We start from the raw sequence: 57,671 nt of genomic DNA on the forward strand, positions 1-57,671 counted from the left end.
TACGACGGTCTGCGCGTCGTGCGCTACGCCGAGGCGAAGGACGGCACGAGCGGCACGGCCCTCGACTTCGCGCGGGTCGACGGGGCGAAGGGGGCGGAGGCGAGCGCGGTGCTGCTGGGGCGGGCCGACGGCAACGTCCGCTATCTGACGGCCCCCTGGGTGACCAGGGCCGCCGAGCGTGACCTGCTGAAGCCCTCCGCCGGGGCGATGGACCTCACGCTGTCCGCGGACGGTTCCACCTCCCCGCTGGCCGGACCGCCGGCGAGCGGCGCGTGCACGTCGTGGAACGTGCTCCAGGTCGAGGACTCCTCGGGCAGCCGGCTGCTGACCGACCTCGGCGAGCTGATCCCGGCCCACCTCACCGCGGGCCGTCCGGCCGCGCCCCGGGAGGCGGCGGGAGCGGAGAACCTGCGGGAGTGGGCGCCCATCGCGTGCTCGCTGGCCTCGGCGCGCTCGCAGGGCGTGCGGACCGTGAACGCCTGGGGGTACGCGCGCCAGCCGCTGCCCGACGGGAGCGGATCGGCCGCCTGGGTGTGTACGCGCGCCGACACCTGGCGGGGCGTCGGCACCCGGGTGATGGCCCAGTTCCGTACCCCGGGCGGAACGTACGGGGCGGTCGTCGCGCAGGCCGAGAACTCCCCCGCCTGCGGCTCCCGCGATCCGCAGGTGCTCGCCGGTGTGCTGTGGAAGTCGGGCGCGGGAGCGTGGTATCTCCTCGCGGCCGGCGGCAAGGGCACGGCCTCGGTCGAGGCGACGGGCGGGGTGCGCGGCTCCGCGGCGGGGCCCCTGCTCACCGTACGGACGACGCAGGGATCGCGGGCCGAGCTGAAGGGAACCCTGACGGACGGCCGGCACATCACCGGGCTGCACTGAACGTCCGTGCACCACAATGGAACGGACACCCGGCACGGATTGCTGACACGGACGTAAACAAGTGGGCGCACGGGGCTTCTCCGAGCGCCTACCCGTCAGTACATTGACGCCATGTCTAACACGCAGGCCCGGCAGCCCCGGCCGGTCGAGTCCGAGCGGACGGCTCTCAAGGCACGGAAGGTGTCGTTCTCGTGGGAGGACACACCGCTGCACTGGGTGCCCGACGAGCCGTTCGCCACGCACACCATGAACGTGCTGCATCTGCTGCTGCCGGCCGGCGAGCGATGGTTCGTGCACGTGTACCGGCAGGTCCTGCCCCTCATCCGGGACGAGCGGCTGCGCGAGGACGTCATCGGGTTCATCGGGCAGGAGGCCACGCACTCGCAGGCGCACGACGAGGTGCTGCCCCACCTGGCGGAGCTGGGGCTCGACCCGACGCCGTACACCGCGCAGGTCGACTGGCTCTTCGAGAAGCTGCTCGGCGACCGGACGCTGCCCCCGGGCCGGGCGCGCCGCTGGTGGCTGCTGGAGCGCGTCGCCCTGATCGCCGCGATCGAGCACTACACCGCCTTCCTCGGCGACTGGATCCTGAACGCCGGGGAACTGGACCGGCGCGGGGCCGACCCGGTCATGCTGGACCTGATGCGCTGGCACGGCGCGGAGGAGGTCGAGCACCGCTCGGTGGCGTTCGACCTGTTCCAGCACGTCGACGGCAGCTACCGGCGGCGTGCGCGGACCTGGGCGACCGCCTTCACCGCGCTCGTCTTCCTGTGGCAGCGCGGCGCCCGGTTCTTCATGGAGAACGATCCGACGCTCGTGAACGGCAGGGCGAGCTTCAAGGAGTTCCACACCAGCGGAAAGCGGGGCGTGCTGCCGCCGACCGGGGACCTGCTGAGGTCCGTCCCCCGCTACCTCAGCCGCACCTACCACCCCTCGCAGGAGGCCTCCACCGAGCAGGCGATCGCCTATCTCGCCTCCTCCCCCGCCGCCACGGCCGCCGAGAAGAACACGGATGCCGCGTGATGCCCGGACTGCGGACCGTCGTCGCCGTGGCCGGTGCGGCCGTGCTCGTACGACGGGCTATGCGCCGCCGGATCGAGGCGTCACCGCTGTGGCCGCTGCCCGCCCTGGAGGACCCCCGCTCCGGCCGGCCCCGCACCCGGGCCCTGCGGCTGCGGGTCGCCCGGCACGAGCGCGTCGCCGACGGCGTCGTCCTGACGCGCCTGGAGGGAGCCGAACTGCCGCCCTGGGAGCCGGGAGCCCACCTCGACCTGGTGCTGCCCTCGGGGCTCGTCCGGCAGTACTCCCTGTGCGGGGACCCGGAGGACCGCTCCGCGTACACCGTCGCGACCCGGCTCGTCGAGGACGGGCGCGGCGGCTCGCGCGAGGTGCACGAGAACCTCCGGGAGGGCATGCGGGTCGAGGTGCGCGGACCGCGCAACCGCTTCCCGCTCGTGGCGGCACCGGCGTACGTCTTCGTCGTGGGCGGGATCGGGATCACCCCGGTGCTGCCGATGCTGCGGGCCCTCCCGGAGGGCACCGACTGGCGGTTGCTGTACGGCGGCCGGACCCGTGCCTCGATGCCGTTCCTGGAGGAGATCGAGAAGCTGGACCGCTCGAAGGTCACCGTCGTCGCCGAGGACGAGGACGGACTGCCGGACCTGGACGCGCTGTTCGCGGATACCGTCCCGGGCACGGCGGTCTACTGCTGCGGACCCGACGGGCTCATGGCCGCGGTCGCGGCGCGGATCCCGGACGGGGCGGCACTGCACCTGGAGCGGTTCACCGCCCGCGCGCCCGACGGGGGCGACACCGCCTTCGAGGTCGAACTGCGGCGCAGCGGACGCACGGTGACCGTGCCCGCCGGCACGACGGTCCTCGCCGCGGTCCGCGCGGAGCTGCCCGGCACGCTCTACTCCTGCGAGCAGGGATTCTGCGGAACCTGTCGGCAACGTGTCCTGGAGGGGGAGATCGAGCACCGGGACGAACTGCTGACGGACGCGGAGCGTGACGACTCGATGCTCATCTGCGTCTCGCGGACACGAGGTGGGCGAATCGTGCTGGACATGTGAACATCCGCCGTCCGGACCGGCCCGATCAGGTCCGGACGCGATCGGTAAAGTGTCCACATGACAATCGGGGTACGCCGCAGGATGGGTGTCGAGGAGCGACGGCAGCAGTTGATCGGCGTCGCCCTCGAACTGTTCAGCCGACGCTCGCCCGACGAGGTCTCCATCGACGAGATAGCCTCGGCCGCGGGCATCTCACGGCCGTTGGTGTACCACTACTTCCCGGGCAAACTCAGCCTGTACGAAGCGGCGTTGCAGCGTGCCGCGGACGATCTCGCGGGCCGGTTCGTGGAGTCCCGCGAGGGTCCGCTGGGCACGCGGCTGCTGCGGGTGATGCGCCGCTTCTTCGACTTCGTGGACGACCACGGGCCCGGCTTCGCCGCGTTGATGCGGGGCGGCCCGGCCGTCGGCTCGTCGACCACCAACGCGCTGATCGACTCCGTACGGCAGGCGGCCTACCTCCAGATCCTGTCGCATCTGGACGTCGAGGAACCGCCCGCCCGGCTGGAGCTGGTGATCCGTTCCTGGATCTCGCTCGTCGAGTCGACCGCGCTGATCTGGCTGGACGGACGACGGATTCCGCGCGGCGAGCTGGAGGTGCAGCTCGTGCACGACTTCGCGGCCCTGGCGGCGGTCAGCGCCGCCTACGACCCGGAGGTCGCCGCGCTGCTGCGCACGGGGCTCAAGGGCGAACCGGGCGACGGGCCGTTCACCGACCTCGTCGTCCGGCTGCTCGCGCTCGCCTCGCCGCCAGAGGCGTGACCCCTGAGGCGTGACCCCGCTCCTACGCCTCGAACTTCCGGTACGACGGGTCGAGATCGCGCACCTCGACGGACACGTGCAGAGTGACCCCGTCCGTGGGCTCGATGTGCTCCCGCAGCAGCTCCAGCGTGGCCTCGGTCAGCTCGGCCTTGGTCTCGTCGCTGCGGCCGGCCAGCAGAGCGATGCCGACATGGACGATGGCGGGACCTCCCGTGCCCGTGGCCACCACGTCTCCCACGATCTCGTCCTCGGTCCGCAGGGTGCGCAATTTGCACGCCTCCAGCCGCGCGGCCGCGATCTCGACGATCACGGGGTGCAACGCGAGCGCGAACGCACTCCAGTCGACGTGGTCGAGGGCCGGGGAGGTCTCGACGGTGATCTGCGGCATGGGCGCTCCTGTTCCCTGAAAGGTCCCGATCACCCTAGCCGCAGCACCCGGCACGACGACGGGGGCGGCCCCGGACCCCCGTCATGCTCAGGGTGTCCGGGGCCGCCCCCGTCGGTCAGGTCGCTGTCACGGAGTCCGGGTGAACACCGCCACCGTGCGGGCCGGGACCGTGAAGGAGCCCGTGTCCTTCACGTAGGACGAGGTCTTGACGACCGAGTCCGCGCCCTTCGCCTGCACCGGGTGCAGCGCGTACGCCGAACCGGCCAGCGAGCCGACGGTCTGCTTCTGCTTCTCCGGGGTCGCGTTGAAGACGATCACGAGGTCGCCGAGGCGCGCGGTGATCACTCCGGGGGTCTCGTCCTTGCCCGACAGCGGGAAGGAGAGCTGCGACTGCACCTGGGCGGCCGTGGAGAGCGAGAAGACCTTCTCGCCCGTACGGATCCGCTGGAGGTCCTGGAAGGCGGCCGAGGCGCCGTCGATCTGCTCGCAGCCCACCGTGACGGAGGTCAGCAGCGGCTTGGCGAACGGCCACTTCGTGGTGTTGTCCGCGGCCATCGGCAGCCCGCGCCCGAATCCGTTGCCGTCCTGGCAGTTCCAGTGGATGGCGTTGAACCAGTCACCGCTGTCGAAGGAGTTGCGGTCCAGCGACTTGGAGCGCAGCAGGTCGGAGCCGGCCTGGGAGAGGGACGGACCCTGCGAGAGGGTGGCCGTCGCCATGGACAGGACCTGCATCCGGGCCCGGTCGGCGGCACTGGTCGACGCGGGCAGCTTGTACGTCAGCGCGTCGTACAGCGACTCGTTGTCGTGCGCGTCGGCGTAGGCGAGCGCGTCGCCGGGGGCCGCCGCGTAGCCGGCGGGCTGGCCGTTGTAGTCGATCTCGGAGCCCTTGACCTCCTTGCCGTCGGTGTCGGTGAAGCGGTACGCCGCCAGGTTGCCGGTCAGGCCGACCTTGATGAGGTCCTGGTAGTGCAGCAGGCGGGCCTTCTGCTCGGCCGGGGTGCCGTTGCCGGTGGAGGAGTTGGGGTCGGTGTACAGGCCCGAGCCGAAGCCCTGGACGCCGGGGTCGGAGTCGAAGGGGCTGCCGCCGCGGACGGCGTCACGGGCGCGGTCGGAGAAGGTCGCGATGCCCGTCCCCGCCATGTTCTTCTGGGTGGCCTGGACGAACCGGGCGTCGTCGGCGACCTCACCGAAGTTCCATCCCTCGCCGTACAGGATGATCTTCTTGCCGTCGACGCCGTCCTTCGCGAGGGTCAGCCCGTCGAGGGCCTTCCTGACCGCGAGGATGTTGGCCTTGGGCTGGTGGCCCATGAGGTCGAAGCGGAAGCCGTCGACCTTGTACTCCTTGGCCCAGGTGACGATCGAGTCGACCACCAGCTTGCCCATCATGGCGTTCTCGGTCGCCGTGTTGGAGCAGCAGGTGGAGTTGGCGACGCTGCCGTCGGCGAGGAGCCGCTGGTAGTAGCCGGGGACGACCTTGTCGAGGACGCTGGTGTCGGCCTGGCCGCTCGCGGCGGTGTGGTTGTAGACCACGTCCATGACGACCCTGAGGCCGTCCTCGTTGAGCGACTTGACCATCTTGCGGAACTCGACCGTGCGGCCGGTGCCGTTCGGGTCGGTGGCGTAGGAGCCCTCGGGGACCGTGTAGTGGTACGGGTCGTAGCCCCAGTTGTAGGCGTCCTTGGCGGCGGTCTTCGCCACGCACTCCTGCTGCTTCTCGGAGTCGGCGGCGTAGGAGGGCAGGTCGCAGTCGGTGCTCTGCCGGTCCGCCTTCTTCTCGGGGATGGTGGCGATGTCGAACGCGGGCAGCAGGTGCACGTACGAGGTGCCGGACTTCGCCAGCGCCTTGAGGTGCTTGGAGCCGTCGCTGTTCTTGTCGGTGAAGGCGAGGTAGGTGCCCTGGTCCTTCGCGGGGACGGTCTTGTCCGCCACCGAGAAGTCACGGACGTGCAGTTCCTGGATCTGCGCGTCCTTCAGCGGTACGGCCTTGGGCTTCTTGAGCGAGGACCAGCCCGAGGGGGCGAGGGACCCGGCGTCCAGGTCGACGACCAGGCTGCGCTCCGAGTCCGCCGTCAGGGCCACCGAGTACGGGTCGGTCACCTTGTTGGTGACGATCTTGCGGACGGTCGGCGCCCACACCGTCACGACGTAGCGGTAGGGCTTGCCCGTCCAGGACTTCTTTCCGGTGACGGACCAGACGCCGGTGGCGCCGTCGCGCTTCATGGCGACGGTGGAGCCGCCGAGGTCGAGGCTCACCGACTGGGCGGTCGGGGCCCACACCGAGAGGGTGGGGACACCGCTGTGGAAGACCGGCCCGAGGTGCGCCTTCGTCGCGGGGTACAGGTCGTCGAGGGCGCCGGCGATCTGCACGCCGGTGGCCGCGAGCACGGCACCGTTCGCGGCCCGCTGCGAGGCGACGAGCTGGCCGCCGAGCGCGGAGCGCACCCGGTCGCGGTCGCGCGGGTCGACGGACCAGGCGGTGTACGCCTTCAGGTGCGGGTACTTGGCCTTCTGGGCGTCGGTGAGGGTGGTCTTCTCCAGCCGCAGCCAGCGCTCGTCGTCGCTGGTCAGCCCGCCGTCCTTGACGGCGATCGAGCCGTCGTGGGAGGAGAGGAGCTGGGTGGACACCGCGGCGTCGGAGCCGTTCCAGGCGACCGTGTAGCGGTCGATCCAGATCGCCTTGGACGTGGTCAGGTCGAGTGCGGCCGCGCTGCCCTTGGGCTGCGGCAGCAGGTACTTCTCCTGGCCGTTCAGCAGCCACACCTCGTGGCCGTTCGCCGTGAGGTCCAGCGACTGGTCGGTGGGCAGGTCCTTGTCGTCGCCCTTGTGCAGGATGTAGCTGAGGCTGGTCGCGCCCTCGGCGAGCGGCACCTCGAAGACGGCGCCGTAGGCGTCGGTCCGCACCGGCTCCAGGGGCTTCGTCCAGTCCGTGGGCGTCGCGGCCCCGGTCCAGGTGTGCAGGCCCCAGCCGGCGTAGTCTCCGTCGGCGCGGTGGTAGTGGACGACCGCCTTGGTCCTGTCCTGGGCGGGCGGGTCGGGCTGTTCGGTGAGGACGGTGTCCTTGCCCTGTTCGACCCAGACCTCACCGGTCTTGGTGACGTCGATCGTGCGGTCGCTCGCGACGTCCTTGTTGCCGTCCTTGTCGATGACCAGGAAGCCCACGCTGGAGGCTCCGGGCTTCAGCTTCACGTAGGCGAAGGCACCGTAGGCGTCGCGGCCGACGAAGTCGTGTCCGGCGGGCCAGGTCGTGCCCTCACCGTCGGCGATGTCGCCCCAGGCGTACAGGCGCCAGTCGGTGTAGTCGCCGTCGGTGCGCTTGTAGTGGACGACCGCGTAGTCGCGCGAGGAGGCCGCCGGGGTCTCCGGGGCGGGCGCGGCGCCGGTGGTGGACTCGGCCGTCGCGCTCGCGGTGCGTCCGGACCGGTCGACGACGACGGCCTTGTAGCGCAGGGCGGTTCCGGCCGGTACGTCCTCGCCGATGGCCTGGGTGACCTTGTACGGGGCGTGGTCGGCGGTGCCGAGGGTGCGCCATGTGCCGTCGCCCACCTGGGCGGCGAAGACGACCCGGTCGAGCTGTCCGCCGGTGACGTCCGCCGACAGGTCGACGGTGCCGGTGGCGCCCGCGGCGGGGGCCTTCAGCGTCAGCGCGGGCTTGGAGGCGGGGGCGGCGGGCCGGCCCGCGGCCTTGAGGACGACGGAGGAACCGGCCGGGACGGTGACGGTGACCTTCTTGTCCCCGTCGCTCCTGGCCGAGGCCGAGGTTCCGTACACGGCCCGGAAGTCCGTGTTCGCCGAGCCGGTCGCGAAGGTGGCCGACTTGGCCTCGTCCGCGTTGTTCACGGCGACGACGTACTCGGTGCCGCTCTTCGCGTCCGTGCGGGAGAAGGCGTAGACGCCGGCGCCGTCCGCGGCGTACCGCTCCGTCTGGACCCCGTCGGCGAGGGCCGGGTTGTCCTTGCGCAGCTTGGAGAGTGCGCTGATCGTCTTGTAGAGCGGGGCACCCGTGTCGTAGGCGTCGCTCGCGTGGGTGCGGTCGGTGCCGATCTCGTCGTCGTCGAGGTAGTCGCCGATCTTGGAGGCGAACATCGTCTGCCGGGCGTCCTTGTCGCCGCCGGAGCCGGTGAAGCCCTGTTCGTCGCCGTAGTAGACGACGGGGTTGCCGCGGCTGAGGAACATCAGCTCGTTGGCGAGCTTGTCCTTCTTCAGCAGCTCGGCGTCGGTCGCCTTCGGGTTGTCCTGGTCCAGGAAGTAGCCGATGCGGCCCATGTCGTGGTTGCCGAGGAAGGTGACCTGCTCGTACGCGTTGGCCTTGTCGGTCGTGTACTTGTAGTCGTCCGCGAACAGGGACGAGAGCTTCTGCGCGCTGCCGCCCTGCGAGGCGTAGGAGCGGGCCGCGTCCTGGAACGGGAAGTCGAGCGTGGCGTCGAGGCGGCCCTGGGTCACGTACGGCGAGGTGATCGACGTGTCGGCGGAGTAGACCTCGCCGAACATGAAGAAGTTCTTGCGCCCGTGCCGGGCGGCGTACGCGTCGAGGGCGGTCGCCCACTGCGTCCAGAACTCCATGTTCACGTGCTTGACGGTGTCGATCCGGAAGCCGTCGATCCCGAAGTCCTCGACCCACTTCTCGTAGATCTTCTCCATGCCGCTGACGACCTCGGGACGCTCGGTCCACAGGTCGTCGAGGCCGGAGAAGTCGCCGTAGGTGGTGGACTCGCCGGCGTAGGTGGAGTCACCGCGGTTGGTGTACATGGTCGTGTCGTTGAGCCACGACGGGACCTTGGCGTTCTTCTTCGCGGCGGGAACCGTCGGCGTGCGGGGGAAGGAGTCGGCGTCCACCGACGGGAACCCCTTGGTGCCGGCCGCGTAGTCCGCGTCGTCGAAGGGCTTGCCGTCCTTGGTCAGGTACGGGAAGGCGCCCTTGGAGAGGTAGTTGTAGGACTGTTCCTTGTAGTCGACGACATCGGCCGTGTGGTTGGTGATGACGTCGAAGAAGACCTTCATGCCCTTGGCGTGGGCCTTGGAGATCAGTGTCTCCAGGTCCTTGTTGGTGCCGAAGTGCGGGTCGACCTTGGTGAAGTCGGTGATCCAGTAGCCGTGGTAGCCGGCCGAGGCGTCCTTGCCGGTGCCCTGGACGGGCTGGTTCTTGAAGATCGGCGCCATCCAGATGGCGGTGGTGCCGAGGCCCTTGATGTAGTCGAGCCGCTTGGTCAGACCCTTGAGGTCGCCGCCCTGGTAGAAGCCCTTGTCGGTGGGGTCGTACCCGGTCGAGAGCCTCGAACCGGTCAGTCCGCCCTTGTCGTTGGACGTGTCGCCGTTGGCGAAGCGGTCCGGCATCACGAAGTAGAACTGGTCACGGGTGGAGTCGTGCCGTGTCGGCTCGGCGGCGAGCTTCGCGTCCGACGGCGGTGCGGGCGGGGTCTGGGCCCTCGCCACAAGGGGTTGCGCAAGCGATACGGCCAGTGCGGCTGCGAGGACGGCTGCACGCAGCCTGGGGCGGCTGGTGCGGCTCGCCGGCCCTCTCGGTATCAGGTCCACAGTCGTGAACTCCTAGCGATTACGGCGTACTCGGGTCCGACCCCGCGCAGCGTTTCGGCCACGATGCCGAACGCCCGCGTGACCGTATCGCTCACGCAAGGTTTACAGCAAGAGTCTTGCAACATGCGGAAAGGCTTTTCAGCAGCTGGACTTGCCCGCGTAGATCGCGAGGGCCGTGTTGGCGCCCAGCGTCGCCGTGAACTGGCCCGAACTGTTCACGGTGATGCTCGTGTTGTTCTGGACGTTGCAGTACGTTCCCGCGGCCAGGGAGGTGCTGTACGTCCGGCTCAGCGAGGAGGTCTCGTGGTTGATGGCCACGAAGCCCTTGCCGCCCCGGCCGAAAGCGATCGCGTCGTTGCCGTTGTCCCACCAGTTGGAAAGCGCTTGTCCCCGGGTGGCGTTGCGGAAGGCGACCATCGACTTGATCTCCGGCCAGGCGTGCTGACACTTCCAGCCGTCCTGCCAGCAGGCGTTGACCGTACCGCCGTTGGGCGGTCCGGCGTCCGCGTCCGACCACTCGTAGCCGGAGTTGATGTCGGGGGCGCCGTAGGGGTAGGCGAGCATGAAGACGTTGGCGAGGGTGTAGTTCGCCCCGTCCTTGTAGTTGAGCGTTGAGCCGTTGCGCTCGGTGTCGTGGTTGTCGACGAAGACGGCCGCGACCGAGCTGCTCATGTAGCCCCAGCCCTCGCCGTAGTTCTTCAGGTAGGCGAGGTTCTCGTTGTTGAAGACCCGCTTGAGGTCGTAGGCGTAGCGGAACTCCTGGACGTCGCCGTTGCCGGTGTACTCGGTGGGCTGCACGGCCTCGCCGGCGCCGTAGATGGCCTCCTGCTTCCAGTAGACGGACGGATTGCTCAGCCGTGACTTGATGTTGGCGAGGTCGGCGGCCGGCATGTGCTTGGCCGCGTCGATCCGGAAGCCGTCCACGCCGTAGCCGAGCAGGGTGTTCATGTAGCCGGCGATGGCCGACCGGACGTAGGACTCGCCGGTGTCCAGGTCGGCGAGGCCGACGAGTTCGCAGTTCTGGACGTTGGCGCGGTTGGTGTAGTCGCTGATGGTGGAGGTGCAGTCGTCCATGTCGGCGGACGAGTAGAGGCCCGGGTAGTTGTACTTCGTGTACGAAGAGCCTCCCGTGCCGGTGCCGGAACCGGCCGCCATGTGGTTGATCACCGTGTCCGCCACGACCTTCACACCGGCCGCGTGACAGGTGCTGACCATGTTCTTGAAGGCGGTGGCGTCGCCGAGCCGTCCGGCGATCCTGTAGCTGACGGGCTGGTACGAGGTCCACCACTGCGAGCCCTGTATGTGCTCGGCGGGCGGGGACACCTGGACGTAGCCGTATCCGGCGGGGCCCAGCGTGTTGGTGCATTCCTTGGCGACCGAGTCGAATTTCCACTCGAACATGACGGCGGTGACGTCCTTGGTGCCGGGCGGCGAGGCCGCCGCCGTACCGGGGGGAACGGCCACCGTGACCGCCAGGCCCGCCACGAGGGCGAACGAGGCCGCGAGCTTCTTCCGTGCCATGTGTGTGTACTCCTGCACTACGTCGTGCGGGTGGGGGGATCGGAACGTACCGCTTGCAATCATGTTTCAGCAAGATGTCGAAAGAACTTTCAACTTCCTTATTGACGCGCTCCCTTGGGCGGTCCCACGCTCCACACGGGTCAGCTTCCGCGCCCCGCGGCCGTGCTGACCGATCCGGAGAGGAGCCGCATCCCCGATGGTCTTACGGCGAAGAAGGGTTTCCCGGCTGCTGGCGACCGTCGCGCTGACGCTCGGCGGGCTGGCCGCACTGCCGGCCCAGCAGGCAGCAGCAGCGACGGACACCGGTGTCCCCAACGGCGACGTGATCGCCAACCTATGGGAGTGGAACTGGAAGTCGGTCGCGTCCGAGTGTACGAACGTGCTCGACCCGGCCGGCTACGGGGCGGTCCAAGTGGCGCCGCCCGCCGAGTCGTTGAGGCAGTCGAGCTACTACTGGTGGGACGTCTACCAGCCCTACTCGTACAACCTGAACAGCCGTTTCGGCACGGCGGCCGGCTTCAGGGCCATGGTCGACACGTGTCACGCGGCCGGCATCAAGGTCTACACCGACGCGGTGATCAACCACACCGCCGGCCAGACCGGCACCGGGTACAACGGCACGGTCGTCTCCAACAAGTACGACACCCCGGACTACGACCCGGCCGACAGCGACGACTGCACGACGACGATCACCGACTGGACCAACCGCTACCAGGTCCAGCACTGCGAACTGCTCGGCATGCCCGACCTGGACACCGCCGAGAGCAACGTCCGCGCGAAGATCACCGGTTTCCTCAACGCGCAGATCGACCTGGGCGTCGACGGCTTCCGGGTCGACGCGGCCAAGCACATCGAGGCCGCCGACATGAACGCCATCGTCGCCGGACTGCACACCACGACCTCGGGCTCGGCGCCGTACATCACCCAGGAGGTCTATCCCGGCACCCCGCCCTCGATCGACGAGTACTACGGCAGCGGCGACGTCCTCGACTTCGCCTTCGCCTCCCAGATCAAGGCGCAGTTCCAGGGAGACATCGCCAACCTGTCGAGCTTCGGCAGCAGTTGGGGGCTCGTCGCCGAGGCGAACTCCACCACCATGGTCACCAACCACGACACCGAGCGCAACGGCTACTCGCTGAGCTACAAGGACGGCGCGACCGCCGTGCTCGCCAACGTCTACCAGCTCGCCCGCGGTTACGGCCGGCCCTCGGTGTACGCGGGCTGGACGTTCAGCCAGAGCGACCAGGCCCCGCCGAACTCGGGCGGCGGTTTCGTCACCGACACGGACTGCGCCTCCGGCTGGTACTGCCTCGACCGTGACACCGCGGTCTCCGGCATGATCGGCTGGCACAACGCGGCGGCCGGACACGCCGTCGCCGACTGGCAGTCCCCCGCGTCCAACGTGATCGGCTTCGGCCGGGGCAGCGCCGGTTTCGTCGCCATCAACAACAGCTCGGGCGCCAACACCCACACCTGGACGACCGGTCTCGCGGACGGCACCTACCCGAACGTCATCGACGGCGGCGCCACCTCGGTCACGGTCACCGGCGGCACGGCCTCCCTGACCGTGCCCGCCAAGGGCGCCGTCGCCTTCTACGACCCGGACTATGTCTGCACCGTCGACTGCGGTGGCGGCGGCACCGATCCGGGCACGGTCACCGCCACGTTCGGCGAGTACGCCTCGACCACCTCCGGCACGAACGTGTACGTGGTCGGTTCGGCCAGCGCGCTCGGCGGCTGGAACACGGCGAACGCGGTGAAGCTGTCCTCGTCCGGCTACCCGGTCTGGAAGACGGACGTCGCGGTACCGGCGAACAGCGCGATCGCGTACAAGTACATCAAGAAGGACGCCTCGGGGAACGTCACCTGGGAGTCCAACGCCAACCGGACCCTGACCACCGGCACCGCGGCCGTGACGGCCCAGAACTCCTGGAACGTGGCCGACGCCGACGCGACGGACCTGACCTTCGGCGTGACCGCGACCACCGTCTCCGGCACCAGCGTGTACGTCGTCGGTTCGATCCCCGCGCTCGGTTCCTGGAACACGGCCGACGCGATCCCGCTGTCCTCGGCGTCGTACCCGTACTGGGGCCGGCTCGCGATCCTGCCGAAGTCGACCTCGTTCACGTACAAGTACATCAAGAAGGACGCCTCGGGCGCCGTGACCTGGGAGTCCGGGAGCGATCGTGCCTACACGACGGGCTCGGGCGCCGGGTACTCCGTGAGCGACACCTGGCGGTAACGGCCGGGGAAAGGAAGAAGACCCGCGCGAAAGCGGTGCTCCGGTGGTCAGGACCGGAGCACCGCTTCCGCGCGGGTCGGATCACGCGTGGGTCAGGTCACGCGTGGGTCAGACGGCCCACCAGACGGTGGTGTCGGCGGGCAGCTTCGCCTGGTCGTCCTGCGAGACGGTCACCTCGCCGCTGGCGACGAGCACCCGGCCGTACGCGGGGACGGTCACGGCCTCGGACCCGGTGTTCGCGGTGCACACGAAGTCACCGCGCCGGAAGGCGAGTACGCCCTCCGGGGCGGTCAGCCACGTGACGGTGTCGCCCGCGCCGAGGTCGGCGCGCTCCCGCCGCACGGCCAGCGCGTCGCGGTACAGCTCCAGGGTGGAACCCGCGACACCGCTCTGCGCCTCGACACTCAGCTCGGCCCACTCGGCCGGCTGCGGCAGCCAGCTTCCGCCGTCACCGAAGCCGTACGACGAGCCGGTGCGGGTCCACGGGATCGGCACCCGGCAGCCGTCGCGGAAGCCGTCCTGTCCGGCACCCCGGAAGAAGGCCGGGTCCTGGCGCGCCTCGTCCGGCAGGTCGACGACGTCGGGCAGGCCGAGCTCCTCGCCCTGGTACACGTAGGCGGAGCCGGGCAGCGCCAGCATCAGCAGGCTCGCCGCGCGGGCCCGGCGCAGACCGAGCTCGCGGTCGCCCGCGGTGCGGATCTGGGTGCCGAGGCCGGCCTCGTTGGCGAAGCGGGTGGCGTGCCGGGTCACGTCGTGGTTGGACAGCACCCAGGTGGAGGGCGCGCCGACGGGACGCATCGCGTCGAGCGTGCGGTCGATCACCGCGCGCAGCTCCTCGGCCTCCCAGTGGGAGCCCAGGTACTGGAAGTTGAAGGCCTGGTGCAGCTCGTCGGGGCGCACGTAGTTCGCGGTGCGCTCGACGGTGGGCGTCCACGCCTCGGCGACGAAGATGCGCTCGCCGGAGTACTCGTCGAGGATCGTGCGCCACTGGCGGTAGATGTCGTGCACGCCGTCCTGGTCGAAGAACGGCATGACATCGTTGCCCAGCAGTTTGAGCTGGTCGTGGCCGCCGAGGTCCGGCAGGCCCTCCGCCTTGACCATGCCGTGCGCGACGTCGATGCGGAAGCCGTCGACGCCCATGTCCAGCCAGAACCGCAGGATCGAGCGGAACTCGTCGCCCACGGCCGGGTGTTCCCAGTTGAAGTCGGGCTGCTCGGGCGCGAAGAGGTGCAGGTACCACTCTCCGGCGGTGCCGTCGGGCTCGGTGACCCGGGTCCAGGCCGGGCCGCCGAAGATGGACTCCCAGTCGTTGGGCGGCAGTTCGCCGTTCTCGCCCTTGCCGGGGCGGAAGTGGTAGCGGTCGCGCAGCGAGGAGCCGGGGCCCTCGCGCAGCGCGCGCTTGAACCACTCGTGCTGGTCGGAGGAGTGGTTGGGCACGAGGTCGACGATGATCCGCAGCCCGAGACCGTGGGCGTCGCGGATCAGGGCGTCGGCGTCCAGCAGGTTGCCGAACATGGGGTCGACGGCCCGGTAGTCCGCCACGTCGTAGCCGGCGTCGGCCTGCGGCGAGGCGTAGAAGGGGCTGAGCCACACGGCGTCCACGCCGAGGTCGCGCAGGTACGGGAGTCGGGAACGTACGCCCTCCAGGTCGCCCATGCCGTCGCCGTTGCTGTCGGCGAAGCTGCGCGGATAGACCTGGTAGATCACCGCGTCGCGCCACCAGTCGCGATGCGCGGCGACGGTGGCGAGAACGGAGTTCGGGGCCTGGTCGGCGGAGTGCTGGCTCATGGCGTCCTTGATGCGATGAGGGTCCCCGGGTCCGGGCGCTGCCGGGCGATGGGGAGGAAATCGGCTGTGGGGGCAGACCCCTGCTCGCGCGAGGCCGGGAGCACGGGGCAAAAGGCGTCGGGGCGGGGGGATGAGGCGGCCGCGGTACCGGCGGGGTCGGATGGGCACCGCGGCCGCCACCCGCGCGCGATGAGCGCGCGGGAGACTGGGGCGTTCGGGGGCGTCCTCGCGGATCAGCCCTTCGTGCCGCCCGCGGTGAGTCCGGTCACCAGGTTCTTCTGCACGAGGTAGAAGAAGGCGGAGACGGGTATCGCGACCAGCACGGCGGTGGCCGCCATCAGGTTGCGCTGCGCGTCGTGCTCGCTGACGAAGCTCTGGAGGCCGACGGCGAAGGTGTACTTCGAGTCGTCCAGCATGAACGTCGAGGCGAAGGCGACCTCACCGAACGCGGTGATGAAGTTGTAGAACGCGGCCACCGCGAGACCCGGCTTGGCGAGCGGCAGGATCAGCCGGAAGAAGGTGCCGAAGGGGCTGAGTCCGTCGACCCGGCCGGCCTCGTCGATCTCGAACGGGATGGTGTCGAAGTAGCCCTTGAGCAGCCAGGCGCTGTAGGGCACCGCCGTCGAGCAGTAGACGAGGATCAGGCCGAAGTAATTGTCGATGAGCTGCAGGTCCGAGAGGATCTGGTACATCGGCACGATCAGTACGGCGATCGGGAACATCTGGGTGACGAGCAGGACCCACATGAACTTCTTGTAGCCGGGGAAGCGCATGCGCGAGACCGCGTAGCCGGTGGTGGCCGCGACCATCACGCCGATGACCGTGGTGCCGAGCGACACGATGAGCGAACTCTTCATCCACAGGAAGAAGTTCGTGTGCTGGAGCACGAAGGAGTAGTTGCCGAGCGTCATCGTGTGCCAGATGCGTCCGGGGTGCAGGTAGTCGTCCTGGTCCGGACCGAGGGACAGGAAGACCAGCCAGGCGATCGGGAACAGCGCGACCAGGCTCGCGACGGTCAGGATGCCGTGGGAGACCAGCGAGCCGAGGAGGCCGCGCCGGCCGCGCCGGAGCGCCGGGCGGGGCGACTCGGCGGACGTGGTGGCCTCGTCGGCCGGAGGCGTCTGCAGTGTGGTGGTGCTCATGGAGACTCCCGCCTCAGATCGCGAGCTGCTGGTCATTGCGGTTCAGCCAGCGGCGGTAGAAGGAGGTGAAGACGATCAGGATGGCCAGCAGCAGCATGCCGTAGGCCGCCGACTGAGCGAAGTCACGCGGCTGCTGTCCGAAGCCGAGGTAGTAGGCCCAGGTGACGAGGATCTGCGCGTCCGGGGCGGTGCTGCCGAAGAGCAGGAAGATCACGGCGAACTGGTTGAAGGTCCAGATGATGCCGAGGAGCACGACGGTGGAGCTGACCGACCTGAGGCCCGGCAGGGTCACGAAGCGGAACTGCTGCCACTTGTTGGCGCCGTCCATCTCGGCGGCCTCGTACAGCGTTCCGTCGATGGACTGCAGTCCGCCGAGCAGCGAGACCATCATGAACGGCACACCGCACCAGGTGTTGACCATGATGGCGGCGAAGCGCTGCCAGAAGGTGTCCTCCAGCCACGCGGGCGCCGGCAGGTGCACCGCGTCGAGCATGGAGTTGATGATGCCGCCGTCGGCGAGCATGAAGCGCCAGCCGAACACGGTGACGAAGGTCGGCACGGCCCAGGGCAGCACCAGGATCAGCCGGTAGACCGTACGGCCGCGCAGCTTCTGGTTGAGCAGCAGCGCGAGGCCCAGGCCGACGCAGTAGTGCAGGGCGACGCAGATGACGGTCCAGGCAATGGTCCAGATGAAGTGCGACCAGAAGCGGTCGTACGACGTCGGACCCCACAGGATGTCCTTGTAGTTGTCCAGACCGATGAACTTGTAGGTGGCGTCGATGTGGTTGACGCCGATCGTGCGGGCCGAGTTGAGGCTGTTCGCGTCCGTCAGCGTCAGATAGAGGCCCCGTACCAGGGGATAGAGCACCAATCCGCCGAGTACGACGACGACCGGGGCGATCATCGCGTACGCGTACCAGTACTTCTGGTACGAGTGCTTGAGACGCTGCATCCGGCCGGGACGCGGTGCTCGGTCACCGCGGCGCTTGCCGGTCGCGCGGTCGATGGCGACTGTCATGGTTCGACACCTTCTGCAAGATCAGGAGTTGGGCGCACACAGCCGGTGGCCGCCGGGTCCGTTCCCCACTGTGGGGGTTCCCCCGGCCCGACGGAAGTCGGGCCGGGGAAGGATCCGGCGGCCACACGGGCTCACTTGCTGAAGTCCGGGACCAGCTTGGCGATCGCCAGTTCGGCGTTGCTCAGGCCCTTGTCCAGGGACTCCTTGCCACCCGCGATCTTCGGCAGCTCGGTGTCGAGCGGGCCCCACAGGGAGCCGTACTCGGGCAGCGCCGGGCGCGGCTGGGCGGCGGGGAGGACGCCCTGGTAGCCGGCGATGCCCGGGTCGGCCTTGACCTCGGCGGTGTAGGCGTCGTCACGCGTCGGCAGCGTGGAGTTCTTGAGCGCGATCTCCGACTGCGACTTCGCGGAGGTCATGAAGTTCACGAACTTCAGCGAGGCCTCCTGGTGGGCCTTGTCCGAACCCGCGTACACGGAGAGGTTGTGGCCGCCGGTCGGGGCGCCAGCCTTTCCGGTCGAGCCGGCCGGGACGGTGGCGATACCGAGGTTCGCCTTGTCCGTGAAGGCCGAGCCCTTGTAGAAGTTGGTGATCTCCCACGGGCCCTGGATGATCGCGGCGACCTTGCCGTTGACGAAGGCGTCCTGGATGTGGGCGTACGCGTCGGCGGTGGTGTCCGCCTTGTGCAGGCCCTTGCCGGAGAACAGACCCTGCCAGGTGCCGAAGGCCTTCTTGGCCTCGGGCGAGTTCACCGTGATCTTCTTCGCGGTGGCGTCGACGGTGTTCGTGCCCTCGCCGTAGAGGAAGGACTGCGCGTAGTAGGCCTGGGTCGAGCCCCAGTAGCCGTCGACGCCCGTCTTCTTCTTGATCGTCGCGGCGGCGGTCTTCAGGTCGCCCCAGGTCTTCGGGGCCTCCTTGATGCCGGCCTTCTCGAACAGCGCCTTGTTGTAGACGAGCGCGAGGGTGTCGGTGACGAACGGCACACCGTACGTCTTGCCGTCGTACTTCGCCTGCTCGATCAGGTTGGGCTGGAACTTCGCCTGGTCCGCGAGGGCCGCGGTGCCGTCGAGCGGCAGGAAGTAGCCCTTCTTCGCGAAGGCCGGGGTCCAGCCGACCTCGGAGCGCAGGACGTCCGGGGCGCCGGAGGCACCGGCGGCCGTGTCGAACTTGTTCTGCGCCTGGTCGAAGGGCACGTTGACGTACTTGACCTTGATGGTCGGGTTGGCCTTCTCGAACTCCTTGGCCAGGGCCTTGTACGTCGGCGCCTCATTGGTGGCGTTGGAGGTGTCCCACCAGGTGATGGTGGTGGGACCGGCAGACTTGTCGTCGCTGCTGTCACTGCCGCCGCAGGCCGTCGCCGCGAGGGCGATGGACGCCACCAGCGCGGTGGCCGCTATGCCACGCCGCATGAGATCTCCTTGAGGGTGAAAGCCCGAGTAGGTGGGTGATCGGTCCCGCCCGATCCCCTTGCCGACTTGCCGACTGCGCCGTTGCGTCCGCCGGGCGACGTGAACGTAACAGCGTTGTAAGCGGCGCGAAAGGTTTTGCAGCAAAAAAGTGCAAGAGCTGACGACAGTTATGGGCCCGTGACCTCGTGGCAGCCGTCCCGCAACCCTGCTACCGGGCCGCTCAGCGGACATCCGTACCTCTGTGCAAGACTCTGCAAGCTCTTGCCACGGGGGGCGCGCACGGGGATCATCGGCCGTCAGTGCCTTGCAGGAGCCACCCCTTTCCGCGCGGCACACGCACGGGACACCGAGCCGACCAGAACACGAGGGAGCGCGATGACGCAGCAGCCCGGAGCGGGCCGAGCAACCGCCCGCACACGGCGTCTGGTTGGTGGGCAGGGCGAGGTGCGACCGGTACAGTCCAATCCTGTGACCACACGGCTTGCCGACATCGCAGCCCAGGCGGGGGTCAGTGAGGCGACCGTCAGTCGCGTCCTGAACGGGAAGCCGGGCGTCGCCGCGACCACGCGCCAGTCCGTACTGGCCGCGCTCGACGTCCTGGGCTACGAGCGCCCGGTGCGCCTGCGGCAGCGCAGTGAGGGCCTGGTGGGCCTCATAACCCCCGAGCTGGAGAACCCGATATTCCCTGCCCTCGCGCAGGTGATCGGGCAGGCCCTGACGCGCCAGGGCTACACCCCCGTGCTCGCGACCCAGACCCCGGGCGGCTCCACCGAGGACGAGCTGACCGAGATGCTGGTCGACCGCGGGGTCGCCGGCATCATCTTCGTCTCCGGACTTCACGCCGACACCTCGGCCGACATGCAGCGGTACGAGCAACTGCGCGGTCGCGGTGTCCCCTTCGTCCTGGTGGACGGCTTCTCGCCCAAGGTGCAGGCGCCGTTCATCTCCCCGGACGACCGCGCCGCGATGGCCCTCGCGGTCACCCACCTCGCCTCCCTGGGGCACACCAGCATCGGACTCGCCCTCGGCCCCAAGCGGTTCGTGCCGGTGCAGCGCAAGATCGAGGGCTTCGTGCGCTCGATGCAGGAGCAGTTCGACCTGAACCCCTCTGACGTCGAGGAGCGACTGGTCCAGCACTCGCTGTACACGCTGGAGGGCGGCCAGGCCGCCGCGAACGCCCTCATGGACCGCGGCTGCACGGCGGTCGTCTGCGCCAGCGACATGATGGCGCTCGGCGCGATACGGGCGGCGCGCCAGCGCGGCCTGGAGGTCCCCACGGACATCTCGGTCGTGGGATTCGACGACTCTCCGCTGATCGCCTTCACCGACCCGCCGCTCACGACGGTCCGCAAGCCGGTGCCGGCGATGGGCCAGGCCGCGGTGCGCACGCTGCTGGAGGAGATCGGCGGGACGCCCGCGCCGCACAGCGAGTTCGTGTTCATGCCGGAGCTCGTGGTGCGCGGTTCGACCGCTTCCGCCCCCGGGGACCGGAATCGTCCCTGAGCAGGACGCCATATCGCCCCCGGGAAGGATGACAAAGGGGGCGAAGCACTCCCGCGGGCGTAGAAAATGCGGCCAGGACCCGACCAGAGCATCATCGGTGAGGGAAGGCTTTTCTGGCAGACTCTGTGCCTATGGGTGATTCGACCGTGACGACACTGGAAGGCCGGGACCAGGCCACTCCACAGCCCGTCGCGGAGGAGAACGCGGGGATCAGACTCCTGCGCCGTATGCGGAGCCCGCGTCGCCCCCGCCTCTGGTTCGAAGTCCTCCTCATCGCCGTGAGTTACTGGACGTACTCACTGATCCGCAACGCCGTGCCGGAGCAGAGACACGAAGCGCTCCGGAACGCGGACTGGATCTGGCGGATGGAGCACCACCTCGGCATCGCCGTCGAGGAGTCGGTCAACCACGCCGTGAACTCGGTCGGGTGGCTGATCATCGGGATGAACTACTACTACGCGACCCTGCACTTCGTGGTGACGCTGAGTGTCCTGGTCTGGCTGTACCGCTGTCATCCCGGCCGCTATGCGGCGGCCCGTCTCGCGCTTCTCTCCACCACGGTGGTGGCTCTCGTCGGCTACTACTTCTTCCCGCTCGCGCCACCCCGTCTGATGACCGACAGCACCTTCGTCGACACGGTCACGGTCCACCAGACCTGGGGCTCGATGGCCTCCGGCGACCTGAAACACATGTCCAACCAGTACGCCGCGATGCCGTCCATGCACATCGGCTGGTCCCTGTGGTGCGGGCTGACCGTCTTCGCGCTGGCCAAGGCCCCCTGGGCACGCATCCTCGGCGTCCTCTACCCGGCGGCCACCCTCGTGGTCATCGTCGCCACCGCCAACCACTTCTGGCTGGACGCGGTGGGCGGCCTGCTGTGCCTCGCCTTCGGCTTCCTGGTGACGCGCCTGTATTACGGCGCCCTGCCGTACGCGCTGCCGCAGTGGGTACCGGGGACACGCGGGGCACCGGTCCTGCGGACGACGGAGTGACCACCGCCCGCCCCCGCGATGAGCCGCCACCCAGCGGTCACGTTCAGTGACCTCCGGGTGCCGACCCGTAGAACAGTTCGTCCACCACGGCCCGGGCCCGCCGGGTGGTGCGCCGGTAGTCGTCGAGCATGTCCCCGACGTGCCCCGGGTCGTATCCGAGATAGCGGCCCACAGCGGCCAGCTCCCGCCCGTCCGAGGGGAAGGTGTCGCCGGCCCTGCCCCGGACGAGCATCACGGCGTTGCGCACCCGGGTGGCCAGCACCCAGGCCTCGTCCAGCGTCGCCGCGTCCTCCGTCGACAGCAGGTCCGCCGCGCTCGCCGCGGCCAGCGCCTGGCGGGTCCGGGTCGTCCTGAGGCCCGGCTCGGCCCAGCCGTGCCGGAGCTGGATGAGCTGGACCGTCCACTCCACGTCGGAGAGACCGCCGCGCCCCAGCTTGGTGTGCAGGGTGGGGTCGGCGCCGCGCGGCATCCGCTCCGACTCCATCCGGGCCTTCAGCCGCCGGATCTCCCGTACGGCCTCCTCGCCCAGTCCCTCCGCCGGATACCTGAGCGGGGCGACGAGCTCGATGAACCTGCTCCCCAGGTCCGCGTCCCCGGCCACGACCTCCGCCCGCAGCAGCGCCTGCGACTCCCACACCAGCGACCAGCGCCGGTAGTACGCCTCGTACGACTTCAGGGTCCGTACCAGCGGCCCGGACTTCCCCTCGGGCCGCAGATCCGCGTCGATCAGCAGCGGCGGATCCGCGCTGGGGAGCTGGAGCAGCCGCCGCATCTCGGACACCACCGCGTTCGCGGCCCGCGCGGCCTCCTGCTCGTCCACGCCCTCGCGGGGCTCGTGCACGAAGAGGACGTCCGCGTCGGAGCCGTAGCCGAGCTCGTGGCCGCCGAAGCGGCCCATCCCGATCACCGCGAACCGGGTCGGCAGCGTGTCGCCCCAGCCGTCCCGCACCACGGCCCGCAGGGTGCCCGCGAGCGTCGCCGCCGTCAGGTCCGAGACCGCACCGCCGACGAGGTCGACCAGCGCCCCCTGGTCGGCGACGGCCGGCGTCTCCTCCGTCCCGTAGCTGGCGACGATGTCCGTCGCGGCGATACGGAACAGCTCCCGGCGCCGGACACCGCGCGCGACGGTCACGGCCTGCTCGCCGCCGTCGGCCCGGCGCACCGCGGCGAGGATCTCCTGTTCGAGCTGGGCCCGGCCGCGCGGCTCCAGGCCGCCGCCCTCCCCGTCGCCCAGCAGGGCCACCGCCTCCGGCGCGCGCATCAGCAGGTCGGGGGCGAGCCGGCCCGCCGACAGCACCCGCGCGAGGTTCTCGGCGGCGGCGCCCTCGTCCCTCAGCAGCCGCAGATACCACGGGGTCTTGCCCAGCGCGTCCGACACCTTGCGGAAGTTCAGCAGACCGGCGTCGGGGTCCGCGGAGTCCGCGAACCAGCCCAACAGCACGGGGAGCAGGGTCCGTTGGATGGCGGCCTTGCGACTGACCCCGGAGGCCAGCGCCTCAAGGTGGCGCATGGCGGCCGCCGGATCGGCGTACCCGAGGGCGACGAGCCGCTCCCTGGCCGCGTCCGGGCTCAACCGGCTCTCGCCCGGCGCCAGTTGGGCGACCGCGTCGAGCAACGGCCGGTAGAACAGCTTCTCGTGCAGCCGCCGGACCATGGCCGCGTGCCGCTTCCACTCCCGGTTCAGTTCCCTGACCGGGTCGACGCGCAGCCCCAGCGACCGTCCGATCCGGCGCAGATCGGCCTCGTCCGTCGGCACCAGATGGGTGCGCCGCAGCCGGAAGAGCTGGATGCGGTGTTCCATCGACCGCAGGAAGCGGTAGGCCTCGTCGAGCTGTACGGCGTCGGCGCGTCCCACGTATCCGCCCGCGGCGAGTGCTTTCAGGGCGTCCAGGGTGGTGCCGCTGCGCACGCTCGTGTCGGCCCGGCCGTGCACCAACTGCAGGAGCTGTACGGCGAATTCGACGTCCCGCAGTCCGCCGGGGCCGAGCTTCAGCTCCCGTTCGATCTCGGCGGCCGGGATGTTCTCCACGACTCGGCGCCGCATCTTCTGCACGTCGGCGACGAAGTTCTCCCGCTCGGCGGCGTGCCACACGAGCGGGGCCAGGGTGGCGACGTACTCCTCGCCCAGCTCCAGGTCCCCGGCCACCGGGCGGGCCTTGAGCAGCGCCTGGAACTCCCAGGTCTTGGCCCACCGCTGGTAGTAGGCGAGATGGCTGCTGAGCGTGCGCACCAGGGGGCCGTTGCGTCCCTCGGGGCGCAGATTGGCGTCGACCGGCCAGATGCTGCCCTCGACGGTCGTCTCCGAGCAGATCCGCATCATGTGCGAGGCCAGGCGGGTGGCCGCCTGTACGGCCTTCCCCTCGTCGGCCCCCTCGGTGCCCTCCCCGACGAAGATCACGTCGACGTCGGAGACGTAGTTCAGCTCGTGTCCCCCGCACTTGCCCATCGCGATGACGGCGAGCCGGCACAGGGCGGCGTCGTCGGGCGCGGCCGCACTGGCGATGGCGAGCGCGGCGCGCAGGGTCGCGGTGGCGAGGTCGGCGAGTTCGGCGGCGGTCTGGGCCAGGTCGGTGGTGCCGCACACGTCGCGCGCGGCGATGGAGAGCAGGCAGCGGCGGTAGGCGACGCGCAGCGAGACGGGGTCGGCGGCATCCGCGAGTCCCCGCTCGAACTCCCGGACCCCGGGATGCAGGTCCCGCGCCTCGTAGGTGACGAGGGTCTGCCAGTCGTGCGGGTGCCGGGCGAGATGGTCGCCGAGCGCGGCGGAGGCTCCGAGCACCCCGAGCAGCCGGTCCCGCAGCGGTTTGGCCGCGATCAGCGTGTCGAGGAGCTCCCGCTGGGCCGGCGGGCCGTCCTGGGCCTCGACGAGCCGGACGAGTCCGAGCAGGGCGAGGTCGGGGTCGGCCGTGGCGCCCAGCGCGTCCAGGAGCACCGGGTCGGTCCGCACGGGTGCCAGTTCGGGCCCCTGGAGGAGCCCCTCGGCCGCCGACGGATCGGTGAAGCCGTGCCGCAGCAGCCGCGTGAAGGTACTGCTTCTGCGCCCCGGCGCCGTCATCCCGGCCTCCTGTCGGATCGGACTCCACGGATCATCGGATCAAGGTCGTGCGAAGCGAGCCTAACCCCGGTCTCCAGGGTGGCGCCCCGCACCGGTGTGGGCTTCTGTGGACAGAGCCATGAGCCGTACGACAAGGGAGTCAAGCCATGGACATGACCCTCGAAGTGATCCTGCTGCCGGTCTCCGACGTGGACCGGGCCAAGGAGTTCTACCGGGACAAGGTCGGCTTCCATGTCGACCTGGACGGGGAGGTGATGGAGGGAGTGCGGATCGTGCAGCTGACGCCGCCCGGGTCCGGGTGTTCGATCGCGCTCGTCGACGGGCTGGAGATCCCGACGGGCACGCCGCGGCCGGGGACGTACCACGGGATGCAGCTGTGCGTGCAGGACGCCGCGGCGGCGTACGAGGAGCTGACCGCCCGCGGTCTCGACGTCAGCGAGCCGGTCGCGTTCGCCCCGCGGGACGGGGCCACCTTCATGTATTTCAAGGACCCGGACGGAAACGGGTGGGCGATCCAGGAGTACCGCCGGCGGGCGAAGGAGCCGTTGCACCAGGTGCTGGGCCAACTGGCCCGCGAACGCTGACGGCAGCAGTTCATCCGATCTTCACCCCTCGGGTTGAGGGGCGTGGGTCGCGGGAATGTTGGCGTGCGCATGCTCTGTCCGCACCGCCACCGTCGTATCTCCCCCCCACCGGAGGTCTGAAGTGTCCGGCAGAAACGTGTACACCCGCAGCCGTGCCGTCGTGGCATCCGCCCTCGCCTTCACCGCGGCAGCGGTGGGGCTGTGGACGGGCTTCGCCGGCTCGGCTCCCGCGCACGCCGCGGCCGCGGTCCCGACCCCGGACCACGTCGTCGTCGTGGTCTTCGAGAACCACGCGTACAGCCAGGTGATCGGCTCCTCCAGCGCCCCGTACATCAACTCGCTCAAGACCGGCGGGGCCAACCTCTCCCAGTCGTACGCCGAGACGCACCCGAGCCAGCCCAACTACTTCGCCCTGTTCTCCGGGTCCACCCAGGGCATCACGGACGACAGCTGCTACACGCCCGGCTTCTCCTCCGCCCCGAACCTCGCCTCCGAGCTGATCGCCGCGGGCAAGACCTGGGGCAGCTACAACGAGACCCTGCCCAGCCAGGGCTCGACCACGTGCAGCAGCGGGAACTACGCCCGCAAGCACAACCCCTGGTTCGGCTTCGGCAACGTCCCGACGTCCAGCGCCAAGACCTTCACCCAGTTCCCGACGGACTACACGACGCTTCCGCAGGTCTCCTTCGTGGTGCCGAACCTGTGCAGCGACATGCACGACTGCTCGGTGTCCACCGGTGACACCTGGCTGAAGAACAACCTGGGCGCGTACGCCACCTGGGCCAAGACCCACAACAGCCTGCTCGTCGTCACCTTCGACGAGGACAACCGGCTCGCCGGCAACAAGATCCCGACGGTGCTGTACGGCCAGCAGGTGACCGCCGGGTCCTCGTCCTCCACCACGTACAACCACTACGACCTGCTGCGCACGCTGGAGGACATGCACGGCCTCTCGCACGCCGGCAACGCGGCCTCCGCCAAGGACATCACGGGCATCTGGACGTCCTGACATGTACCTTGCGGACAGCCGCGCCGGTACACCGGAGACAGCGGCGGCGTCCGCGGAGAGCGCCGCCCGGCCCCGCGCCGGGCGGCGCCTCACCGCGGTCGGGCCCACGGTGCTGGCACTCGGCACGGTCAGCCTGATCACCGACGTCTCCTCGGAGATGGTGACGGCCGTCCTGCCCCTGTACCTGGTGGCGGGCCTCGGCCTGTCCCCTCTCGGCTTCGGGCTCCTCGACGGGATCTACAACGGCTTCTCGGCCCTGGTCCGCCTGGCCGGGGGCCATCTCGCCGACCGGGGCGGCGGGCGCCACAAGTGGGTGGCGGGCGCCGGATACGCCCTGTCGGCCGCCTGCAAACCGCTGCTCCTGGTGGCCCAGACCCTGACCCCCATCGGCCTGGTCCTCGCCGCCGACCGCACCGGCAAGGGCCTGCGCACCGCCCCGCGCGACGCCCTGATCTCCCTGTCGAGCAGCCCCGCGACCCGCGGCCGCGCCTTCGGCGTCCATCGCGCGATGGACACGGCGGGCGCCCTGCTCGGCCCGCTCGTCGCGTTCCTGATCCTCCGGGCGACCGTCGACGGCTACGACGCGGTGTTCACGGTGAGCTTCTGCGTGGCCGTGGTGGGCGTCCTGGTGCTGGTGCTGTTCGTACCGGGCGGCCCGACGGCACGGGTCACGTCCGTGACGGAGACACCCTACGCACGGGCCGCGTCCGTGACGGAGACACCGGCCCAGCGGGCCGCGTCCGCGGCGGAAGCACCGGCGGCGCGGGCCGTGTCCGTGCCGGAAACACCCGCGGCGCGGGCCGTGTCCGTGGCACCGGCCCAGCGGGCCGCGTCCGTAGCGGAAGCACCCGCAGCGCAGGCCATGTCCGCGGCGGACACACCCGCGGCGCGGGCCATATCCGTGCCGGAAACACCGGCCAAGCCCACCGCCGCACCCTCGCCCGCACCCGCCGAAGCTGCCGCCCCCGCCGAACGAGCGGCGCCGCCCGCGCCCCGCCCCACCCTGGGCGCCGCCCTCGCGCTCCTGCGCCGCCCGGAGTTGCGCGGAATCGCGCTGTGCGCGCTCCTGCTCGGGCTCGCCACGGTCAGCGACTCGTTCATGTTCCTGCTGCTCCAGCACAGGCTCGGGGTGCCGGACCGCTGGTTCGCGCTGCTGCCCGTCGGCACCGCCGCCGCCTTCCTGCTGCTGGCCGTCCCGCTGGGCCGGCTCGCGGACCGGGCCGGCCGGTGGCGGGTGTTCCTGGCCGGCCACGGCGCCCTGCTCCTCGCGTACGGCCTGCTGCTGACGTCCTGGCACGGTACGGCGCTGCCGTTCGCCGTCCTGTTCCTGCACGGCGGCTTCTACGCGGCGACGGACGGCGTGCTCATGGCCGCCGCCTCGGACAGCGTGCCCGAGGAACTCCGCTCGTCCGGACTCGCGCTGGTCCAGACGGGTCAGGCACTGGCGCGTTTCGTCTGCTCGCTCGCCTTCGGCGCGGCCTGGACGGCGTGGGGCGACCGTACGGCGCTCATGGCGTCCGCCGTGGCGCTGGCCCTGTGCGCGCTGTTCTCCCTGAGCCTGCGCCCTGTCCGCCGCACCCTTCCGGAAGGCCGCCTCGTATGACGCCACGGAACCGCATCCTGGTCCTGGTCTCGGCGCTGCTCGTCCTCGCGGGCGTCGCGACGGCCTCCGTACTGCACGCCTCGGCCCGCGCGGAGCGCCGGAACCAGGCACAGCCGGGCGGTCCCCGGATCACCGCGGGGACGGTCTCCCTGACCGGCTCCCGGCGACTGGTGTTCCGGAACATGGCGTGGGGCCCGCACCGCGACGAGCTGACGTCCGTCCCGGCCTCCGACCCGTCGGGGCCGCGCACCGCGTCCAAGGTCAAGTGCCTCCGCTTCTACGCCGCTTCGGGCACCGGGGTGTGCCTCCAGGCGGTGCGCGGCGCGGTCCAGGACACCTACCGGGCGGTGATCCTCGACTCGGCCCTGCGGGTCCGTGCCCGCTACGACGTGCCCGGCATCCCGTCCCGGGCCCGTGTCTCGCCCAGCGGCCGGTACGCCGCCTGGACGGCGTTCGTGGGCGGCGACTCGTACGCGGGCACGAACTTCTCCACCCGGGCGGCGATCGTCGACATCCGTACGGGGCGGCTGACGCCGTCGCTGGAGGCGTACCGGGTGGTGAAGGACGGCAGGACCTACCGCTCGGCCGACGTCAACTTCTGGGGTGTGACGTTCGCGGACGACGACCGCACGTTCTACGCCACCATGGCCACGCACGGCACGACCTACCTCGTCCGCGGCGACCTGACCGCCCGCACCGTCACCACCGTGCACACCGACGTCGAGTGCCCGTCCCTCTCCCCCGACGGCACCCGAGTCGCCTACAAGAAGCGCGTCAAGGGCCTTCCCAAGGACGCGCCCTGGCATCTGTACGTCCTCGATCTGCGCACCGGGCACGAGACGGCGCTCGCCGAGCCCCGCAGCGTCGACGACCAGGTGGTCTGGCACGACGACCACACCCTGCTCTACGCCCTCCCAGGCGACTACGGCGCCGACCTGTGGACGCTGCCGTCCGACGGCACGGGAAAGCCGCGGCGCGTCAGCACCGCGGCCGTGTCACCCGCGTACGTGGGCTAGGACGTCCGCCGGGCCGGACGGGGGCCGTCAGACCCCGGCGTCGGCCCGGCGACGGCGGGCGGCCAGGACCAGGCCGCCGGCCTGCGAAGGTGCGAGGGGCGGATGCGCCGGCGCACGGTGGGATCTCCTCGTGGGGAAGGACGGACGACGACCGGAGCTTCTCCGCCCGGCGACGTCCTGGACATCGGAAGGACACCGAGGGTCGTACGACGGCCCAAGGGGAGCGAGAGGAAGGGCGGGAGGGGGAGGGAGAGAGGGGCGGAGGGAGCGTGGGACAGGGGCCGGAAGGGGGACATGACATCGCACGCAATGCGGACGTCGTGACGGCCCGGCGCCGCACGCCCTCGCCAATGTGGGAGAGTTCCCCGCCACTCGCCCCTGGATCACGCTCCTGACCTCGGCATATCCAGGTGACGATCAAGCCGACTTGGCCTATGCTGCGGCTTGCGCATCCGGGGGGCGGCTGGTCGGCAGGACGACCAGCACCGTGAACACGCGCATCACCCACGCCATCTCGACTCGAGCTTCAGCATGCCTCCAGGCGTCCATGCCTGTGCGCGGCTGCCGCCCGGGGCTGCCCGCAAGGGACCGGATCGGCGCGTTCCCCGGACCCCACGGTCATCGGAAGGCAGAGAGCGTCATGGCAGAACGGCAGTACCTCGGTCAGGGCACCAACACGTCGGCGGAGAAGTTCTGGTACGTCCTGGGTTGCATCTACTTCGGTGCCGCCTACCTCCAGAAGGTCCCGGTGAAGAAGGCGCTGAGCGAGTACGGGCTGGTCGAGATGACCGGTGCGGAGAAGTTCTGGTACGTCGTCCAGTGCATATTCTTCGGCGCCGGCTACTTCGCGAAGGTCACCATCAAGCGGGCCCTGTCCGAGGTGCGCAACGCGGGCGGATTCCCCACCGCCTGACGCCACCCCAGGCAGCACACACGACGGGCCCGGACCGCTGAGAAGCGATCCGGGCCCGTCGCCGTTCCCGACCGTGGGTCACAGCACCGGCAGGTTCTTCCGCAGCTCGAACGCGGTCACCTCGCTGCGGTACTCCTCCCACTCCGCCTTCTTGTTGCGCAGGCAGTGATGCGGCCCCGAGGCAACCTCGCCCGCACGGTGCCTGTGCAGCGCTGACAGCCAACCCGGCAGTCGTCTTTGGTTGTCGTCGGTCGCTCCGGGCCACCCTTCGACGGCCCAGAGACGGCCCCGCGTAGCCGCAGGAGCCGACTGTGCCGGGGCCGTCACGCAGGCGCGGTCGCTCGCTCCTTGTAGAGCTGGAAGCCGCGCTCGAGCATCTGTACTGCGCGCGTCGTGACCCACACCATGTCCGAACCAGGCACACAGGCCGTCGTTGCCCGCTGGTTGGCAGTACTTTTTCGGTAGGCAAGCAGGTCACTGATGGGTGTCGCCGAGGGCCACGCGCTCGTGGGCGAGGACGGCTTCGTACTCGCTGCGGGCCTGCTCCACCTCTCCCAGATCCCGCAACACCCCGGCGAGGCTGTGCCGGGTGGTGAGAGTGCTCGGATGGGTATCGCCGAGGGCCACGCGTCGGTGGGCGAGGACGGCTTCGTACTCGCTGCGGGCCTGCTCCACCTCTCCCAGATCCTGCAGCACCCCGGCGAGGTTGTGCCGGGTAATGAGAGTATCCGGGTGGGTGCCGCCGAGGGCCACGCGTCGGTGGGCGAGGACGGCTTCGTACTCGCTGCGGGCCTGCTCCACCTCTCCCAGATCCTGTAGCACCCCGGCGAGGTTGTGCCGGGTGGTGAGAGTGCTCGGATGGGTATCGCCGAGGACGACGTGCTGGTGGGCGAGGACGGCTTCGTACTCGCTGCGGGCCTGCTCCACCTCTCCCAGATCCTGCAGCACCCCGGCGAGGTTGTGCCGGGTGGTGAGAGTGCTCGGATGGGTATCGCCGACGGCCACGCGTCGGTGGGCGAGGACGGCTTCGTACTCGCTGCGGGCCTGCTCCACCTCTCCCAGATCCTGCAGCACCCCGGCGAGGCTGTGCCGGGTGTAGAGAGTTTCCGGGTGGGTATCGCCGAGGGCCACGCGCTCGTGGGCGAGGACGGCCTCCAACTCGCTGCGGGCCTGCTCCACCTCTCCCAGATCCTGCAGCACCCCGGCGAGGCTGTGCCGGGTGGTGAGAGTGCTCGGATGGGTATCGCCGAGGACGACGTGTTGGTGGGCGAGGACGCCCTCCAACTCGCTGCGGGCCTGCTCCACCTCTCCCAGATCCCGCAACACCCCGGCGAGGTTGTGCCGGGTAATGAGAGTATCCGGGTGGGTATCGCCGAGGGCCACGCGCTCGTGGGCGAGGACGGCCTCCAACTCGCTGCCGGCCTGCTCCACCTCTCCCAGATCCTGCAGCACCCCGGCGAGGCTGTGCCGGGTGGAGAGAGTATCCGGGTGGGTATCGCCGAGGACGACGCGTTGGTGGGCGAGGATGGCCTCCAACTCTCCGCGAGCCTGCCTGTACAAGCCTTTGGCGCGCAAATGGCGCGCTGCGAAATTAGCCGCTGTGGCTGCCGCGATCGTCTGATCGGACGGTTCGCTACCCGCGGCACGGTGAAAGAGATCAAAGGCATGGGGCTGCAGGAAGGCCCAGTGCTCCCAGCGATCTGACTCTTCTGGTATCCCCGTCTCCTCCGCAAATGCCGCGCTGTGCAGCGCTTGGACAGCGGTGCCGAGTGCTGTGTGATCGCGGCTGGCGTCCCGGACCAGAGGGTGCACGCGCAGTGCGGGCAGCGCGTCGGAACCGGTCGCGGGCTGGAGGTCCACCAGGCCGAGCCCGGCCAGGGCGGTGAGCAGGCTCCACACGCCGGGCCCGTCGAGCTCCGCCAGCTCCCCGGCACCAGCCAGCGTTTCCGGGGTAAGGAGCAGGGTGTAGGGCAGCGGGGCGTCGGCGAAGGTGGCGATCAACCGCAGCAGGGGCCGGGCCCGCGGCATACCGCGCTGCTCCAGCAGCTTCAGGGACATGGCCCAGGTCTGGTCGATGACACTGCCCGGGTCCACGCGTTCAAGGCCCCGGTCCAGCGCGGCCTGGTAGGAGCGGAAATCCATGGGCACGTCCGGCTCGCGGTAGGGGACCGGCACGTGGTTGGCGTCGGCGAGGTAGGTGCCGGCCAGGCGCAGGGCCAGGGGAAGGCCGCCCAGCCGCCGCGCCAGGCGCTGGGCGTCGTCGAAGGAGCCGGCCGCATCGCCCGCGTGGTCGTGCAGGATCCGCGCGGCGTCCGTGATGTTCTCGCCGGTCAGCGGGCGTACCGGGTGCAGGGCGCAGGCGCCGCCCCAGGTCTGCGGGGTGCTGTCGCGGGTGGTGACCAGGACGCCGCCCCGGCCGGTGGCGGGAGGCCGGATCCACCCGGTGCCCTCGCTCAGTCTCCCGGGACCGTCCAGCAGCGCCGGATCGTCGGCGTTGTCCACCACCAGCAGCCACGGCCGCTCGTACCGGGCCAGACACGACCACAGCACATCGGCGGTGTCCCCGGCCCGCAACTGATCCTCGGAGGCGTCGGCCTGCCGGGCCACCGCCCGCAGACCCGCCTCCAGCGTGCTGCCCTGCCGGGCGTCGACCCACCACACCTGCCGCCCACGGCCCGACCACCCGCGCGCCAGCTCCAGGGCGATCGCGGTCTTGCCCGAACCGCCCAGCCCGCACAGCACCTGCGCTGCCGGACTGTCCGGTACGGACAGCGCCGACTCCACCCGCTCGATCAGCACCTCGCGACCCCGTAGCGGGCGCCGTGGATCGCGCAGGCCCAACGGCGGCGCCACTGTGACCGCAACCGGTTCGGGCGCGGACCGGGAAGCACCGAAGTAGACGTTGTCGGCCCGGAAAGCATGCGCGGCCAGTGATCCGTTGCTTGCCTGTACGCCCGGCTGCGGGGCGTCCGTTCCGCCGGGTCCGGTCAGGGCCGGTCCGTCCCCGGCTGGGGAGGGTTTCCCAGGTGCACCCCGTTCTGGATGTTGGCCACGCCCGCCGCGAAGGACCCTCCTTCCGCTTTCACCGACAGGTCACCGCTCACGGCCAGCCCGTAGGCCCCGGCCACCGCGCCGCCCGCCGCCTTCGCGGCCTCCCGCACCGCGGATACCGCTTCCTCCAGCTCCCGGGCGAAGTCGGCGTCCTCACCCACGGCCCGGGAAACAGCCTCCTCGACCCGCTGCCGGGTCAGCGCGCTCGGCTCGTCCTGACCGGCCGCCGCCTCCGCCTCCAGCCGCTCCAGCTCCGGATCATTGCCCAGCCGCCGGGCCACCACACCGTGCACGCGGTCCATCGCGCCGTCGAGCGCCAGATCCACCTCGGCATCCGCCCGCCCCGCCACCCGGCGCGCCTTGCCTACCGCCCACGCGAACACGTACCCGATCGCGATCTCAACACCCGTCATACCGCCCCCTTCGCACACACTGAGCGTAGCGAGACGGTGACCGTCTCGAACAGCGAACTCGTCACTTGGTCAGATGCGCTGGTATTGAATGCCCGGTTCGGCGAGGTGCGACGTCACCGCGAGCCTGGCCGGTGAGCTGGCGGTTTGGGGTCGCTGTTGGTGGTTGGTGGCTGTTGCTGGTTCCCGTCTGACGGCCCACAGACGGCCCAGCTTCGCGGTGGGCGTCGCCTGTGCGGCGGCGCCAGTCACGAGCCAGTAGATTTGCGGCGAGCGCGGTCCGGCGAATGGCGTCATCGGGGCACCTGCGGCGGAACGAGGGAGACAGCACCCGAACCCGGTCCACTAGGCGCGCACATAGGCTCCGAGCCCGCGGTCTCAACGCGTGAGTGTCGGCCCATCCTTGCTTGAATCGATGGAGCCCGCGGGAGGGACTACCGAGGTTGCGTATCCGACGCGTAGGCCGTAACGGCTCCACGGGGCCGGAGGCTAGCGAGTCGGGACGGACGCCAGAGCCGTGTCGGCCCGTCCCCAGCGGCTTCGTGGCAATCCATGGGCAGCGCGACCAACCGGGGCGCCGTGACTGCGCCCCGGTTGGTCGCGATCGCGGAACCCGCTACACCACCGCGGAGGATGCAATCGAGCCACCCAGGGCAGCTCCGACGACGGCACCCACAGGACCGGCGAGCCCGCCGCCGATTGCAGCACCCCCGGCCGCAGCCAAGCCGACGGTGAGGATGCCCGCCCCGCTAATGTTAGGGGCAGTGGGGGCCATGAACGTCGAGCCGAGAACCCCACACAGCGACGGCGAACCGTCGGGGTTGAGGGTAGGGGGAAGCGCGGTCGCGGCCACCTTGCCACCGGCCACATCTTCCAGCGTCGCGGCGTCATCCTGGCTCAGAACGCCGGTCGCAGTGAGGCTATTGAGCCTTACGACCAACTGGTCAAACCTCTTCTCGTCAGGGACAGCCTTGAGCACCGCGAGATCCTGCTGGACCCCAATGGTGATCGCTTTCAGAAGCTGCTCAAGCAGCGGAGAGAAGAGCGGGATCGTGAGGGACTCGGGGGACACTCCGGCGCTTCCGTTGGTACCTGGGCGGGCCGGTGCGATGGGTGAGGACATGGGCGGTCCGATCTTGAGGGAGCGGTGGGGCACTAGGGCTCGCGTGCCGCCTGACGGATTGGCTACGCAAGGAAGCCCTATAAGCCATCAGCCAACGCTCAATCACGTCGTGGCGCCCCCCAAGAGCGTCCAAGCTAGCGATGCCGGTGCCACCTCTGCCGCGCGATAAGTTCATGCAGGAGGCAGCGGCATGCTTCATCCGGAGCCCGCCGGCGACGGGCGACGATGGCGAAGGCTTCGTCGCCAGGACATAAAGCACGAGTCAGGCGGGAACAGGGATCGGACCGAACAGCTCGCTCATGATATGACGCTCGTCCGAAGTTCCGAGGTCGAGCAGGCGCTACACAGGCGATCCGTCTTTGAGTGCGCGCGTTAGAACGTCCATAGAACCTATTACTGCGTCAGCCCCGGCTCCTGCAAGCGAAATCTCCTTGCCGGGACGATTGGCGTATCCGATAGACATGGACCCCGCCGAAATGGCTGCTTCTATATCAGTCACCGAGTCCCCCACCAGTGTGCACTCTTGCGGGGTGACGCCCAGCCGAGAAGCGGTCATCCGGAGCATGTACGGCGACGGCTTCATCCTGTGGGGCTGATAAGTAGGGCGCCCTACAACCTCTTGCACCAACGAGGTTAGGTTATGGGCCGCAAGAAATTCCCTAACGCACTGAGGGGAGTTATTGCTGACGATCGCCACGTCCCGACCGGATGTCCTGGCTGCCTCGATCGATGCGACGCTTCCCAGAGTAGGCCCATCTGCGGCTTTCACCGCCGCAATTTCAGCCTCAACCAGTCGGTCTTCTACAGCCCTCAGGGCGTGCTCTCCGGCTTGAGGCGAGACGCGGAGGGCGTCCATGAAATCCATCCCCTCCATCTTTTTCGAGAGTTCCACATCGAACTCTCGCATCACATCGACTAGGGTTCTGGCGACTTCTGAAGCGGGAATCCCAGAGAATACTTCACAGACGGGCCCATCGAAATCAAACAAGACGCTTCGAGTGGCCTTGATGATGTCCGCCACACTCCTACTCGCCATCGGGATTGAAGTCCCTTCCAATCGTGGTCCACACGCTATCAAACCACATTCTGGCCTGATCGACCTGCTGGGCCCCGCTAGAGGTTTCACCCTCATTTATCGAGTAATGAAACAATGTCGCATCCGGCCCAATGAGGTCAAAAATCTCGATTGGAGTACCCTGCACAACTACCTTATTAGGTCGAATCGGATAGTACCCGAAGAATGCGTCTTCCTCGTTGATTACGTAGAGCTTGAAGAACTGTGTTCCGCTATGAACACGTACTGAGACATTCGTTTCCGGCACTAGTCCAAGCAGGCTGAGTTCATGCACCTGATTGGCGATTCCTCGGGTGAATCCGACCATCAAGTCGTGCATGCGCATGCGAAGGCGAGGATCGTCTTCCCCATCACTTTTCCGTACTGGGGCAGCTTGAGGCACCGTCATGTCCGGTACCAGGATACGGATTTTGATGCTGCCTGGGGTGAGGCGACCTACTCGAATTTTGTCGATTGGGTCCTGCAATGCAGCGTGCAAGGTCTCACTTGAGAATCCAGCGAAGTCGATGGAGACATTCGGGCTTGTGAAAGCTTGCTCCACATACGGGCGGAGACCAGCAGGTCGCTCAGTCCGATTCCTGACATACACCCCGCTCCCCTTACGGGATACGACAAGCCCATCGTCTTCAAGGTCGCGAAGGGCCCTCTGAATCGTCGCTCGGGCGAATCCATACAGCTCAGTCAGCTTGCTGTGCGAGGGCAGCCTTTCACCGGGAGCCAGCCTCTTCGTGCGGATGGCCGCGCCGAGGCTGCTCGCCACCTGTTCATACGGCGGCCGACTGTCGTCCGGGTCCAACGGCTCAGGCGTGAAGGTCATGCCCCAATGCTACGGCCCAATCGACCCATCAAGGCAGTCAGGACAGCCAAGTGTTGGCATGGCTAGCCAGGATGGCTACGTTGATGTCATTCCGATCGGGCTAGCCAAGTTGGCCAGGTTGGGGCCTTCTTCGGGTTGCTCAGCATGCCCAGCAGGTCCGGTCCCGCGAGGGATCGGAGCCCCCTGACCAGGGGTTACCGCGCCTGCTGGGGAGTGATCGTTCCTTGAGAACTGAACAGAGTGTCCAAATGACGGGGTGTAAGTCCCGTCCCCGCAACGGCCCGGGTGATGGCCGCCGGCGGCCACTTCCCCGCGCACCGGCTCTGGAGAACAGCTCTCGGGATCATCCCTTCCTCAACGGGAGGTCAGCCCTTGGGTCTGCCACCCGGTGTGCGCCGCCCTGCTGGCGTCAGAGCAGTGACGATGACGCGCCCGATCGCCGCTCGGGACCGGACCGCCTCGCAAGGGAGGTTCCGGTGAAACCGGTCTCTGCCACCGCAGCTCACTGCGGCCGGTTGCCTCCCTCGCCCGTCCGGCCCTTGCGGTCGTACGGGCGGGGTGGCAGGGAGCCGGGGCCGACAGTCCGGCCAGGCCCGCACCCACGACACGTCAGGAGACCCGCATGTCCGGCAGGAAGTCGCAGCAGCCGTCCGACCTGACCACCCCGGAGGACGTCCAGAAGGGCCAGCAGGTCTACGCCCGCATCGCGTCCGGCCAGTGCAAGGACGTCACGGCGGAGCTGAACCACGCCTACGGCCGCAGCAGCAAGAAGGAGCGCGGCTGACTCGCACCACCACCCCGCAACGGCGCGGCCCCGGTGTTGGAGCACCGGGGCCGCTTCGGGCCGTACCACCGACTAGGGAGAACACGACCCAATGAACCCCATCGTCACTGTTCAGGAAGCCGTTACCGCGTTCGCCGACTGGAACGAGCCGACGGATGCGGAGCTGGACGCGATCGAGTTGGAACTGCCGCTGATCCTGGCGGACGTCGACCTGATCGACGCGCAGATCATCGCCATGGACCACACCCCGAACGAGGTCGACACCCGCCGCGTACGGCGGGCTCTCGCTCGGGTTCTCGCCGAGTACCGCGTCCTCGCCAACCGCACCACCGACGCGGTGGGCGGTGCGGCATGAGCAGTGCTGTCTCCCGCCGGCCGTTGAGCCGGGCGCAAAAGGTCGTGCTGACGGCCGCGTTCGTCCCGATGGTCGCCACCGGTGTGGCGGGTGGTGCGGGGACGTTCAGCAACATCAGTGCCGCCTACGGGCGGGGGACCGCGCTCGGTGCGGTCGCCGCCGGTGAGGGCGCCACGGCCGTGCTCGCTCTGGTCCTGCTCGGCCTGACGATGCTGGGACAGTCCTCGCCCCACACGATCCGCCTCGGACTGTGGGCCCTGCCGGCCGCCGCGTCAGTGATGGCCGCAACCGCAGGCTCGGATGCCGGTCACACCGTCATCTACGCCGTGACCCCGATGGGCATGTGCGTCTCCGCAGAAGGCGCCGCGTTCCTGGCGCGCCGCATCGTCGTCCACACCAGCGGCCACGACGCGGAAGCCGAACGCCGATCGGCGGCCGTGGTCCGGTCCCTCGCCTACCACCGGGCCCGCGCCGCCAACCACCCCAGCAAGGGCGCCCGCAAGCGCTCCGACCGCACGTCGTGGCGACTCGCCCGACAGATCGGGACCGGAGACGCCGCGCTCGGATCGAGGCTGCTGGACGTCCAGCGCGAACGCGTCACGACCGGCGCGGACGCTGCACTCGCCGCGATGTTCACCCCTACCGCACTCGATCCCACCCCGATCAAAAATGCTGAGAATTCAGCCGAAAATGGTCGAGAACGGTCTACCTCTGACCTGTCTGTATCGACCGCGCCCACGATCGTGCTGACACGGTTTGACGTGCCCGATCCGGCGCCGGTCGACCTCGGCAAGTCGGGCACCGGCGCAAAGCCGTTGCCTGCTGTTGCCCCGGCCGTGAAGCCGGTCCCGATCGAGTCGGCGCCCGCCCGACCGGTCCCGGCAAAATCGACCCGGCCGCCCCGCGCGACCGGGCGGGTACCGGACGCAGCGAAGACGCCCCGCACCCGGCGCACCTTCGAGCAACTGATGACCGAGGCCCGCAAGGCGACCGCCGCTTTGACCGATCAGGAGGTAACTGGGGAGGGCATCCGCCGGACCCTGCACACCTCCCCGGCGAACGCGCGCAAGCTGCGGGACGCCCTGCTCGCCGAACGCGCCACCCCCACCGCGGCGGTGGCTTCGTGAACGCCCTTCCCGCGCTCTTAACGGCCGCGCCGCCCGTCCTCGGATGGGTGGCGCACGCCCGATGGCTGCACGGCAGGCTGAACACGGCCCGCCGCGACCCGCTCACCGGGTTGTGGACACGGGACGCGTTCACCCGCCGGGCCCGCCGCCTGCTGCGCAACCCGCGTGCGGTCGTTGTGCTGGCGGACGTCGACCACTTCAAGCAGATCAACGACACTCACGGCCACGCCGCAGGTGACGCCCTGCTCGCTGCGGTCGCCGCACGCCTCGCCCACGGCGCTGGCCCCGGCGGGGTCGTGGGACGGCTCGGGGGCGACGAATTCGCCGCCGTGCTCATCGACCGCGACGGCACCGCCGCCGACCGGTTCCACACCCTCGCCCGCATCCTCGCCCGGCCCGTCGACACCGCGCCCGACGTCCACACCAGCGTGTCTCTGGGCTGGGTGCGGGCCGCCGACCACCCCGGCGACGAACTGTCCGCGCTGCTGCGGCGCGCGGATGAGGCGATGTACGCGGCGAAACGCTCAAGCCGGGGCGGCCCCCGCCGGGCCCGGCTCGGCAAGATCCTCGGATCGGTCGCAGGACGCCGCGCCGGCCGCCGCGGGGCGGCATGAGCACCCTGCCCGTCTACTGGTGGCACCTCGCCCCCGACGGCTACGCCACCCGCCGCCAACTCCGCGCCGCCGGGCTGCGGCCCGGTGGTCAGGACGTGGCCGCGACGCTCGAACGCCCGCGCCGCCGACGGGGCCCGCTGGTCGCCCACCTCTACCGCGTCGACCGCGCCAAGCCGGTCCGGCCGATGACCCCGGCCCGGTGGGCGGCTCTGGCGAAAGCCAACACGGCCCGCCGCATCTGCCCCGAGTGCCGCCGCGATGCGGGATACGTCATCCCCACCTCGCTCGGCATGTGCCCCACCTGCGCTTTCCCCGACAACGCCCCGGAGGGTGCGTCATGGAACACCTCCCCGCACACCGCCCGTTGACCGTCGTCCAGCTCCCCGACGGCCAGCACGTCTACGCCGACCCCACCGCGCTCCCGGTTCAACAGATGACCGGCCCGCAGGTCGTCCACATCCACCAGGCACCTCCGGACCGCACCGTTCAGCGCGTGGCGCTCGGTTCCGGGGTCGGTGCCGGGGCGGTCGCGGCCGGCGTCTACTTCGGCCCACTGCTCGTCGCCGCCCTGACCGCCATCGCCGCGAACCTCGCGCTGCTCGCCTTCCTCGCCGCCGTTCTGGTCTGGGGGGTGGTCACCATCGTCCGCTCGGTCGGCGGCACCGACGGAAAGGCCGCCGCCAAACGCCTGCGCCGCGAACGCTGAGGTCCAGTGGCGCCGAATACGGCGTCAACGGCGCTTGCGGATCTCCTCGTATCGCCGCTGAACGTCCGGCCTGAACCAGTCGGGCACTTGAGCGGTGGTCCGCAAGTGCTGGCGCTCTTCCGCAGACAGCTTCTGTGCAGAGGCGTCCACAGCGATCGAGTAGTGGGTCATTCTCTCCGACCGCCGCCCGCGTCGCTCAACTCCGCTGATCTCGGCACCCTCGACATTGCGGGTAATGAGCGCACCGAACCATCCGAGGAAGCCCCGCTTGCTGCTCCGCTTGCTGAGTTCGTCGCGAAGGACGAGCCAGCACAGGCGCTCGTCGGTCACATTCGGGATCACATCTGGCGTAATCACGTCATACCTCTCTCCGGGGGTGGTGGGCACCTGGTCACAGAAGACAGGAGCATACGGCGAGCCTCGGTAGGCGGCTTGGCGATTAGCCATCGCGGCAGCACCCACCCTGGCCGCACGGGCGGAATCCCTGGGCGACCCGCAGGGCCCCGGACCCCCCTCGCGTGTGGGTCCAGACCCCCGGGCCGTGAACGGCAGTTCAGGGCCCCACGAGGGGGTTGCAAAGCCCTATTTTCCGGCGCTCTACGCGCGCGTGCGCGTAGGGCCCCCACCCCTCCCCACCGCTCAACTCTGCAACTTCGCAGGTCAGAAGTGGTTGCAGGGGGTCAACCGGTCCTGTCGACGCAACCGACAGCCGCGCCCCCCCTGCAACCAGGCGGGCCGGTGACGCCACGCAACGGCGCACCGGCCCTCATCCACGGTCTTGGAGGACCCTTTCGTGGACTGGAAACAAGCATGGTCGACCACCGTCAACACCACCAACGGCGCGTTGGACGCGCTCTCGCCGGTGTGCGCGCCGTTCGCGGCCCGCTGGGACCGTGAGGCGGAGCGCCGGACGTTACTGCGGAGCCCGGAGAACCTGAAAGCGCTCATGGCGGCGCAGCGCGAGCACAACTCCGCCCGCTCCACGGCCGCGATGGCGCGCAATCAGCGCAGCGCGGCACGCAAGGCGTCCACCAACCCGTTCTCCGCGAACCGTCGGGCCGCGCGCACGGCTGACAAGGCCGCCCGGCAGCATCACAGTCAGGCGCGGTCGGTGATGAAGGTGGCGCGGAAGAACTACCCGGCAACTCTCACCGCTCGCGCGGTGCAGATGCACGCCGCGCACGCGGTGCCGGGTGGCCTGGCGTCGTGGCTGATGACGGAGGCCACGCACGCGCTCACCGTGTGGCCGGCGTCCGTGTCCGCCGGGCTGATCGGACTGAACATCGCCGGTCTGTGGCTGGGGCGTCGTCAGCCGTCGGTGCGCCTCGATGACGGGATGAGCGCGGAGGAACGGCGCCTGGCGGCCCGGCTCGATCCGTCGTTTTGGGTTCAGCACGCGGACGCCCGCGGCTTGTCCGGCACCGTGCCGACCCCGGCCAAGCTCACCCCGGCCGGACTCGTCTCGCACGTCCGGTTGGACGGCCGGTGGACGCCGAAGACGTTCCGCGCGAAGGCGGACGAGATCAGGGCCTTGCTTGGGGCGCGGACCGACCTGCGCATGGAGATCACTTCCGGCAGCCACGGGGACCGCGCCACGATCACGCTGCGGACCCGCAGCGCGGCCGACGGCATCGACCTGACCGGCTGGCAGCCCGGGGCACCGTGGGGCGTCGACACGATCACCGGTGAGTCGGTGTTCGTGCCACTCGGGCGACGGATGCTGATCGCGGGCACCTCCGGATCGGGCAAGTCCTGGTCGGCGCGGGCCCTGCTCGCGGAAGGCTCTGAAGCTCCGGATCACCGCCTGGTCGTCATCGACCCCAAGCGGGTGGAGGCCATGAACTGGCAACATCGCGCCCGCACCGCCATCACGCTGGATGAGGTGCTGGAGGTGACCGATGAACTGGTCGCGGAGATGCACGAGCGTTTGGCGCTCATCCCGCGCGGCCAGGATGTGATCGCCATCAGTGCCGAGCGGCCCCGGATCACAGTCTTCGTGGACGAGGGCGCGGAGGTCATCTCCATGGCCGCAACATCCCGCGCACGGCCCACCAAGGAAGACCCGGGTGACCCGGAATGGGGCCGGATCATGGAGAACCTGCGCACCTTGGCCCGCATGGCCCGCGCCGCCGAAATCATCCTGATCTGGGCGACGCAGAAGCCGACCATGGACCGCAACGGCGGCATCGACCCGCAGATCAGCGCGCAGATCACCTACCGGGCCGCGCTCGCACTGTCCACCTCCGGTGAGTCCCGCGTGGTCTTCGGCGAGGACGCCACGGAAAAGGGATGGCACGCACACGAACTGCCCATGCCCGGCGTGGCAATGCTCCGCTTCGGGCCCAAGGCCAAACCCCACCCGATCACCACACGCGCGTTCTCCCCGGCCGATGTGATCGCCCTGCCCGACCGGCCCAATTGGAAGCGCGGATCGTCCCAGCCTGCCGCGAGCCCGCTGCGTCTGGTCAAGGAGTCGGCCACCCCGGACGGCCCGGTGTCCGCGAGCGCGGAAACCAACCGTGATCGGGTCCTGCGGGCCGTGCACGAGGGTGCCCGCACCCTGCGGGATGTCACCGACGCCACCGGCATCAACAAGGGCACCGTCTCCCGCGAAATCAAAGTTCTCACCGCCTCCGGAGACGTCCGCAAGAACGACGACGGCATGCTCCTGCCCGGCCAGGAAGCGGCCTGAGCACTCCCGCCTGACCGAACGACAACGGCGGCCCCCTTCCGCCAAGAACCGGGGCCGCCGCCAATCCAGCACGTCCATTAGCGAACTGGAGTCACCCAGCATGACCCAACCCACCACCATCCCGCGAGAGCACACCTCACGGGAACACCTGCGAACCGCCCTCCGCCTCGCGGCCGACGGCATCCCGGTCCTGCCGTTACGAGCGGGGAAAGTGCCGTTCGGCAACTGCCGCCGCTGCACCGACAACGCATGCGGCGGCCGGCCGAACATGAAGACTTCCGGGCCGTGCACCTGCCCCGGCCCGTGCCACGCATGGGCCGCCGCAACCACGGACCCAGACGTGATCCAGTCCGGCGTCTGGCAGCACGCATGGCTGCGGGCGAGCGCGGTCGCCTATCACCCGGGCGGAGCCTGGCTGACGGTCGTGGACCTGGACGACATCGACGCCGTGAGGTGGGCACGCACGACCCTGCCTCCCACGAAGACCGTGTCCACCACCCGTGGCGAGCACTGGATCTACCGGGGGCCGATGCAGTCCGCCAACGGCGTCCGGCCCGGCGTGGACATCAAGTCCACCATGGCCTACGCCCGTTGGATCGGCCCCGGAACCGGCACCATCACAGCCCTGCCGAACGCCGTGCGGACGCTGATCGTGAAGGAACCTGCCCCGGTCCGGTTGGCAGCCGCCACGGTGCCCGCACTGGTCGGGGATGGAGCCTGCCCACACCGCACGCCCGCCTATCTGGATCGCGGCATCGCCATGGCGGAACAGCGCATCACCGAGGCCCGGGAAGCAGTGCACGCCACCGTCTACCGGACCTTCCTCGCCGTGCTGTCGACACACGGCCGGTGCGGCTGTCTCACCGAGGCGCACACCGCGCGGCTGTTCACCGCGGCGCAGGCCAAGGGCGAATCGGCCCGGCACTGCACGGACGCGTGGACCAACGCCCTGACCACGTTGGGACTGACCCATGTCTGAGGACGACAAGACTCCCGCCCGCGAGGTCATCGCGGACTACGCGCAGGAGCACTTCCGCTACTTCCGCACCGCCGACGGGACCGTTTACGCGCAGAAGAAGGGCCACCCCGTGGCCCGGCCCATCCGCTCCCAGGGCACCACGGGCAGCCATCGACAGGAACTCATGGTCGGCCTGTATAGGGATGGACGCGGCGCGTTCAACGGGTCCGCGCTTAAGGAGGCTTTGGACTTGATCGAAGCGCTCGCTCTCACCGAGGACGTCCAACCGGTCCACATCCGCGTAGCTCCCGGATTCGACGGCGCGACGTGGCTGGACCTGGGACGCGATGACGGACAGTCCGTCCGCATCCACCCCACCGGCTGGGACATCCTCACCCCCGACCCGCGCGAAGTCTGCTGGCGGCGCACGCAGCTCACCGGGGAACTCCCGCTGCCGGTCAAAGACACCGACGGCAAGGGCATCGACCTGCTCATGCGGTTGTGTAACTTCGCCACGGCGGAGACCGAGTGCCTGGCCATCGTGTGGCTCATCGGCTGTCTCGGTCCGTCCGTGCCGGTGCCCGCGCCGTTCCTCACCGGCCCGCAGGGCGCGGGCAAGTCGACCGGGGGGCGGATGCTCACCCGGATCATCGAGGGCATGAGCGGGGACCTGCGCCGGGCACCGAAGGATGAGGAAAGCCTGATCGCAGCAGTCGCGGCGGGATGGGTCACCGCACTGGACAACCTCTCCCACGTGACGCCGGACCTGTCCGACGCGATGTGCTGCATCGTGACCGGGGCCGAGAGCGTCAAGCGGGCCCTGTTCACCGACGGGGACGTCTTCCGCGTCGGCTACCGCCGGCCCCTGCTCCTGACCGGCATCGACGTCGGCGTCATCCGCCCCGACCTCGCCGACCGGCTCCTGCCCCTGCGGTTGGAGCGGCCCAAGGTTCGGCGCACTGAGGCCAACCTGTGGGCGGACTACGCGGAGGTCCTGCCCGTGGTCCTCGGCTCCCTCCTGGACCTGACAGTCAAGGTCCGCGCCATGGAAGCGGAAACCCCCACCGACCTGCGCATGGCGGACTTCGCCCACCTGTGCGCGCAGTTCGACGCGGCAACCGGCCTCGGGGCCCTCCCCGCGTACCGGGCGAGTCTCGATGATCTGAACGACGACGTGATCGAAGGGGATCTCCTCGCGCAGACCGTCCTCCTGCATGCTGAGTCCATCGAGCCCGGGGCGGCGCAGCGAATGACGTCCACTGAGTGGCTTGCCTGCCTCAGCCGCCTCTACAGCGGCGACGAGTGCCGTCCGTTGCCCAAGGGGTGGCCGACTACCGGAAAGGTCCTCTCAGACCGCCTCAAGCGCCTCCAACCGACGCTCGCCGCCCGGCGCGTCGTGGTCGACGCGGGCCGCACCAAAGCGGGCCGCTACCTCGAAATGACCCGCACACTTCCCCCGGCCCCGCGCGAGCAGACCCGGGCGTTCTGACCCGCGAGCCGCGCTCAAGCGAACATCAAGAGGAGCACCAGCCGCGGGGCGTGCTCCTTTTGCTGTTCGGCGGAACGCCGCCCAAAGGTCGCGCCGCGCAGCGGCTCCTTCTTCGCTCTGTAGGGCGCACCCAACTACTACAGACAGCTCCTTCTTTGTCTTAGGTAGGAAGACACTGCGTCACCCGCGTCATGCAGCCCTGAAAACGGCCGCTGACCTGCGCCAACAGCGGTGACGCAGACGGCTCGCTCTGCGTCATTCCGCGTCACCTGCGTCACCCGGTGACGCAGGTGACGACACACCGGTGACGCAGCACCGATCCGCCAAAGTCACCCAAAACCGCAGTTCAGACCACCAAATGACGCGGATGGCGCGGGTGACGCAGAAACCCGAACCTCGGACACACACAGAGTCCGAGGCCCCCCAAGCCAACGTGACTCAACCTCCGAGGACCCCCATGAGCCGAACCCGTTCCGCTCAACCCGACCCCCGCGCCACCCTCCGCGGCGGCTTACCCGACCGGTACCTCACCCCCGACGACATCGCCGAGATCTTCGAGGTACCCAAAGAGACCGTCTACCAGTGGCGCAAGAAGCGCACCGGCCCGCCCGGATTCCGCATCGGCAAGCACCTCCGCTACGACCCCGCCGACGTCCGCGCCTACGTCACCGAATGCAAAACCGTCGACCCGGCCGCCGCCTAACGCAGTCACAACCGCGCAGCTCAGCACCCCAAGGGAGGGCCACGATGTGGCCCTCCCTTCCCACGGTCCGAAGGGAAATCCCTCGCATGGCAGGCCACATCCAAGACCGCTGGTTCAAGACCGAGAGCAACGCCGCTGGCCGGACCATCCGCGTGAAGAGCGAGCGCCACGGGTCTGGCCTCCGTTACCGCGCCCGCTACATCGGACCCGACGGCACCGAGAAGTCCAAGAGCTTCCCCGACGGGCAGAAGCGTCTCGCCGAGAAGTGGCTTACGAAAATCGAATCGGACATGGACAGCGGCCGGTACATCGATCCGAACGCCGGCCGGATCACCTTCCGGCAGTACGCCGAGAGGTGGCTTACCGCTCAGACAACGGATATGACCACGCGCGAGTCCGTGGACGTGCAGCTCCGCCGCCACGCCATTCCCTACATGGGTTCGCGGCCCCTCGGCTCCTTCAAGCCCGAGCACATCCGCGATTGGCTCAGCGAGCTGGAGCGCGCCGTACCCGCGTCCTCGTACCGCCGTGTCATCTACGCGAGCGTGTCGGCCGTATTCACCGCGGCCGTGGAGGACGACCACTTGCACCGCAATCCGTGCAAGGCCAGCACGGTACGCGCCCCGGCGCCCAATCAGCGCCGGGTCACGCCGTGGACGGCGGAGCGTACGTTCGCCGTGCGTGCCGCACTACCCTGCCAATACCAGGCGGCGGTCGATCTCGGAGCTGGCTGTGGTCTGCGGCAAGGGGAAATCTTCGGGCTTCCCGCGGACGAGATCCGCTTCGACACCGGCTGGCTGCACATCGGCTATCAGGTCAAGGTCGCCGGTGGAAAGCTCGTCTTCGCCCCGCCCAAGCGGGGCAAGGAGCGGGACGTGCCGCTGCCGAACCGGGTCGCTCACAGCCTCAAGGCCCACATGGACGCGCAGCCGCCATCGGAGGTCACCCTGCCGTGGCTGCGCCCGGACGGTGCCCCTGTCACGAAGCGTCTGCTGTTCCTCCGCACGGACGGGAACGGCGCGGTCCGGCGCACAGACTTCAATGTCCGCTATTGGAAGCCCGCGCTCGTCGCGGCCGGCGTCATCCCCGCCCCCGAACCGGGTGAGCGCTTCCAGGCAGCGCGCGAACACGGCATGCACGCGCTGAGGCACTTCTACGCGTCGGTGCTCCTGGACGCCGGCGAGAACGTCAAGGCGCTGAGTACCTACCTGGGTCACACGGACCCCGGCTTCACCCTCAGGGTCTACACCCACCTGCTGCCGAGCAGCGAAGGCCGGGCCCGGCGGGCCGTGGACAGCCTGTACGACGGCAGCGCTTCCGGGGCGGACGGCCCACAGACGGCCCAGAGGTGGTGAGGACAGCCGCGGGGCCCACGGTCGATGACCGTGGGCCCCGCGTGCTGGACAGGAGAAACCGTCCCTGACCTGCCCCTACAGCACCGGCAGGTTCTTCCGCAGCTCGAAGGCGGTGACCTCGCTGCGGTACTCCTCCCACTCCGCCTTCTTGTTGCGCAGGAAGAAGTCGAAGACGTGCTCGCCGAGGGTCTCGGCGACGAGTTCGCTGCGTTGCATCAGGGCCAGGGCCTCGCCGAGGTTCTGCGGGAGGGGCTCGATGCCCATCGCGCGGCGCTCGCCGTCGGAGAGGGCCCAGACGTCGTCGTCGGCGCCCGGCGGGAGTTCGTACCCCTCCTCGATGCCCTTCAGGCCCGCGGCCAGGAGCAGCGCGTAGGCGAGGTACGGGTTCGCGCCCGAGTCGATCGAGCGGACCTCGACCCGCGCCGAGCCGGTCTTGCCGGGCTTGTACATCGGTACGCGGACGAGGGCGGAGCGGTTGTTGTGGCCCCAGCAGATGTACGAGGGGGCCTCGCCGCCGGCTCCCGCGGTGCGCTCCGAGCCGCCCCAGATGCGCTTGTAGGAGTTGACCCACTGGTTGGTGACGGCGGCGATCTCCGCGGAGTGCCTGAGCAGACCCGCGATGAAGGAGCGGCCGACCTTGGAGAGCTGGTACTCGGCGCCGGACTCGTAGAACGCGTTGCGGTCGCCCTCGAAGAGGGAGAGGTGGGTGTGCATACCGCTGCCCGGGTACTCCGAGAACGGCTTCGGCATGAAGGTGGCCTGGACACCCTGCTCCAGCGCGACCTGCTTCATGATCAGCCGGAAGGTCATGATGTTGTCGGCCGTGGAGAGCGCGTCGGCGTAGCGCAGGTCGATCTCCTGCTGGCCGGGGGCGCCCTCGTGGTGGCTGAACTCGACCGAGATGCCCATGGACTCCAGCATCGTGATGGCCTGGCGCCGGAAGTCCTGGCCGACGTTCTGCGGGGTGTGGTCGAAGTAGCCGGAGTTGTCGGCCGGGGTGGGCCGCGAGCCGTCCAGCGGGCGGTCCTTCAGCAGGAAGAACTCGATCTCGGGGTGGGTGTAGAAGGTGAAACCCAGGTCCGAGGTCTTGGCGAGGGCGCGCTTGAGGACGTAGCGCGGGTCCGCGAAGGACGGGGAGCCGTCCGGCATGAGGATGTCGCAGAACATGCGGGCGGTGCCGGGGGCCTCGGCGCGCCAGGGCAGCACCTGGAAGGTGGACGGGTCGGGCTTGGCGATCATGTCCGACTCGTACACGCGGGCGAAGCCCTCGATGGCCGAGCCGTCGAAGCCGATGCCCTCGTCGAAGGCCTGTTCCAGCTCGGCCGGGGCCACGGCCACCGACTTCAGGAAGCCGAGTACGTCCGTGAACCACAGACGTACGAACCGGATGTCACGCTCCTCCAGCGTCCGGAGCACGAACTCCTGCTGCTTGTCCATCTTCCGCTTCCCCATCCTTGCTGGTCAGGCTGCCTGCTCCCACGCCTCGAAGACGATCGGCGCACCTGAGCATCCCACCACAACACCATTTCATGCGCGTTGCGGACCATGATCGGCCGGGCGACCTCGGCCTGAACGCCTCGCGTACGGCAGGTGTCCTGCTCTGCCGCACATACTGCCTGCTCACACCCCCACCCGTAAGGCCCGGCCGGTACTCACCCGTCACCCGAGCCTTAATTTGCATCTCAGATGCAAGTTTTATTAGTGTGCGATCCATGCGGAGCGGCGCAACCCACCGCTCCCGCCCCGGCTTTGAGGAGTCCTGATGCTGTCCGAACAATCCGCCATCACCGTGCGCGCGACCCTCCCCGTCGTCGGCGCCGCCATCGGCGAGATCACCGAGCGCTTCTACGCCGGGCTGTTCACCGCCCACCCCGAGCTGCTCCGGAACCTGTTCAACCGCGGCAACCAGGCCGCGGGCACCCAGCGTCAGGCCCTGGCCGGATCCATAGCCGCCTTCGCCACCCATCTGGTCGAGCACCCCGACGAGCGGCCCGACGCGATGCTGAGCCGCATCGCCCACAAGCACGCCTCCCTGGGTGTCGCGCCCGAGCAGTACAAGGTCGTGCACGAGCACCTCTTCGCCGCCATCGTCGAGGTTCTCGGCGACGCCGTCACCGCCGAGGTCGCCGCCGCCTGGGACGAGGTCTACTGGCTCATGGCGAACGCCCTCGTCGCCATCGAGAGGCGCCTGTACGACGAGAACGCGGACGACGGCACCCCGCGCCCCTGGGTGGTCACCGAGCGCGTCGAGGAGACCGCCGACGTCGCCACCTTCCGGATCCGCCCGGCCGACGGCGCGGCCCTGCCGGACTTCCGCGCGGGCCAGTACGTCTCCGTCGGCGTCGAACTCCCGGACGGCGCCCGCCAGATCCGCCAGTACAGCCTCTCCGGCGCGCCCGGCTCACCGGTGCGCCGGATCAGCGTCAAGCGGGTGCGCGCCGACGAGAACGGCGCGCCGAGCCCCGAGGGCGAGGTCTCCGGCCATCTGCACGCCCAGGTCCGCGTGGGCAGCGTCCTTCAGGTCTCCGCGCCGTACGGCGACCTGGTGCTCGACGACACGGACGCGCCCCTGCTCCTCGCCTCGGCGGGCATCGGCGTCACCCCGATGATCGCCATGCTGGAGCAGCTCGCGATCTCCGGCCACAAGGCCCCCGTCACCGTCGTGCACGCCGACCGCTCCCCCGCCGAGCACGCGCTGCGCGCCGACCACGAGGCGTTCGCGGGCAAGCTCGCCGACGCGGAGACGCACTTCTGGTACGAGCGGCCCGAGCCGGGCCACCCCGCCGAGCGGACCGGTCTGGTCGACCTCTCCGGAGTGACCGTGCGACCGGGCACGCACGCCTACCTGTGCGGTCCGCTGCCCTTCATGCGGGCGGTACGGACCCAGCTCCTCGGCAAGGGCGTGCCCGCGTCCGACATCCACTACGAGGTGTTCGGCCCGGACCTCTGGCTCGCCCGGGGCTAGGACCTGGCCCGCGGCGGCCGGGAGCCGGCCCGTCCGCTACGGCCTTCGGGTGAGGGCCAGCAGCACCGGCCCCGTCGGCTCGGCGACGACGTCGGCGATCGTGAGCGGGTCCAGCGAGGCGTAGAAGGCCTCCTGGGCCCGCCGCAGGGCGCCCCGCAGCCGGCACGCCGAGACGAGCGGGCAGGGCGTGTCGCCCTCGCACTCGACGACGTCGCCGTCCCCCTCGAAGGTGCGCACGATCGCGCCGACGGACTCCCCGCGCCCCTTCTCCGTGAGCGTGAGACCGCCTCCCCTGCCGCGCCGGGCGTCGAGCAGTCCGAGGTGCTGGAGTTCGGCGACCACCTTGGCGGCGTGCGTGTAGGGGACCCGCATGTCGTCCGCGACCTCGCGCGTGGTGGGCGTCGAGCCGTCGGCGACGGCCAGTCGCATCAGGACGCGAAGGGCCAGGTCGGTGGAGCGCAGCAACCGCATACCCGCCAGAGTAGGTAATGCGCATCTCCGGTTCAAATTTTCTTCCCGGGCACGTCCTGCCCGGCTTCCCCACCGACCGACCCGGCCCCGGCTTCCCCACCGACCGACCCGGCCCCGGCTTCCCCACCGACCGACCCGGCCCCGGCTTCCCCACCGACCGACCCGGCCCGATACCGGCCCCGCCTCCCCGCCCTCGTCTTCGGCCAATCCCGTGCACTCCCCGGGCCAATCCCGTGCCCTCCTTGCCGGTGCCCCTCGGTGCCCCATTACGATCGGCGCACTCGACCGTCCCATCCTCATAAGGACTCACCATGGGTTCCGCCAAGAACACCAGCACCGGATCGCGCCAGGCCCGCATCGAGGAGCTGCGCCGCGCCGAGCGCGCCCGCGAGCGGCGCAACCGGTTCCTCGTGATCGCGGCGAGCACGGTCGTCGTCGCCGGCCTCGTCGCCGGCACTGTCGTGCTCGTCCGGTCGCAGTCGGACGACGGCAAGAAGGACACCGCGAGCGACGCGAAGCAGGCGTCCGGGCACTTCGTCACGGGCGCGGACGGGGTGAAGACCTGGAAGGGCACCCTGTCGCGCAACCACGTCACCAAGACCGTGTCGTACCCGATGGAGCCGCCGGTCGGCGGTGACCACAACCAGGTCTGGATGAACTGCAACGGCGACGTCTACACCAAGGCCGTGAACCCGATGAACGCCGTGCACTCCCTGGAGCACGGCGCGGTGTGGGTGACGTACAACAGCAAGGCGTCCGAGGCCGATGTGAAGGCGCTCGCGGCCAAGGTCGGGAAGACCCCGTACACGCTGATGAGCCCGGTCGACGACCAGAAGGACCCGATCATGCTGAGCGCCTGGGGCAAGCAGCGCTCGGTGACCGGCGCGAAGGACAAGAACGTCGACGCGTTCCTCTCCGAGTTCGTACAGGGCAAGCAGACGCCCGAGCCGGGCGCCGCGTGCACCAACGGCCTGTCCCGGTGAGGCACGTCGGGTGGATCGCGGGGGCCGCGGCGACCGTTCTCGTCGCGGCCGGGGCGATCACGTACGCGGTCGCCGACGGCGGCGACAGCGGCGACGGCTCCGGGACGCGGGCGCCCGCCGCGGACTCCGCGGACGCGGGCTTCGCCCGGGACATGGCGGTCCACCATCAGCAGGCCGTCGAGATGTCCTACATCGTGCGGGACCGCACCAAGGACACGGAGGTACGGCGCCTCGCGTACGACATCGCGCAGACGCAGGCCAACCAGCGGGGCATGCTGCTCGGCTGGCTCGACCTGTGGGAGCTGCCGAAGGTGTCCTCGGACGCGCCGATGACCTGGATGGGCATGGGTGACATGGCGTCCGGCAAGGACGGCTCGCTGATGCCGGGCATGGCCACGAACACCGAGATGAAGCGGCTCGGCACGCTCGACGGGAAGCAGGCCGAGGTCTTCTACCTCCAGCTCATGACCGACCACCACAAGGGCGGTATCCACATGGCCGAGGGCTGTGTCGCCAAGTGCGCGGTCGGCGTGGAGAAGCGGCTCGCGCAGGGCATGGTCGACGCCCAGCAGTCGGAGATCAAGCTGATGGCCGACATGCTGAAGGCCCGGGGCGCGAAGGCCCGCGACTAGGGCCTGCCTGCCGGGCGAGGGTGCGGGACAGCACGGGAGTACGGAACGGGTCCGGGGCGATGCCCGGGACCCGTTCCGCTTCCGATTCCGGACCGGTTCCGTTTCTGTTCCCCGACCCGTTCCGGGACTCGTTCCGCTTCTCTTCCCGACTCCGTCGCCGCCACCGTTCCCGTGGCGCGGGACTCGATCCGCTTACAGAACTCGGCTGCCTCTTTACAGAGTTCGGATCACGACAGAGGGAAAACCCTCGAATCCGAGCGAGGGTGTACATCAAACCACCCCAAATGATCGCCAATTGCCGCCACTTGGTCTTTCCTTGGGTTGTTCATTCCCCTGGCATGAACGGTTCACCGTAAGAGTGGCCCCCATCTGTGATCCATTCCTCACGCTCCGACAGGACGTGGGGCTTTCGCGTGGATCACCGCAACCACTACATGCGACGAATCGCATCGCAGGGGGTTCTATGAGATCCAACCGCGCCACCGCGCGCGCCGGAGTGAGCCTGGCGGCGACCCTGCCCCTGCTCGCCGGCGCGCTGGCGCTCGGCATACCCGCGGCGTCCGCCGCGGACGGCCCGAGCCGAGTCACGCTCGCGGGCACCAAGCCCGCGTGGGCCACGGCCCACGCGGACAAGGGAGCGGCTTCCGACGGCTCCCAGGTCTCGGCCCGGGTGTACTTCGCCGGACGGGACGCCAAGGGCCTGGCGGCGTACGCCAGGGCCGTGTCCGACCCGCACTCGGCTTCGTACGGGAAGTACCTCAGCGCCAAGAAGGCGCAGACGCGTTTCGGTGCCACCAAGGCCCAGGTCACCGCGGTGACCACCTGGCTGAAGTCGGCGGGCCTGAAGGTCACCGGAACGTCGCAGCACTACGTCTCCGTCACCGGTGACGTGGCCGCCGCCGAGAAGGCGTTCGGCACCCAGCTCCACAACTACACCAAGGGCAAGAAGGTCTACCGGGCGCCGTCGAAGACGGCTTCCGCGCCCGCCGCCCTGAACGGCGCCGTCCTGACCGTCACCGGCCTGGACAACGCTCCGCACAAGGCGCAGCACGCCGATCAACTGCCGCCTCCGGACGCGGTGTTCAAGAACTCCGGGCCGTTCTCCTCGTACTACGGCTCGAAGACCGCGAGCACCCTGCCCTCCGCTTACGGATCGAAGATCCCCTACGCGGTCCAGGGCTACAACGGCAAGCAGCTCCGCGCGGCGTACGGGGCGGGCAAGCGCACCGGCAAGAACGTGCGCGTCGCCATCACCGACGCGTACGCCTCGCCGACCATCGCCTTCGACGCGGCCACCTACGCCGGCAAGCACGGTGACGCGAAGTACTCCAGCGGTCAGCTCCGTCAGGTGCTGCCCAAGACGTACACGAAGACCGAGGAGTGCGGAGCGGCGGGCTGGTACGGCGAGGAGACCCTCGACGTCGAGGCCGTGCACGCCGTCGCGCCGGGCGCGAGCATCACGTACGTGGGTGCCGCCTCCTGCTACGACGACGATCTGCTCGACTCGCTCAACAAGATCGTCGACGGGCACCTGGCCGACATCGTCTCCAACTCGTGGGGCGACATCGAGGCCAACCAGACCCCGGACCTGGCCGCGGCCTACGACCAGACGTTCCAGTTCGGCGCGGTCGAGGGCATCGGCTTCTACTTCTCCTCCGGTGACAACGGCGACGAGGTCGCCAACACCGGTACGAAGCAGGTCGACACCCCGGCCAACTCGGCGTGGGTGACGGCGGTCGGCGGTACCTCGCTGGCGGTCGGCAAGGGTGACAAGTACCTGTTCGAGACCGGCTGGGGCACCGAGAAGGCCACGCTGTCCGAGGACGGCAAGAGCTGGACCGGGTTCCCGGGCGCGTTCACCTCGGGTGCGGGCGGCGGTACCAGCAAGACCGTGGCGCAGCCCTACTACCAGAAGGGCGTCGTCCCGAACGCGCTGGCCAAGGCCAACAACGCGGCGGGCAACCGGGTCGTCCCGGACATCGCGGCGATCGCCGACCCCAACACCGGTTTCAAGGTCGGCCAGACGCAGACCTTCCCGGACGGGACCGAGCAGTACAGCGAGTACCGCATCGGCGGCACCTCGCTGGCCGCTCCGGTGATCGCGGCGGTCCAGGCGCTCGCCCAGGAGGCGCGCGGCGGCAAGGCGATCGGTTTCGCCAACCCGTCGATCTACGCCAAGGCCGGTTCGAAGGCGTACCACGACGTGACCGACACGCCCGGCGGCAAGCAGTACGCCGTGGCCCGTGTCGACTTCGTCAACGGCTTCGACGCGGCCGACGGTGTGGCCACCTCGGTCCGCAGCCTCGGCCAGGACAGCTCGCTGAAGGCCGTGAAGGGCTACGACGACGTCACCGGTGTGGGCTCGCCCGCCCCGGGCTACGTCGAGTCGTTCAGCCGTCGCTGACCGGCGTTCACCGACGACGCGCCCGTCTCTCCCTGGGAGAGGCGGGCGCGTCGCTCGTTGGCGGGGGCCGCCCCGCACACCCCGCACCCCCCATCGCGTCGCTCTGACGATTACACTGGGCCGCGTGCCTCCTCTGAACTTCCGGTCCCTTTACCAGCACGGCTTCGCGCGCGTCGCCGCCTGCACGGGTCACACCGTCATCGCGGACCCGCACGCCAACGCCGACGCCGTCCTGCACCAGGCGCGCGCGTGCGCCGACGAGGGCGTCGCCGTCGCCGTCTTCCCCGAGATGGGCCTGTGCGGCTACTCGATCGAGGACCTGCTGCTCCAGGACGCGCTGCTCGACCAGGTCGAGGATGCGCTCCGGGCGGTGGTGACGGGGTCGGCGCAGCTCCTGCCCGTCCTGGTCGTCGGCGCCCCGCTGCGCCACCGCAACCGGGTCTACAACTGCGCGGTGGTCGTGCATCGCGGCCGGGTCCTCGGTGTCGTGCCCAAGTCGTACCCGCCGAACTACCGGGAGTTCTACGAGCGCCGCCAGATCGCCGCGGGCGACGACGAGCGCGGCGGCACGATCCGGGTCGGCGGCGAGTCCGTGCCGTTCGGGGTGGACCTGCTGTTCGCCGCCGAGGACGTACCGGGTCTGGTGCTGCACGCGGAGATCTGCGAGGACATGTGGGTGCCGGTGCCGCCGAGCGCCGAGGCGGCCCTGGCGGGCGCCACCGTCCTCGCCAACCTCTCCGGCAGCCCGATCACCGTCGGCCGGGCCGAGGACCGCAAGCTGATGTGCCGTTCGGCGTCCTCACGCTGCATCGCCGCGTACGTCTACGCGGCGGCCGGACTGGGCGAGTCGACCACCGACCTGTCCTGGGACGGCCAGACCATGATCTACGAGAACGGGGCGCTGCTGGCCGAGTCCGACCGCTTCCCGCTCGACGACCAGTTCGCCGTGGCGGACGTCGATCTCGACCTGCTGCGGCAGGAGCGGAGCCGGACCGGCAGTTTCGACGACAACCGGCGCACCCACACCGCCCGCACCGCCGATTTCCGGACCCTGTCGTTCCGGCTCGACCCGCCGTCCGGCGATCTGGGCCTGCGGCGCCGCATCGAGCGCTTCCCGTTCGTGCCGGCGGACCCCGACCGGCTGGCCCAGGACTGTTACGAGGCCTACAACATCCAGGTCGCGGGGCTCCAGCAGCGGCTCGCGGCGATCGGCGGCCCGAAGGTGGTCATCGGGGTGTCCGGCGGGCTCGACTCCACGCACGCGCTGATCGTCGCGGCCCGAGCGATGGACCGGGCGGGCCGGCCGCGCAGCGACATCCTCGCCTTCACCCTGCCCGGCTTCGCCACCAGCGACCACACCAAGGGCAACGCGCACGAGCTGATGCGTTCCCTCGGTGTCACCGCGGCCGAGCTGGACATCACGCCGACCGCCCGGCTGATGCTCCAGGAGATGGACCACCCCTTCGCCTCCGGTGAGCCCGTGTACGACGTCACCTTCGAGAACGTGCAGGCCGGGCTGCGCACCGACTACCTCTTCCGGCTCGCGAACCAGCGCAATGGCATCGTGCTCGGCACCGGCGACCTCTCGGAACTGGCGCTCGGCTGGTCCACGTACGGCGTCGGCGACCAGATGAGCCACTACAACGTCAACTCGGGTGTCCCGAAGACGCTGATCCAGCATCTGATCCGCTGGGTCATCGGCAGCCACCAGTTCGGCGCGGACACCGACCGGACGCTCGCCGCGATCCTCGACACGGAGATCAGCCCCGAGCTGGTGCCGGGCGAGGAGATGCAGTCCACCGAGTCGAAGATCGGCCCGTACGCCCTGCACGACTTCACCCTCTTCTACGTGCTGCGCTACGGCTTCCGGCCGTCGAAGATCGCCTTCCTCGCGTGGCACGCGTGGCACGACCCGGACACGGGTGCCTGGCCTCCCGGCTTCCCCGTGGCCGAGCGCGGCGCGTACGACCTGCCCGAGATCCGGCGCTGGCTGGAGGTGTTCTGCCGCCGCTTCTTCGGGTTCGCGCAGTTCAAGCGCTCGGCCATGCCCAACGGGCCGAAGGTCTCGGCCGGCGGTTCGCTCTCGCCGCGCGGCGACTGGCGTGCGCCGTCCGACAGTTCGGCCCGCACCTGGCTCCGCGACCTGTCCCGCTTCGACCTCCCGGAGACAGAAGACCTGCCGAAGGCCTAGGAGTTCAGGGGGGCTTGGGGCTTCACGAGGGCTTAGGCCTTCCAGGGGCCGGGACTTCAGGAACCCGGGAATTCCCGGAACCCGAAGACCTCCCGGAGGTCCGGGACTTCACGCAGGCCCGGGGGTTCACCGGGGCCCGAACACCCGCCGGAGGCCCGGGACTTCACGGAGCCCGAAGACCCGCCGGAGGCCCGGGGCTTCCCTGAGGGGCGGATCCCTTCGGGAGCCCGGAGCCTCCCCGAGACGCCGGGACCGAGGCGTCAGCGGCTCAGGGCCTCCTGACGGTCGGGCACGTGCGTGGCGATCACTCGCGCGGGCCCGGCCGGGCGCTTGGCGCGGCGCCGGTCGACCGCGTACGCCGCGCCCGCCACCCCGATCCCCAGGACCGCGAGCCCCGCTCCGGCGGTCGCCGGTGCCGTCACGCCGAAGCCCGCCGCCAGGGCGAGCCCGCCGATCCACGCGCCGCCGGCGTTGGCGAGGTTGAAGGCGGCCTGGTTGGCGGAGGACGCGAGGGAGGGCGCGGCGGCGGCCTTCTCCATCACCATGAGCTGGAGGGGCGAGCCGGTGACGAAGGCGGCCGTGCCCAGCAGTACCACCGCCAGGGCGGCGCTCCACTCGGTCCGCATCAGCAGCGGGAAGGCGGCCAGCACGGCCACCAGCGAGGCGAGGCCGCCGAAGAGGGTGCGGCGCATCGCGTGGTCCGCGAGCCGCCCGCCGAGCAGGTTGCCGGCCGTGGCGCCGACCCCGAACAGTGCCAGCAGCAGCGTGACACTGCCCTCGGCGAACCCGGCGGCGTCGGTGAGCATGGGCGTGATGTAGCTGTACGCGGAGAACAGGGCCGCGAAGCCGGCGACCGTCGTGCCGAGGGCGAGCCAGACGGGCAGCGGGCGCAGGGCGGCGAGTTCGCCGCGCAGACCGCCGCCGGGGGTGTGGCCGGGAGTCCGCGGGATCAGCAGGTACAGCGAGGCGATGGCGGCCAGGCCGATCGCGCTCACTCCGAGGAAGGTGGCCCGCCAGCCCAGGTGCTGCCCGACGAGGGTGGCGGCCGGGACTCCGGCGATGTTCGCGACGGTCAGGCCGAGGAACATCAGCGAGACGGAGCGGGCCTTGCGCTCGGGTGTGACGAGGCCGGTGGCGACGACGGCGCCGACGCCGAAGAAGGCGCCGTGCGGCAGACCGCTGAGGAAGCGGGCGGCGAGCAGCCAGTTCTCGTCGGGGGCGAGCGCGGAGAGCGCGTTGCCGGCGACGAAGAGGCCCATCAGGGCGATCAGGACCGTGCGGCGGGGCATCCGGGCGGTGGCCGCGGCGAGCAGCGGGGCACCGACGACGACGCCGAGCGCGTAGGCGGAG

At 69.8% G+C, this 57,671-nt stretch carries 45 protein-coding genes and 1 pseudogene (2 of these 46 cut by a window edge); 28 read left to right on the plus strand and 18 right to left on the minus strand.

The genetic code is table 11. From position 1 onward, the window contains the following. The 4 genes from ACIQ7M_RS13285 to ACIQ7M_RS13300 form a co-directional block, all read left to right on the plus strand. Window positions 1–873: the 3' end of a hypothetical protein gene (locus ACIQ7M_RS13285; protein ID WP_403643156.1), read on the plus strand. Its footprint begins 1,056 nt before the window's first position; the window shows 873 of its 1,929 coding nt (coding positions 1,057–1,929); its start codon lies off the left edge, out of view; its stop codon occupies window positions 871–873. Between the two features lie 111 nt (window positions 874–984). Further along, complete coding sequence (locus tag ACIQ7M_RS13290; RefSeq protein WP_403643159.1) at window positions 985–1,896, plus strand: metal-dependent hydrolase; 912 nt, start codon at window positions 985–987, stop codon at window positions 1,894–1,896. Then, on the plus strand, window positions 1,896–2,945 hold the full coding sequence (locus ACIQ7M_RS13295) for a PDR/VanB family oxidoreductase (RefSeq protein WP_403643162.1): 1,050 nt from the start codon (window positions 1,896–1,898) through the stop codon (window positions 2,943–2,945). Before ACIQ7M_RS13290 ends, ACIQ7M_RS13295 begins: the two co-directional genes overlap by 1 nt. A 57-nt stretch (window positions 2,946–3,002) precedes the next feature. Beyond that, window positions 3,003–3,704: a TetR/AcrR family transcriptional regulator gene (locus ACIQ7M_RS13300; RefSeq protein ID WP_355766683.1), complete on the plus strand. Its 702-nt coding sequence runs from the start codon at window positions 3,003–3,005 to the stop codon at window positions 3,702–3,704. A gap of 22 nt (window positions 3,705–3,726) precedes the next feature. On the opposite strand, the gene ACIQ7M_RS13305 is transcribed toward ACIQ7M_RS13300, so the two are convergent. The 3 genes from ACIQ7M_RS13305 to ACIQ7M_RS13315 all read right to left on the minus strand — a co-directional run bounded on the left by ACIQ7M_RS13305 (window position 3,727) and on the right by ACIQ7M_RS13315 (window position 11,145). Further along, a complete protein-coding gene (locus ACIQ7M_RS13305; protein WP_355766686.1) occupies window positions 3,727–4,092 on the minus strand; it encodes an isomerase in 366 nt (121 codons plus the stop codon). 126 nt (window positions 4,093–4,218) lie between these two features. Further along, window positions 4,219–9,618, minus strand: a complete 5,400-nt coding sequence (gene pulA, locus ACIQ7M_RS13310) for a pullulanase-type alpha-1,6-glucosidase (RefSeq protein WP_403643541.1) — start codon at window positions 9,616–9,618, stop codon at window positions 4,219–4,221. 144 nt (window positions 9,619–9,762) lie between these two features. Beyond that, window positions 9,763–11,145 (minus strand): alpha-amylase family protein, encoded by a 1,383-nt coding sequence (locus ACIQ7M_RS13315; RefSeq protein ID WP_386981579.1) that lies wholly within the window; start codon window positions 11,143–11,145, stop codon window positions 9,763–9,765. 196 nt (window positions 11,146–11,341) lie between these two features. Between ACIQ7M_RS13315 and ACIQ7M_RS13320 the strand changes: the two genes are divergently transcribed. Continuing rightward, entirely contained in the window at window positions 11,342–13,387 is a 2,046-nt protein-coding gene (locus ACIQ7M_RS13320; RefSeq protein WP_403643167.1) for a carbohydrate-binding module family 20 domain-containing protein, read from the plus strand. A gap of 108 nt (window positions 13,388–13,495) precedes the next feature. Here ACIQ7M_RS13320 and ACIQ7M_RS13325 read toward each other — a convergent pair whose 3' ends face one another. The 4 genes from ACIQ7M_RS13325 to ACIQ7M_RS13340 all read right to left on the minus strand — a co-directional run bounded on the left by ACIQ7M_RS13325 (window position 13,496) and on the right by ACIQ7M_RS13340 (window position 18,741). Continuing rightward, the gene (locus ACIQ7M_RS13325; protein WP_355768846.1) at window positions 13,496–15,175 is read right to left on the minus strand and encodes a glycoside hydrolase family 13 protein; all 1,680 of its coding nucleotides are present in this window, start codon (window positions 15,173–15,175) and stop codon (window positions 13,496–13,498) included. Between the two features lie 233 nt (window positions 15,176–15,408). After that, window positions 15,409–16,317 (minus strand): sugar ABC transporter permease, encoded by a 909-nt coding sequence (locus tag ACIQ7M_RS13330; RefSeq protein ID WP_403643170.1) that lies wholly within the window; start codon window positions 16,315–16,317, stop codon window positions 15,409–15,411. A 13-nt stretch (window positions 16,318–16,330) separates the two neighbouring features. Beyond that, complete coding sequence (locus ACIQ7M_RS13335; protein ID WP_355768852.1) at window positions 16,331–17,335, minus strand: sugar ABC transporter permease; 1,005 nt, start codon at window positions 17,333–17,335, stop codon at window positions 16,331–16,333. A 131-nt stretch (window positions 17,336–17,466) separates the two neighbouring features. Next, window positions 17,467–18,741 (minus strand): extracellular solute-binding protein, encoded by a 1,275-nt coding sequence (locus tag ACIQ7M_RS13340; protein ID WP_355768854.1) that lies wholly within the window; start codon window positions 18,739–18,741, stop codon window positions 17,467–17,469. Window positions 18,742–19,209: 468 nt separating this feature from the next. Between ACIQ7M_RS13340 and ACIQ7M_RS13345 the strand changes: the two genes are divergently transcribed. Continuing rightward, window positions 19,210–20,244 (plus strand): LacI family DNA-binding transcriptional regulator, encoded by a 1,035-nt coding sequence (locus tag ACIQ7M_RS13345; protein ID WP_355768857.1) that lies wholly within the window; start codon window positions 19,210–19,212, stop codon window positions 20,242–20,244. Window positions 20,245–20,375: 131 nt separating this feature from the next. Continuing rightward, window positions 20,376–21,236 carry a phosphatase PAP2 family protein gene (locus tag ACIQ7M_RS13350; protein WP_403643175.1) on the plus strand — a complete coding sequence of 287 codons (861 nt, stop codon included), beginning with the start codon at window positions 20,376–20,378 and terminating at the stop codon, window positions 21,234–21,236. Window positions 21,237–21,279: 43 nt separating this feature from the next. Here the strand turns inward: ACIQ7M_RS13350 and ACIQ7M_RS13355 are convergent, their stop codons facing one another. Next, the gene (locus ACIQ7M_RS13355) at window positions 21,280–24,291 is read right to left on the minus strand and encodes a bifunctional [glutamine synthetase] adenylyltransferase/[glutamine synthetase]-adenylyl-L-tyrosine phosphorylase (RefSeq protein WP_403643178.1); all 3,012 of its coding nucleotides are present in this window, start codon (window positions 24,289–24,291) and stop codon (window positions 21,280–21,282) included. 146 nt (window positions 24,292–24,437) lie between these two features. Between ACIQ7M_RS13355 and ACIQ7M_RS13360 the strand changes: the two genes are divergently transcribed. The 5 genes from ACIQ7M_RS13360 to ACIQ7M_RS13380 all read left to right on the plus strand — a co-directional run bounded on the left by ACIQ7M_RS13360 (window position 24,438) and on the right by ACIQ7M_RS13380 (window position 29,416). Beyond that, the gene (locus ACIQ7M_RS13360; protein WP_403643181.1) at window positions 24,438–24,875 is read left to right on the plus strand and encodes a VOC family protein; all 438 of its coding nucleotides are present in this window, start codon (window positions 24,438–24,440) and stop codon (window positions 24,873–24,875) included. A gap of 121 nt (window positions 24,876–24,996) precedes the next feature. Beyond that, window positions 24,997–25,884 (plus strand): alkaline phosphatase family protein, encoded by an 888-nt coding sequence (locus ACIQ7M_RS13365; RefSeq protein ID WP_355768869.1) that lies wholly within the window; start codon window positions 24,997–24,999, stop codon window positions 25,882–25,884. A gap of 1 nt (window position 25,885) precedes the next feature. Further along, complete coding sequence (locus ACIQ7M_RS13370; RefSeq protein ID WP_403643184.1) at window positions 25,886–27,487, plus strand: MFS transporter; 1,602 nt, start codon at window positions 25,886–25,888, stop codon at window positions 27,485–27,487. Continuing rightward, window positions 27,484–28,503 (plus strand): TolB family protein, encoded by a 1,020-nt coding sequence (locus ACIQ7M_RS13375; protein ID WP_403643187.1) that lies wholly within the window; start codon window positions 27,484–27,486, stop codon window positions 28,501–28,503. Before ACIQ7M_RS13370 ends, ACIQ7M_RS13375 begins: the two co-directional genes overlap by 4 nt. 640 nt (window positions 28,504–29,143) lie before the next feature. After that, complete coding sequence (locus ACIQ7M_RS13380) at window positions 29,144–29,416, plus strand: hypothetical protein (protein ID WP_355768878.1); 273 nt, start codon at window positions 29,144–29,146, stop codon at window positions 29,414–29,416. A 78-nt stretch (window positions 29,417–29,494) separates the two neighbouring features. On the opposite strand, the pseudogene ACIQ7M_RS13385 reads toward ACIQ7M_RS13380, so the two are convergent. The 6 genes and pseudogenes from ACIQ7M_RS13385 to ACIQ7M_RS13410 all read right to left on the minus strand — a co-directional run. Next, a pseudogene (locus tag ACIQ7M_RS13385) lies at window positions 29,495–29,578 on the minus strand (glutamine synthetase); the annotation flags it as partial. Window positions 29,579–29,890: 312 nt separating this feature from the next. Continuing rightward, window positions 29,891–32,215: a tetratricopeptide repeat protein gene (locus ACIQ7M_RS13390; RefSeq protein WP_403643190.1), complete on the minus strand. Its 2,325-nt coding sequence runs from the start codon at window positions 32,213–32,215 to the stop codon at window positions 29,891–29,893. Window positions 32,216–32,403: 188 nt separating this feature from the next. After that, the gene (locus ACIQ7M_RS13395; protein ID WP_403643193.1) at window positions 32,404–32,880 is read right to left on the minus strand and encodes a hypothetical protein; all 477 of its coding nucleotides are present in this window, start codon (window positions 32,878–32,880) and stop codon (window positions 32,404–32,406) included. 613 nt (window positions 32,881–33,493) lie between these two features. Further along, window positions 33,494–33,949 carry a hypothetical protein gene (locus tag ACIQ7M_RS13400; protein WP_403643196.1) on the minus strand — a complete coding sequence of 152 codons (456 nt, stop codon included), beginning with the start codon at window positions 33,947–33,949 and terminating at the stop codon, window positions 33,494–33,496. A gap of 391 nt (window positions 33,950–34,340) precedes the next feature. Beyond that, on the minus strand, window positions 34,341–35,021 hold the full coding sequence (locus tag ACIQ7M_RS13405; RefSeq protein ID WP_403643199.1) for an HAD family hydrolase: 681 nt from the start codon (window positions 35,019–35,021) through the stop codon (window positions 34,341–34,343). A 4-nt stretch (window positions 35,022–35,025) separates the two neighbouring features. Next, a complete protein-coding gene (locus tag ACIQ7M_RS13410; protein WP_403643202.1) occupies window positions 35,026–35,892 on the minus strand; it encodes a GntR family transcriptional regulator in 867 nt (288 codons plus the stop codon). 622 nt (window positions 35,893–36,514) lie between these two features. On the opposite strand from ACIQ7M_RS13410, the gene ACIQ7M_RS13415 reads away from it, so the two are divergent. From ACIQ7M_RS13415 to ACIQ7M_RS13440, 6 genes are all read left to right on the plus strand, one after another. Continuing rightward, window positions 36,515–36,676, plus strand: coding sequence for a hypothetical protein (locus ACIQ7M_RS13415; protein ID WP_403643205.1), 162 nt, complete (start codon window positions 36,515–36,517; stop codon window positions 36,674–36,676). Window positions 36,677–36,767: 91 nt separating this feature from the next. Next, window positions 36,768–37,031: a DUF6284 family protein gene (locus ACIQ7M_RS13420; protein WP_403643208.1), complete on the plus strand. Its 264-nt coding sequence runs from the start codon at window positions 36,768–36,770 to the stop codon at window positions 37,029–37,031. Then, window positions 37,028–38,158 carry a conjugal transfer protein gene (locus tag ACIQ7M_RS13425; RefSeq protein WP_403643211.1) on the plus strand — a complete coding sequence of 377 codons (1,131 nt, stop codon included), beginning with the start codon at window positions 37,028–37,030 and terminating at the stop codon, window positions 38,156–38,158. Before ACIQ7M_RS13420 ends, ACIQ7M_RS13425 begins: the two co-directional genes overlap by 4 nt. Next, window positions 38,155–38,772 (plus strand): GGDEF domain-containing protein, encoded by a 618-nt coding sequence (locus ACIQ7M_RS13430; RefSeq protein WP_403643214.1) that lies wholly within the window; start codon window positions 38,155–38,157, stop codon window positions 38,770–38,772. Before ACIQ7M_RS13425 ends, ACIQ7M_RS13430 begins: the two co-directional genes overlap by 4 nt. Then, window positions 38,769–39,140 (plus strand): RRQRL motif-containing zinc-binding protein, encoded by a 372-nt coding sequence (locus tag ACIQ7M_RS13435; RefSeq protein ID WP_403643217.1) that lies wholly within the window; start codon window positions 38,769–38,771, stop codon window positions 39,138–39,140. The genes ACIQ7M_RS13430 and ACIQ7M_RS13435 overlap by 4 nt, the downstream gene beginning before the upstream one ends. After that, the gene (locus ACIQ7M_RS13440) at window positions 39,110–39,478 is read left to right on the plus strand and encodes a DUF6251 family protein (protein WP_403643220.1); all 369 of its coding nucleotides are present in this window, start codon (window positions 39,110–39,112) and stop codon (window positions 39,476–39,478) included. The genes ACIQ7M_RS13435 and ACIQ7M_RS13440 overlap by 31 nt, the downstream gene beginning before the upstream one ends. 24 nt (window positions 39,479–39,502) lie before the next feature. Here the strand turns inward: ACIQ7M_RS13440 and ACIQ7M_RS13445 are convergent, their stop codons facing one another. Next, window positions 39,503–39,865, minus strand: a complete 363-nt coding sequence (locus ACIQ7M_RS13445) for a hypothetical protein (RefSeq protein WP_403643223.1) — start codon at window positions 39,863–39,865, stop codon at window positions 39,503–39,505. Window positions 39,866–40,271: 406 nt separating this feature from the next. Here ACIQ7M_RS13445 and ACIQ7M_RS13450 point away from each other — a divergent pair, with 406 nt between their 5' ends. The 5 genes from ACIQ7M_RS13450 to ACIQ7M_RS13470 all read left to right on the plus strand — a co-directional run bounded on the left by ACIQ7M_RS13450 (window position 40,272) and on the right by ACIQ7M_RS13470 (window position 46,675). Next, entirely contained in the window at window positions 40,272–42,170 is a 1,899-nt protein-coding gene (locus tag ACIQ7M_RS13450) for an FtsK/SpoIIIE domain-containing protein (protein WP_403643226.1), read from the plus strand. A gap of 100 nt (window positions 42,171–42,270) precedes the next feature. Continuing rightward, on the plus strand, window positions 42,271–43,149 hold the full coding sequence (locus tag ACIQ7M_RS13455; RefSeq protein ID WP_403643229.1) for a bifunctional DNA primase/polymerase: 879 nt from the start codon (window positions 42,271–42,273) through the stop codon (window positions 43,147–43,149). Then, window positions 43,142–44,617, plus strand: coding sequence for an ATP-binding protein (locus tag ACIQ7M_RS13460; protein WP_403643232.1), 1,476 nt, complete (start codon window positions 43,142–43,144; stop codon window positions 44,615–44,617). Before ACIQ7M_RS13455 ends, ACIQ7M_RS13460 begins: the two co-directional genes overlap by 8 nt. Window positions 44,618–45,074: 457 nt before the next feature. Next, on the plus strand, window positions 45,075–45,320 hold the full coding sequence (locus ACIQ7M_RS13465) for a helix-turn-helix domain-containing protein (RefSeq protein ID WP_403643235.1): 246 nt from the start codon (window positions 45,075–45,077) through the stop codon (window positions 45,318–45,320). A gap of 86 nt (window positions 45,321–45,406) precedes the next feature. Beyond that, window positions 45,407–46,675: a tyrosine-type recombinase/integrase gene (locus tag ACIQ7M_RS13470; RefSeq protein WP_403643238.1), complete on the plus strand. Its 1,269-nt coding sequence runs from the start codon at window positions 45,407–45,409 to the stop codon at window positions 46,673–46,675. Window positions 46,676–46,750: 75 nt separating this feature from the next. On the opposite strand, the gene glnA is transcribed toward ACIQ7M_RS13470, so the two are convergent. Continuing rightward, on the minus strand, window positions 46,751–48,112 hold the full coding sequence (gene glnA / locus ACIQ7M_RS13475) for a type I glutamate--ammonia ligase (RefSeq protein ID WP_385042113.1): 1,362 nt from the start codon (window positions 48,110–48,112) through the stop codon (window positions 46,751–46,753). Between the two features lie 325 nt (window positions 48,113–48,437). On the opposite strand from glnA, the gene ACIQ7M_RS13480 reads away from it, so the two are divergent. After that, entirely contained in the window at window positions 48,438–49,640 is a 1,203-nt protein-coding gene (locus tag ACIQ7M_RS13480) for a globin domain-containing protein (RefSeq protein ID WP_403643242.1), read from the plus strand. Between the two features lie 36 nt (window positions 49,641–49,676). Here the strand turns inward: ACIQ7M_RS13480 and ACIQ7M_RS13485 are convergent, their stop codons facing one another. Continuing rightward, window positions 49,677–50,111, minus strand: a complete 435-nt coding sequence (locus ACIQ7M_RS13485; protein ID WP_355768887.1) for an Rrf2 family transcriptional regulator — start codon at window positions 50,109–50,111, stop codon at window positions 49,677–49,679. A gap of 311 nt (window positions 50,112–50,422) precedes the next feature. On the opposite strand from ACIQ7M_RS13485, the gene ACIQ7M_RS13490 reads away from it, so the two are divergent. The 4 genes from ACIQ7M_RS13490 (at window position 50,423) to ACIQ7M_RS13505 (ending at window position 56,321) form a co-directional block, all read left to right on the plus strand. After that, window positions 50,423–51,094, plus strand: a complete 672-nt coding sequence (locus ACIQ7M_RS13490) for a DUF3105 domain-containing protein (RefSeq protein WP_403643247.1) — start codon at window positions 50,423–50,425, stop codon at window positions 51,092–51,094. Then, window positions 51,091–51,726: a DUF305 domain-containing protein gene (locus ACIQ7M_RS13495; RefSeq protein ID WP_355768893.1), complete on the plus strand. Its 636-nt coding sequence runs from the start codon at window positions 51,091–51,093 to the stop codon at window positions 51,724–51,726. The genes ACIQ7M_RS13490 and ACIQ7M_RS13495 overlap by 4 nt, the downstream gene beginning before the upstream one ends. Window positions 51,727–52,189: 463 nt before the next feature. Then, window positions 52,190–54,130 carry a protease pro-enzyme activation domain-containing protein gene (locus ACIQ7M_RS13500; RefSeq protein WP_403643251.1) on the plus strand — a complete coding sequence of 647 codons (1,941 nt, stop codon included), beginning with the start codon at window positions 52,190–52,192 and terminating at the stop codon, window positions 54,128–54,130. A 133-nt stretch (window positions 54,131–54,263) separates the two neighbouring features. Further along, complete coding sequence (locus tag ACIQ7M_RS13505; protein ID WP_403643543.1) at window positions 54,264–56,321, plus strand: NAD(+) synthase; 2,058 nt, start codon at window positions 54,264–54,266, stop codon at window positions 56,319–56,321. Between the two features lie 260 nt (window positions 56,322–56,581). Here the strand turns inward: ACIQ7M_RS13505 and ACIQ7M_RS13510 are convergent, their stop codons facing one another. Continuing rightward, window positions 56,582–57,671, minus strand: the 3' portion of a protein-coding gene (locus tag ACIQ7M_RS13510; RefSeq protein WP_403643254.1) for an MFS transporter. 131 nt of this gene lie beyond the right edge of the window; 1,090 of the gene's 1,221 nt are visible here — the last part of the coding sequence; its start codon lies off the right edge, out of view — the gene reads right to left on this strand; its stop codon occupies window positions 56,582–56,584.

This window comes from Streptomyces sp. NPDC096324, from assembly GCF_044763015.1.
GTDB lineage: Bacteria > Actinomycetota > Actinomycetes > Streptomycetales > Streptomycetaceae > Streptomyces.

Coding starts and splice junctions, on each gene's coding strand:
- ACIQ7M_RS13290 (WP_403643159.1), top strand. CDS start 985: ATGTCTAACACGCAGGCCCGGCAGCCCCGGCCGGTCGAGTCCGAGCGG.
- ACIQ7M_RS13295 (WP_403643162.1), top strand. CDS start 1,896: ATGCCCGGACTGCGGACCGTCGTCGCCGTGGCCGGTGCGGCCGTGCTC.
- ACIQ7M_RS13300 (WP_355766683.1), top strand. CDS start 3,003: ATGACAATCGGGGTACGCCGCAGGATGGGTGTCGAGGAGCGACGGCAG.
- ACIQ7M_RS13305 (WP_355766686.1), bottom strand. CDS start 4,092: ATGCCGCAGATCACCGTCGAGACCTCCCCGGCCCTCGACCACGTCGAC.
- ACIQ7M_RS13315 (WP_386981579.1), bottom strand. CDS start 11,145: ATGGCACGGAAGAAGCTCGCGGCCTCGTTCGCCCTCGTGGCGGGCCTG.
- ACIQ7M_RS13320 (WP_403643167.1), top strand. CDS start 11,342: ATGGTCTTACGGCGAAGAAGGGTTTCCCGGCTGCTGGCGACCGTCGCG.
- ACIQ7M_RS13325 (WP_355768846.1), bottom strand. CDS start 15,175: ATGAGCCAGCACTCCGCCGACCAGGCCCCGAACTCCGTTCTCGCCACC.
- ACIQ7M_RS13330 (WP_403643170.1), bottom strand. CDS start 16,317: ATGAGCACCACCACACTGCAGACGCCTCCGGCCGACGAGGCCACCACG.
- ACIQ7M_RS13335 (WP_355768852.1), bottom strand. CDS start 17,335: ATGACAGTCGCCATCGACCGCGCGACCGGCAAGCGCCGCGGTGACCGA.
- ACIQ7M_RS13340 (WP_355768854.1), bottom strand. CDS start 18,741: ATGCGGCGTGGCATAGCGGCCACCGCGCTGGTGGCGTCCATCGCCCTC.
- ACIQ7M_RS13350 (WP_403643175.1), top strand. CDS start 20,376: ATGGGTGATTCGACCGTGACGACACTGGAAGGCCGGGACCAGGCCACT.
- ACIQ7M_RS13355 (WP_403643178.1), bottom strand. CDS start 24,291: ATGACGGCGCCGGGGCGCAGAAGCAGTACCTTCACGCGGCTGCTGCGG.
- ACIQ7M_RS13360 (WP_403643181.1), top strand. CDS start 24,438: ATGGACATGACCCTCGAAGTGATCCTGCTGCCGGTCTCCGACGTGGAC.
- ACIQ7M_RS13370 (WP_403643184.1), top strand. CDS start 25,886: ATGTACCTTGCGGACAGCCGCGCCGGTACACCGGAGACAGCGGCGGCG.
- ACIQ7M_RS13375 (WP_403643187.1), top strand. CDS start 27,484: ATGACGCCACGGAACCGCATCCTGGTCCTGGTCTCGGCGCTGCTCGTC.
- ACIQ7M_RS13380 (WP_355768878.1), top strand. CDS start 29,144: ATGGCAGAACGGCAGTACCTCGGTCAGGGCACCAACACGTCGGCGGAG.
- ACIQ7M_RS13395 (WP_403643193.1), bottom strand. CDS start 32,880: ATGACGGGTGTTGAGATCGCGATCGGGTACGTGTTCGCGTGGGCGGTA.
- ACIQ7M_RS13410 (WP_403643202.1), bottom strand. CDS start 35,892: ATGACCTTCACGCCTGAGCCGTTGGACCCGGACGACAGTCGGCCGCCG.
- ACIQ7M_RS13415 (WP_403643205.1), top strand. CDS start 36,515: ATGTCCGGCAGGAAGTCGCAGCAGCCGTCCGACCTGACCACCCCGGAG.
- ACIQ7M_RS13420 (WP_403643208.1), top strand. CDS start 36,768: ATGAACCCCATCGTCACTGTTCAGGAAGCCGTTACCGCGTTCGCCGAC.
- ACIQ7M_RS13425 (WP_403643211.1), top strand. CDS start 37,028: ATGAGCAGTGCTGTCTCCCGCCGGCCGTTGAGCCGGGCGCAAAAGGTC.
- ACIQ7M_RS13435 (WP_403643217.1), top strand. CDS start 38,769: ATGAGCACCCTGCCCGTCTACTGGTGGCACCTCGCCCCCGACGGCTAC.
- ACIQ7M_RS13440 (WP_403643220.1), top strand. CDS start 39,110: ATGGAACACCTCCCCGCACACCGCCCGTTGACCGTCGTCCAGCTCCCC.
- ACIQ7M_RS13455 (WP_403643229.1), top strand. CDS start 42,271: ATGACCCAACCCACCACCATCCCGCGAGAGCACACCTCACGGGAACAC.
- ACIQ7M_RS13460 (WP_403643232.1), top strand. CDS start 43,142: ATGTCTGAGGACGACAAGACTCCCGCCCGCGAGGTCATCGCGGACTAC.
- ACIQ7M_RS13465 (WP_403643235.1), top strand. CDS start 45,075: ATGAGCCGAACCCGTTCCGCTCAACCCGACCCCCGCGCCACCCTCCGC.
- ACIQ7M_RS13470 (WP_403643238.1), top strand. CDS start 45,407: ATGGCAGGCCACATCCAAGACCGCTGGTTCAAGACCGAGAGCAACGCC.
- glnA (WP_385042113.1), bottom strand. CDS start 48,112: ATGGACAAGCAGCAGGAGTTCGTGCTCCGGACGCTGGAGGAGCGTGAC.
- ACIQ7M_RS13480 (WP_403643242.1), top strand. CDS start 48,438: ATGCTGTCCGAACAATCCGCCATCACCGTGCGCGCGACCCTCCCCGTC.
- ACIQ7M_RS13485 (WP_355768887.1), bottom strand. CDS start 50,111: ATGCGGTTGCTGCGCTCCACCGACCTGGCCCTTCGCGTCCTGATGCGA.
- ACIQ7M_RS13490 (WP_403643247.1), top strand. CDS start 50,423: ATGGGTTCCGCCAAGAACACCAGCACCGGATCGCGCCAGGCCCGCATC.
- ACIQ7M_RS13500 (WP_403643251.1), top strand. CDS start 52,190: ATGAGATCCAACCGCGCCACCGCGCGCGCCGGAGTGAGCCTGGCGGCG.